Genomic DNA, 56072 nt, shown 5'->3' with positions numbered 1-56072 from the left:
CCTTACCCGCGCCGCCCGCACCCTGGCCGAGCGTAGTGGCCCCGAAGACCTGGTGTTCATCTACCTCACCAGTCATGGCAGCCAGGACCATCAGCTGGTACTCGACCAGCCGCGCCTGCAGCTGGCCGATCTGTCTGCCGACGAGCTGGCGAGCGCGCTGGCGCCGCTGAAAAACCGCGACAAGGTGGTTGTCATATCCGCCTGCTATTCAGGGGGCTACATCACCCCGCTCAAGGACGAGCGTACGCTGATCATGACCGCCGCCCGGGCCGACCGCGTGTCCTTCGGTTGCTCGGAAGAAGCCGATTTCACCTACTTCGGCGATGCTCTGTTCGCCGAAGCGCTGAACCAGACCGACGACCTGAAACAGGCGTTTGAACTGGCGCGAGCCAGCGTTGCCGAAAGAGAACAAAGGGAAGGTTTCGAGGCCTCTGAACCGCAGCTGTGGGCGCCGCCGGGCGTGCTCGAGCACTGGCAGCACCTGCGCCGGCAACAGGCCGAAGAAGCATTGCGTAACGCCGCACAGGCCAATGTAGGGGGACAGGCGGAAACGTCACCCAGCCACTAAGCTTGTGTGTAACAAGGGAGAGACATCATGTATTTGACGCCTCAACATGTCCTGCTTGCTGGTGCCACGGGTCTGACAGGTGAACACCTGCTCGACCGTCTGCTCAACGAGCCCACCATTACCCGCGTACTGGCGCCTACCCGCCGGCCTCTCGCCGAGCACCCGCACCTGGAAAACCCGGTGGGCGACCCGGCGGTGTTTCTTCCGCAGCTGGCCGGGCGCGTTGATATCGCTTTTTGCTGCCTGGGCACCACGTTGAAGCAGGCCGGCTCCGAATCGGCCTTTCGTGCGGTGGACCTGGACATGGTACTGGCCTTCAGCAAGCGTGCCCGGGAGATGGGCGCGCGGCACCTGCTGGTAGTCAGTGCGCTGGGGGCCGACCCGAAATCTTCGATTTTCTACAACCGGGTCAAAGGCGAGATGGAAGAGGCGCTCAAGGCCCAGGACTGGCCGCAGTTGACCATCGTGCGGCCGTCATTGCTGCTGGGCGAGCGGATCGAGCCGCGGCTGGGCGAACAGTTGGCTTCGCCGTTTGCCAAGCTGATACCCGGGAAGTATCGGGGGATCGAGGCTTGTACTTTGGCCCGGGCGCTTTGGCGGCTGGCACTGGAGGAAGAGGACGGGGTGCGGATTGTGGAGTCGGATGAGTTGCGCAGGTTGGGCAAGAAATAGGCTTCACTTGTGACGGCCTCTTCGCGGGCACGCCCGCTCCCACCGGTACTGTGCCAGGCCTGAGGGCAATGCAGTACCTGTGGGAGCGGGCGTGCCCGCGAAAGGGCCATCACAGGCCACCGGTGGCCTGGAAGCCTACACCGGCCGCTGTCAGCAAGGACAAGGGCAGCAACAGGGTATCGAGCAGCATGCTCCCCGGCAGGTCCAGTCCCGGGTACGCCGGGGCATCAGCTCCATAATGATCGCGCGGGCAACAGCCGCCATTGATCACGTACAAATCCAACCGGGTACCGGCATACACCACCGGCGCCCCGGGCTTGTTGGCATCCAGCGTGCGCACCGTGGCGCAGCCACCGAGCAGCACCAGCATCAAAACCCCCGCCAGCGCTCGCTTCAATCATCCACTCCGTAGTGGTGTTCGCCCCAACGCGGCAACATGTCCTGGGGAATGTTCAGCAGGTTGAGAATGCGCGCCACGACAAAGTCGACCAGGTCGTCGATGGTCTGCGGCTGGTGATAGAAGCCTGGCGATGCCGGCAGGATGATTGCGCCCATGTGCGACAGCTTGAGCATGTTCTCCAGGTGGATGGCTGAAAACGGCGCTTCGCGCGGCACCAGGATCAGCTGGCGACGTTCCTTCAGAGCAACGTCGGCGGCACGCTCGATCAGGTTGTTGCAGGCGCCGGTGGCAATCGCCGACAGGGTGCCGGTGGAACAGGGCACCACCACCATCGCCGCCGGCGCGCCGGAGCCCGAGGCTACCGGCGACATCCAGTCTTCCTTGCCATATACCCGGATCTGCCCGTCGGCAGCACCTGTGTATTCGGTAAGGAACGTCTGCATTGCCTGGGGTTTGGCTGGCAGCACCACGTCGGTCTCGGTGGCCATCACCAGTTGCGCGGCCTTGGAGATCAGAAAGTGCACCTCGCGATCCTCGCGCACAAGGCAATCGAGCAGGCGCAGTCCATACTGGACGCCCGAAGCCCCGGTCATCGCCAGTGTGATGCGTTCCGGCCCGTTCACTGCAATGCCTCGGCCAGCTTGCCGTGCAGGCCGCCGAAGCCGCCGTTGCTCATGATCACTACATGGGTGCCTGGGCGGGCCTGGCCCTTGACCCGCTCGATGATCGCTTCAAGGCTGTCGGCCACCACGCTGGGCACTTTGCACTGGGCGGCAGTGCCCGCCAGGTCCCAGCCAAGGTTGGCCGGGGCGTACCAGATCACCTGGTCGGCGTCGTTGACGCTTTCCGGCAGGCCATCACGGTGGGCACCGAGCTTCATCGAGTTCGAGCGCGGCTCGATCACGGCGATCACCGGTGCCTCGCCAACACGCTTGCGCAGGCCGTCGAGGGTGGTGGCGATGGCGGTGGGGTGGTGGGCGAAGTCATCGTAGATGGTCACGCCCTGCACTTCGGCCACCTTCTCCATGCGCCGCTTGACGCTCTTGAAGGCGCTCAGGCCTTCGATGCCCATGGCTGGCACTACGCCTACATGGCGCGCCGCTGCAAGGGTGGCCAGGGCGTTGGCGACGTTGTGCTGGCCAGTCAGCGCCCAGTCAACCACGCCCTGCGCTTCGCCCTCGAACAGCACTTCGAAGCGCGAGCCGTCGGGGCTGAGCAGACGGGCTTGCCACTGGCCACCTTCGCCAGTGGTCTGCACCGGGGTCCAGCAGCCCATGCCGATCACACGCTCCAGCGCCTGCTCGGTGGTGGGGTGGATGACCAGGCCTTCGCCAGGGATGGTGCGCACCAAGTGATGGAATTGCCGCTCGATCGAGGCCAGGTCGGGGAAGATGTCCGCATGGTCGAATTCGAGGTTGTTGAGGATCGCCGTGCGTGGGTGGTAGTGGACGAACTTGGAGCGCTTGTCGAAGAAGGCGCTGTCGTACTCGTCGGCTTCCACCACGAAGAACGGCGTGTCGCCCAGGCGTGCCGACACCGAGAAGTTCTGCGGCACACCGCCGATCAGGAAGCCCGGGCTCATGCCGGCGTGCTCCAGCACCCAGGCCAGCATACTGCTGGTAGTGGTCTTGCCATGAGTACCGGCAACGGCCAGCACCCAGCGGCCCTGCAGCACGTGGTCGGCCAGCCACTGCGGGCCGGAAACATAGGGCAGGCCCTTGTTCAGCACGTACTCAACCGCCGGGTTGCCACGCGACATGGCGTTGCCGATGACCACCAGGTCTGGCGCCGGGTCCAGCTGGGCCGGGTCATAGCCTTGGGTCAGTTCGATGCCCTGGGCTTCGAGCTGGGTGCTCATCGGGGGATAGACGTTGGCGTCAGAGCCGGTGACGCGGTGGCCAAGCTCCTTGGCCAGCACCGCCAGCGAGCCCATGAAAGTACCGCAAATACCGAGAATGTGAATATGCATGGTCGACCTCGCAAAACATCGAGGCAGGGTAGCCCAGGGCGAGAAAAATCGCACACGATGTTTCGCTCAGTCGGCCCTGGTGATGCCGTGTTTGCGCAGTTTTCGATATAAGGTATTACGGCTGATGCCCAAGTGCTCGGCGACACGGGTGAGGTGCCAGTGTTTTGCCTCCAGTATCTCCATTAGTGCTTGCCGTTCCGCGCCTTGCAAAACCTCGGTACCCACGGGCTCCCCATCAATTCCTGGACCAACACCGGACCTGTGGGAGCGGGCGTGCCCGCGAACGAGGGCAACGCCCTCGCCCTGCGTTGCTTGATCGGACGTCTTCGCGGGCGCGCCCGCTCCCACAGGATTGGCGCTGCTGCAGACAATTGTGGGGAGATCCGAAAATGCTATGCGGGCATCTTCGCAAAGTGCCACCAGGGTACGCAGCACGTTGCGCATCTGCCGCACGTTGCCCGGCCAGGCAAAGTCGAGCAGTGCCTGGCGCGCCCTCGGCTCGATGTCGATCAGTTGCCCCTGCGCCTCCTGACGCAACAGAAAGTCCAGCAACTGCGCCTTGTCACTGCGCTCGCGCACCGCAGGCAACGCCACTTCCAGGCCATTCAGGCGGTAATACAGGTCCTCGCGGAAGCTACCCTGCTCCACCCGCTCCAGCAGGTCACGGTGTGTAGCGCTGACGATGCGCACGTCGACCGCCTGCGGTTCGCCACCGATCGGCACCACCTGGCGCTCCTCCAGCACACGCAGCAGGCGGGTTTGCAAGGCCAGTGGCATATCGCCGATCTCGTCCAGTAGCAAGGTGCCGCCGTCGGCCTGCAACAGCTTGCCGCGCATGCCTTCCTTGCGCGCACCGGTAAAGCTGCCGCCGCGGTAACCGAACAGCTCGCTCTCGATCAGGCTCTCCGGGATCGACGCGCAGTTGATGGCGACAAACGGTTTGCCGCGCCGCTCGCTGGCCTGGTGCACGGCCTGGGCGAAGGCCTCCTTGCCGCAGCCGGTCTCGCCGCGCAACAGCAGCGGCACATCGCGCTCGAACACCCGCACGCTGCGGCGGAAGTCGTTCTGCAAGGCCGGGTCGAGCAGGCATACAAGCGGCTCCACTTCCCGCGCAGGGCGCGGTTGGGCGGTGGGCACCGACCACACCGGTGCGCGCGCCTGGCCACGCAGGCTGGCGAACACCTGGCGCCCGTCCAGGGTATGCAGCGGCCAGGCCGTGCTGCCGCCGGGCGTGGCGCGGCTGAACAGTTCGTCGTGGCTGCATGCGAAAAAGCGTTCCAGCGGTTTGCCCAGCACGCCACCCCGCACCGTGCCCAACAGGTTCAGCGCGCTCTGGTTGGCGGCGCAGATGCGCCCGTCACCGTCGAACGCCAGCAGGCCTTCGCTGAACAGGCCGACCGACTCCGCCTGCAGGTGAAAACGCAGCAGCCATTGCTGTTCGAAATGGCGCAGGAAGTAGCAGCTTTCGATCATCTTCGCCGACAGGTTGACCAGGGCCATGGTGTGGAACTGGCTCTGCCGGGAAACATCGGGCCGTGCCGAAGACACATCCAGCACCGCCAGCAGCTCGCCATGCGGGTCGAACACCGGGCTGGCCGAGCAGGTCAGGCCGGTGTGGCGACCACGGAAGTGCTCGTTCTGGTGAATGGTCAGCGCCTGGCGCTCAACCAGGCAGGTGCCGATGCCGTTGGTGCCCTCGCGCGCCTCGCTCCAGTCGGCGCCCAGCCACAGCCCGGCGCGCTCGAAGCTGCGTCGCTCGGTCGGCGCGCTGACGCAATTGAGGATCACCCCACGGGCATCGGTCAGCAGTACCGCATGCCCGGCCCCGGAAAGCTGCTGATGCAGGCTGTTCATTTCAGGGTCGGCAATCTGCAGCACCTGGCGCAGGCGCTCGCGGCTTTCCAGCAGGCGCCCGTGTTCGAGCACCACCGGGGCCTCGATAACCGACGGGTCGAGGTGGTAGTCCTCCAGGCAGCGCAGCCAGGAGCGGGCGATGGACGGGTCACTGCCGCCCTCCCCGGCCCCACCATGGGCGACGGTATGGACTTGCTGGGCATGGCGACTGAAATGGTTGCTCTGCATTGTTGTAGTTCTCCGCAGATAGAGAGTCCCGCCAGCATCCTCCACCCGCGAAGGCTTTGCAATGCACCCTCGGGTTACGTGTCGCAAATGGCACAAAGTGTCACCCCTGCGCGTACCGGTGCTGGCACAGCGACCGTGGGCATGGCACCGGACGCCGAGCCAAGTCATTGATTTTCCTGGTGCTCGAAACGCTGGCCCGACCTTTGCTCTACGCTTTCCAACTCCCTAACAAACACAATAGCCAGGAGACACACCATGCGTTACGCACATCCCGGTACCGAAGGCGCGAAGGTTTCCTTCAAGAGCCGCTACGGCAACTACATCGGTGGTGAGTTCGTTCCTCCGGTAAAGGGGCAGTACTTTGAAAATACCTCCCCGGTGAATGGCAAGCTGATCGCTGAATTCCCCCGCTCTACTGCCGAAGACATCGAGAAAGCCCTGGATGCCGCCCACGCTGCGGCCGACGCCTGGGGCCGCACGTCAGTGCAGGACCGCTCCAACGTTCTGCTGAAGATCGCCGACCGTATCGAGCAGAACCTCGAACTGCTGGCCATTACCGAAACCTGGGACAACGGCAAGCCGATCCGCGAAACCCTCAATGCCGACATCCCGCTGGCGGTTGACCACTTCCGCTACTTCGCGGGCTGCATCCGTGCCCAGGAAGGCGGCGCCGCCGAGATCAACGAAGGCACCGTGGCCTATCACATCCATGAGCCGCTGGGCGTGGTCGGGCAGATCATCCCGTGGAACTTCCCGATCCTGATGGCCGCCTGGAAGCTGGCCCCAGCCCTGGCCGCCGGCAACTGCGTGGTGCTCAAGCCGGCCGAACAGACCCCGCTGGGCATCACCGTGCTGCTGGAAGTGATCGGTGACCTGCTGCCAAAAGGCGTGCTCAACGTGGTGCAGGGCTATGGCCGCGAAGCCGGTGAAGCACTGGCCACCAGCAAGCGCATCGCCAAGATCGCCTTCACCGGATCGACCCCGGTCGGCTCGCACATCATGAAGTGCGCCGCCGAAAACATCATTCCGTCCACCGTCGAACTGGGCGGCAAGTCGCCTAACGTGTATTTCGAAGACATCATGCAAGCCGAGCCAAGCTTCATCGAGAAGGCGGCCGAAGGCATGGTGCTGGCGTTCTTCAACCAGGGCGAGGTATGCACCTGCCCATCCCGGGCACTGGTACAGGAGTCGATCTACCCGCAGTTCATGGAAGTGGTGATGAAGAAGGTGCTGCAGATCAAGCGCGGCGACCCGCTGGACACCGACACCATGGTCGGCGCCCAGGCCTCGCAACAGCAGTTCGAGAAGATCCTGTCGTACCTCGACATCGCCCAGAAGGAAGGTGCCGAACTGCTGACCGGCGGCAAGGTGGAAAAACTGGAAGGCTCGCTGGCCACCGGTTACTACATCCAGCCGACCCTGCTCAAGGGCAACAACAAGATGCGCGTGTTCCAGGAAGAAATCTTCGGCCCGGTGGTCAGCGTCACTACCTTCAAAGACGAAGCCGAAGCCCTGGCGATTGCCAACGACACCGAGTTCGGCCTGGGCGCCGGCGTGTGGACCCGCGACATCAACCGGGCCTACCGCATGGGCCGCGGGATCAAGGCTGGCCGCGTGTGGACCAACTGCTACCACCTTTACCCGGCGCATGCGGCGTTCGGTGGCTACAAGAAGTCCGGTGTCGGGCGTGAGACGCACAAGATGATGCTCGATCACTATCAGCAGACCAAGAACCTGCTGGTGAGCTACGACATCAATCCGTTGGGCTTCTTCTAAACCGCGTCGCGGCCTTCGCGGGCTCGCCCGCTCCCACAGGTATTGCACTGGTCTTGAACCTTGTGCGGTCCCTGTGGGAGCGGGCAAGCCCGCGAAGAGGCCAGGCCTGCATATACCAAACCCAGAGCGGAAACCGTGCACCAACCGCTCTGGCTCGCTTCCTGCAGTAACCATCACCATCGGTCCGGAACCCGTCCGGCCACCAAGAAAAACAACAGGTGAATCTATGCCAAGCGATCATTCCGCCGGCTCGCCGGCAGGCTCTTCCGTCGACTTCGAAAAAGTCGGCTCGGACTATTTCCAGCAACGTGAACTGAAAAAAGGCGCCGCTGGCTGGGTCCTGCTGGTCGGTCTGGGGGTGGCCTACGTCATCTCCGGCGACTATGCCGGCTGGAACTTCGGCCTGGCCCAGGGCGGCTGGGGCGGCATGTTCCTCGCCACCCTGCTGATGGCCACCATGTACCTGTGCATGTGCTTCTCGCTGGCCGAGCTGTCGTCGATGATCCCCACCGCAGGCGGCGGCTACGGTTTCGCCCGCAGCGCCTTCGGCCCCTGGGGCGGCTTCCTCACCGGGACGGCGATCCTCATCGAATATGCCATCGCCCCCGCCGCCATCGCGGTGTTCATCGGCGCCTACTGCCAGTCACTGTTCGGCATCGGCGGCTGGATGATCTACCTGGCGTTCTACATCGTGTTCATCGGCATCCACATCTTTGGCGTGGGTGAGGCGTTGAAGCTGATGTTCATCATCACTGCCATCGCCGCCATCGCCCTGGCTGTGTTCCTGGTGAGCATGGTGCCCCATTTTGATGCAGCCAACCTGTTCGACATCGCCAAAACGGACGCCGTGGGCGCCAGCAGCTTCCTGCCGTTCGGCTACGTCGGCGTGTGGGCAGCCATCCCCTACGCCATCTGGTTCTTCCTCGCCGTAGAGGGCGTGCCACTGGCCGCCGAAGAAACCAAGAACCCCAAGCGTGACCTGCCACGCGGCCTGATCGGCGCCATGCTGGTGCTGCTGGCCTTCGCCCTGCTGATCCTGGTGGTCGGCCCTGGCGGCGCCGGCTCCGAAGCACTGAAAGCCTCGGGCAACCCGCTGGTAGAAGCCCTGTCCAAGGCTTACGGCGGTAGTACCTGGATGGGCGGCTTCGTCAACCTGGTTGGCCTGGCCGGGCTGATCGCCAGCTTCTTTTCGATCATCTACGCCTATTCCCGGCAGATCTTCGCCCTGTCCCGCGCCGGCTACCTGCCGCGCAAACTGTCGGAAACCAACAAGAGCAAGGCCCCGGTACTGGCCCTGGTCATCCCCGGGATCATCGGCTTTGCCCTGTCGTTGACCGGCCAGGGTGACCTGCTGATCCTGGTGGCGGTGTTCGGCGCTACCCTGTCGTACGTGCTGATGATGGCCGCGCATATCACCCTGCGCATCCGCCGGCCGAAGATGGAGCGCCCATACCGCACCCCCGGTGGCATTTTCACCTCGGGCCTGGCCCTGGTGCTGGCCTGCATCGCTGTGGTCGCCGGTTTCCTCGTCGACCCACGGGTGGTGATTGGCGCCGCAGTGATCTATGCGGTATTAATTGCCTACTTTGCTTTCTACAGCCGCCACCATCTGGTCGCGGGAACACCGGAAGAGGAATTCGCCGCGATCCAGAAGGCTGAAGAAGCCTTGCACTGATCGCCGCCACCCGCCGCGGGGCAACCCGCGGCTCTGGAGAGTCTGTATGGCAAGTTTCGTACACACGGTCGGCCACCTGGTCTACCGCTTCGACAGCCTCAAGGAAGTGATGGCCAAGGCCAGCCCCGCCCGCTCGGGGGACTATCTGGCGGGCGTGGCTGCCAGCAACGACGGCGAACGGGTCGCCGCCCAGATGGCCCTGGCCAATATCCCGCTGACGCATTTTCTCAATGAAGCGCTGATCCCTTACGAAGAAGATGAAGTCACGCGCCTGATCATCGACACTCACGACGCCCAGGCCTTCGCCCCGGTCAGCCACCTGACCGTGGGTGGCCTGCGCGACTGGCTGCTGAGCGAAGAGGCCGACGAGGCCAGCCTGCGCAGCCTGGCACCCGGGCTGACGCCGGAAATGGCCGCAGCGGTGTCGAAGATCATGCGCGTGCAGGACCTGGTGCTGGTGGCGCAGAAGATCCGCGTGGTCACCCGCTTCCGTGGCACCATGGGCCTGCGCGGGCGGCTTTCGACCCGGCTGCAGCCCAACCACCCGACCGACGAGCCGGCCGGCATCGCCGCCAGCATCCTCGACGGCCTGCTGTACGGCAACGGCGACGCCATGATCGGCATCAACCCGGCCACCGACAGCATCGCCTCGATCTGCGCCTTGCTGGAAATGCTCGACGCCATCATCCAGCGCTATGACATTCCCACCCAGGCCTGCGTGCTGACCCACGTGACCACGTCGATCGAGGCGATCAACCGTGGCGTGCCGCTGGACCTGGTGTTCCAGTCCATCGCCGGCACCGAAGCGGCCAACGCCGGTTTCGGCATCAACCTGAACGTGCTGCAGGAAGGCTACGAAGCAGGCCTTTCGCTGAAACGCGGCACCCTCGGGCAGAACCTGATGTACTTCGAAACCGGCCAGGGCAGCGCGCTGTCGGCCAACGCCCACCACGGCGTCGACCAGCAGACCTGTGAAACCCGCGCCTATGCCGTGGCCCGCCACTTCAAGCCGTTCCTGGTCAACACGGTGGTCGGTTTCATCGGCCCGGAGTACCTGTACAACGGCAAGCAGATCATCCGCGCCGGCCTCGAAGACCACTTCTGCGGCAAGCTGCTGGGCGTGCCGATGGGTTGCGACATCTGCTACACCAACCACGCCGAAGCCGACCAGGACGACATGGACACCCTGCTGACCCTGCTGGGCGTGGCCGGGATCAACTTCATCATGGGCATCCCCGGCTCCGACGACATCATGCTCAACTACCAGACCACCTCGTTCCACGACGCGCTATACGCACGCCAGACCCTGGGCCTTAAGCCCCGGGCCGGAATTCGAGGCATGGCTGGCCCGCACCGGCATCTTCACCCAGGCCGATGGCCGGGTGCGCTTCGGTGACAACCTGCCGCCGGCCTTCCGCCAGGCGTTGGCACAGCTTGCATAGGGATGACCATGGACCACCGCACGCCTACCCCCGACAACCCCTGGCTGGCCCTGCGCAACCTGACCCCGGCGCGCATCGCTCTGGGCCGCACCGGCACCAGCCTGCCGACCGGGGCGCAACTGGACTTCCAGTTCGCCCATGCCCAGGCCCGCGACGCCGTGCACCTGGCCTTCGACCATGCCGGCCTGGCTACCCAGTTGAGTGATCGCGGGCGCGAAAGCCTGGTGCTGCACAGCGCCGCCAGCGACCGCAACCAGTACCTGCAACGCCCGGACCTGGGGCGACGGCTGAACGAAGATTCGGTTGCCGCGCTACGCCAGCACGCCCAGGCCAACCCTGGCGGAGTCGACCTGGCCATCGTCGTCGCCGACGGCCTGTCGGCACTGGCCGTACACCGTCACACCCTGCCGTTCCTGGCGCGCTTCGAGGAACAGGCTGCCGCCGACGGCTGGACCAGTGCCCCGGTGGTGCTGGTGCAGCAGGGGCGCGTGGCAGTGGCCGACGAGGTCGGTGAACTGCTTGGCGCACGGATGACAGTGATGCTGATCGGCGAACGCCCTGGGCTCAGTTCGCCCGACAGCCTTGGCCTGTATTTCACCTATGCACCGAAGGTCGGCCTGACCGATGCCTACCGCAACTGCATTTCCAACATCCGCCTGGAGGGGCTGAGCTATGGCATGGCGGCACACCGCCTGTTGTACCTGATGCGCGAAGCCTGCCGGCGCCAGCTTTCCGGGGTGAATCTGAAGGACGAAGCCGAGGTCCATAGCTTGGAGAGTGAACACAGCACCGGCCAGAAAGGTAACTTCCTGCTCGGCAAAGGGTAAAAAACATGTCACGGAAGGCGGATTGCGCTGGCACCGCGCATTGGGCAGCATGCCCTTGAAGGCTGCTGGCAATCCGCTGTTTCCCCTAATGGACCCTGAGGGCCGCACATGCGCATCATCAAGGCAACCCTGGAACACCTCGACCTGCTCACGCCGATGTTCGTCAAATACCGTGAGTTCTATGGGCAGCTTCCCTACCCGGACAGCTCGCGCAGCTTTCTGGAAAAGCGCCTGAAGCGGGATGAGTCGGTGATCTACCTGGCGCTACCCGATGATGACGACGGCAAACTGCTGGGCTTCTGCCAGCTGTACCCGAGCTATTCGTCGCTGTCGCTGAAGCGGGTATGGATTCTCAACGACATCTACGTGGCCGAGGACTCGCGGCGCATGCTGGTGGCCGACCACCTGATGCGCGAGGCAAAGAAAATGGCCAAGGAAACCAATGCCGTGCGCATGCGGGTGTCGACCAGCGCGGACAACGAGGTCGCGCACAAGACTTACGAGTCCATCGGGTTTCGTGAGGATAACGAGTTCAAGAGTTATATCCTGCCGATCAATCAGGATTGACCGTGCTGGCCCTTTCGCGGGCACGCCCGCTCCCACAGGTACAGCACTGCCTAAGGAAGCGGTGATACCCCTGTGGGAGCGGGCATGCCCGCGAAGGGGCCAGCACAGGAATACCCCCTGCCGTAACCCCCCGCTACAAACTCCCCGGGCATGATCCTGACTTAGCCGTATAATGGCCCACCTGTCATGTGTGAAATTTTACCCATCCCCAGGTAACCGAGCCTACGCCCAAGAACACAGGTGCTGTACATGGATTTCAACCCGCTGGACCTTATCCTGCATCTCGATGCCTACCTCGATCTGCTGGTCACCAATTACGGTCCCTGGATCTACGCCATCCTCTTCACCGTGATCTTCTGTGAAACCGGGCTGGTGGTCATGCCTTTCCTGCCCGGCGATTCGCTGCTGTTCATCGCCGGTGCCGTGGCCGCCGGTGGCGGCATGGACCCGGTACTGCTGGCTGGCCTGCTGATGGCTGCCGCGATCCTCGGCGACAGCACCAACTACGTGATCGGCCGCACGGCCGGCGAGCGGTTGTTCAACAACCCCGACTCGAAGATCTTCCGTCGCGACTACCTGCAGCGTACCCACGATTTCTATGAACGCCACGGCGGCAAGACCGTGACCATGGCGCGCTTCCTGCCCATCCTGCGCACCTTTGCGCCGTTCGTCGCCGGCATAGCCCACATGCACTACCCGCGCTTTCTCGGTTTCAGCGTCGCCGGTTCGCTGCTGTGGGTTGGCGGCATGGTGACCTTGGGCTACTTCTTCGGCAACGTACCATTCATCAAGCAGCACCTGTCGCTGATGGTGGTGGGTATCATCATCCTGTCGCTGGTGCCGATGATCCTCGGCCTGCTGCGTGGCCGCCTGGGCCGCACGGCCAAGGCGCACTGAACCTGCCGATGTGGTCGTTCAGCGCCTGGCGGCGCAAGCGCACCCTGGCGCGCTACCCCATCACCCCCCAGCAATGGCAGGCAGTGCGCGAGCGCCTGCCGATGCTGGACGGCATCACGGACGAAGAAGATCGCTGGCTGCGTGAAGCCTGCATCCTGTTTCTGCTCGACAAGCACCTCACCTGCCTGCCCGGCGTCGAACCGGACGACGAGCAGCGCCTGTTGCTGGCCGCCCAGGCGCAATTGCCGCTGCTGCACCTGGGCGAGCTGAACTGGTACCAGGGCTTCCACGAAATCATCCTCTATCCCGACGACTTCAAGAGCCCCCAGCGCCACCGCGATGCCAGTGGCGTGGAGCACGTATGGGACGGCGAGCACAGCGGCGAAGCCTGGCAGCAGGGCCCGATCATCCTCGCCTGGAACGGCGTGCTGGCCAGTGGCGGCTGGGAGGCCTACAACCTGGTCATCCATGAACTGGCGCACAAGCTCGACATGCTCAATGGCGATGCCAACGGCCTGCCACCGCTACACAGCAGCATGCCGGTGGATGAATGGGCAACCGCCATGCAACAGGCCTATGACGACCTCAACCGCCAGCTGGACGCCAACCCCGACGCCGAAACCGCCATCGACCCGTACGCCGCGGAAAACCCTGCGGAGTTCTTTGCCGTCACCAGCGAGTACTTCTTTAGTGCTCCCGACCTGCTGCAACAGGCTTATCCACAAGTCTACCGCCAGTTGTCGCTGTTCTACCGCCAGGACCCGCTGGCGCGCCTGTGCCGGCTGCAGGCCGAACACCCGGAATACCGCGAAAGCCACGCCTGACGGGGCCGCACATCAGGCCAGGCGTGGCATGCCCATGCAGAATGTGCCTATAATCGCCGCCACTTTTTTGGTCAAACACGGGGGCACTGCCCAATGAGCTACAGCAAGATTCCGGCGGGCAAAGACCTGCCGAACGACATCTACGTCGCCATCGAGATCCCGGCCAACCACGCGCCGATCAAATACGAGATCGACAAGGACAGCGATACCCTGTTCGTCGACCGTTTCATGGCTACCCCGATGTTCTACCCAGCCAACTACGGCTTCATCCCGAACACCCTGGCCGATGACGGTGATCCGCTGGACGTGCTGGTCGTTACCCCTTACCCGGTAGCCCCAGGTTCGGTTATCCGCGCCCGTCCGGTCGGCGTGCTGAACATGACCGACGACGGCGGCGGCGACGCCAAGGTCATCGCTGTTCCTCACGACAAGCTGTCGCAGCTGTACGTCGACGTGAAGGAATACACCGACCTGCCAGCCCTGCTGATCCAGCAGATCGAGCACTTCTTTGCCAACTACAAAGATCTCGAGAAGGGCAAATGGGTCAAGATCGAAGGCTGGGAAGGCGCCGACGCCGCCCGTGCCGCGATCACCAAATCGGTTGCTGCCTATAAGGGCTGATACCGGTTGCATGAAGAACCCCGCCCTGGCGGGGTTTTTTTATGCCTGATGGATAGCTGGTCGCCCTGGCACTGGATGACCTGCCTGCGCGATCCCTGTGGGAGCGCGCACTTGCTGGGGAGAGTAAAAAATCCTACGCAGTCCTACTCCAGCTCCCTACAAAAACGCCCTTTTCACACAAGCCCCATCAACATCCGGTTCATATCCTTGCGGGCACCCCCGCCGCTACACTCGCCGCCATGAACACATCCGGCGACCGCCTCAAAGCCCTGCTCCATGAGTGTGGCCTGACCCCTTCCGACTTCGCCGCCCAGCGCAGCGTCACTCCCCAGCACGTCAACAACTGGTTCAAGCGCGGCGTGCCCCTGGCCCGGCTGGACGAACTGGCCGACCTGTTCTGTGTGCATCGTCGCTGGTTGCGCACGGGCGAAGGCCCCAAACACCACAACCCGACCCTGCGCAACTGCCCGCCTGGTCCGGCGCCCGCCAACCCGCCCACGCCGTTGTCGGCGCAAGGCGGCCGGGCACTGAAAGTGCCCTTTTACGAACTGCACGACGGCCTGCTGTCACCCGTAGCCAGCAAGCACCTGTGCCTGCCCGCCAAAGCCCTGAAAGTGTTGGGTGTGCATGCAGACGACGCCATCTGCATGGCCATGCCCGCCAGCAACATGACCCCATTGATTCCATTGCAGGCCACCTTGGCCATCGACCTGGGCATGACCCGGGTGGTCGAGGGCGAAACCTATGCCCTGCTGCATAATGGCGCGCTGCGGGTGAACAACCTCAGCCTTGGCCACCAGGGCACGCTTTACCTGCACAGTCATGATCGGCGCACCTATGCGGTAGAACGCTACACCGCCGCCCAGCGCCAGGCTCAAGGGCTGGAAATTCTTGGCTGGGTGTTCCACTGGTCGCATTTCCGCCAGCAACGGCCCAGCTGAAACAACCTGTGCCATTTTTTGCTGGGCATCCTGCGCGGGCCCTTGTATGCTACGCCGCACATTCAGCCCCGACCGGCGCAAGCCGCGCTCCAGAGGGCTCGGCGATATCCCACACGGGCATCTGCCATCTCTTTCAGGCCCTTGATGGCCACACAGTTAAGGCGATTGCGACTTACCATAAATTAGTCGGAAGCGTCCCCGAGAAGCCGGCCACAAGCCGGCTTTTTAATGCCCGAAGAAAAGCCATTCTCTTCCTCTGAAATTTTCTGCAGCCATTCCTGATGGCTGGGAAATCGCAGTTGCAAAAGCGAAAATAATCTCATTCGTCATTTATCTGACGCTACACTGACGCTCATCCGAAAATAGTCGGATAAATGACGTTTCGCGTGGAGCTTTCACCCTCCTGTTCTAGGCTCAAGCCATATGGGAGGAGGTGTAGTCCATGCGCAAATTATTGATTGGCTCGTCGATCCTGGCTTGTCTGGTGGTGCTGGGCGGCTGGTTGAGTCGACCGCAGCCGTTGCCGGTCAGGCTGTTGGAGGTTGAGCGGGGGCCGGTGGAGACGGTGGTGGCCAATACGCGCGCGGGTACGCTGAAGTCCTGTCGACGCTCGCACCTGTCCTTCAATGTCGGCGGCCAGGTTGCCGAGTTGCAGGTCAGCGAGGGCCAGCGGGTCCAGCCGGGTCAGGTACTCATGCGCCATGCGCCAGGACGAGCAACAGGCCAGGCTGCAGGAGGCCGAGGCGCGGCTGGAGGCGCAACGCAACACCCGCGAACAGCGCTGCCAGCAAGCGCTCCTGGACCGACGCGACCTTGATCGCCTGGGCCAGCTGGCCGACCGCAAGTTGATTGCCGCCGATCGCCTCGACCAGGCCGCGACCAAGGCCAACCTGGCGAAGCTGATGTGCAGTGCAAGTGCCGTGCTGATACGCGAGGCTGACGCCAGCCTGCAGTTGCAGCGTTCGCTGCTGGAACAGACGACCCTACGTGCCCCCTTCGCCGGCGTTGTCGCAGAAATCAACGGCGAACTCGGCGAATTCGTCACCCCTTCGCCACCGGGTATCCCCACGCCACCAGCGGTCGACCTGATCGACGACAGCTGCCTGTATGTCGAAGCACCGATCGATGAAGTGGACGCGGCCCGGGTTCACCCCGGCACCGCCGTGCGGATCAGCCTGGATGCCTTCCGTGGCCAGCATTTCACCGGCCGCGTCAGCCGTATTGCACCCTATGTGCGTGAACTGGAGAAGCAGGCGCGCACCGTCGATGTAGAAGTGCGTTTCGACCAGCCCCCGGCAGACCTTGCCCTGCTCACCGGCTATAGCGCCGATGTCGAGATCCTGCTGGAGCAGCACGCAAGTGCTTTGCGCATCCCCACCGAAACCCTGCTGGAGGGGCAGCGTGTGCTGCGCTATGACCCGAGCGCCCGGGTGTTGCGCGAGGTGCAGGTGCAAACCGGGTTGAGCAACTGGCGCTGGACCGAGGTGCTCGCTGGGCTCGACGAGGATGCGCGAATCGTCGCCAGCTTCGAGCAGGAAGGGCTCAAGGATACCGTGGCGGTGATCCCGCTGGATGCCGCGGAGACCGGGAAATGATCCGCCTGCGCGGCGGCAGCCGCAGCTTCCAGCTGGGCGAACAGCAGGTGATGGGGCTGGACGGCCTGGACCTGGACATCGCCGCAGGTGACTACATGGCGGTGATGGGCCCGTCCGGATCGGGCAAGTCCACCTTGCTGAACATCCTCGGCCTGCTCGATGCGCCGAGCGCCGGCGAATACTGGTTGCAGGGCGAGGCCACGGCGGCGCTGAGCGAGGCACGCCGCGCCCAGTTGCGTAGCCGACTGATAGGTTTCGTGTTCCAGTCCTACCACCTGATCGCACGGCTGACGGTGCTGGAAAACATCGAGCTGCCGATGGTCCTCGCCGGCATCGGTGCGGTACAACGGCGCAAGCGCAGCAGCCAGTTGGTGGCACGCCTGGGGCTGGGCGAGCGTATTGCCCACCGACCGGCCGAGCTGTCCGGTGGCCAGCGCCAGCGCGTCGCGATCGCCCGGGCGATGGTCATGCAACCGGCGCTGTTGTTGGCCGACGAGCCTACCGGCAATCTCGATAGCCAGGCCGGCGCCGAAGTATTCAACTTGCTGGAAGAGCTCAACAGCGAGGGCCTGACCCTGATCGTGGTGACCCACGACGCCAGCCTGGGGCGCCCGTGCACAGCGCCAGCTACACATGCGTGACGGGCGCATCCACAGTCTTGCGCCGCAGCGGGCGCTGGCCTGATGCGCGCTGCCGATGCCCTGGGCTTCTGGCTCGGCGCCCTGCGTGGGCACCGCTCGCGCAGCCTCATGCTACTGCTGGCCATCGCCATCGGTGTGGTTGCGGTCAACCTGCTCACCGGCCTTGGCGCCGGGGCGCGGGCGTTTGTCCTGAACGAGTTCTCACTGCTGGGCCGCGACATCCTGATCGTTTTCCCGGGCCGCAAGGAAACCACCGGGCGAATGCCGCCGCTCACCGGCCTGACCCCGCACGAGTTGACCTTGCAGGATGTCCAGGCTATCACCCGTCTGCCGGGCATCCGCCGGGTCGCGCCGCAGCAGGCCGGGCAGATGGAGGTGATCGTCGGCAACCGCAATCGCGAGGTGCTGACCTTGGGCACCACCCGTGACTTCTTCGCCATTCGTCAACTGACGGTCGTCCAGGGCCAACCTCTGCCGGCGCTGGACCCTGGGCAGGCCGAGGCCGTCTGCGTGATCGGTGGCAAACTCCGACGCGAGCTGTTCGGGGCTCGCCCGGCCCTGGGTGAATGGTTGCGCGCTGGCGACCGACGCTTCCGGGTGGTCGGTGTCCTCGGTGAGCGGGGCGAATCCCTGGGGACGGATTTTTCCGAGATGGTGATCATCCCGGTGGCCAGTGCCCAGGCCTTGTTCAATAGCGAGGGGTTGTCGCGGGTATTTGTCGAGGTGCAGGGCCCGCGCTTTCTCGACCGAAGCAAGCGGCTGATACTCGCCGCGCTGAAGGAGCGCCACGAGGGGGAGGAAGACGTGACCCTGGTCAGCCAGGACAGCCTGCTCAGCGCCTTCGACCAGATACTCGCGGTGCTGACCCTGGCGGTGGCCGGGATTGCCGCGATCAGCCTGCTGGTGGCAGGCATCCTGATCATGAACGTGACCTGGATTGCAGTGAGCCAGCGCAGCGCCGAGATCGGCCTGCTCAAAGCCATAGGCGTGACGGCGGCGCAGTTGCGCCTGCTGTTCCTTGGCGAGGCGGCGTTGCTGGCCCTGGCGGGGGCGCTCGCAGGCCTGTTGCTGGCCGAAACCTTGCTCTGGCTGGGGCGCCTGGCGTTCGACCTGCCGCTCCATGCTCCCTGGTGGGCGCGGGCTGGCGCAGTGCTGCTGGCACTCGGCACGGCACTGCTGTTCGCCTGGCTGCCGGCCGCCCGGGCCTCGGCGCTGGAGCCGGTGGCGGCGCTACGCCCGCCGGGAGCGCACTGATGCGTTGGCAAGATGGCTTGCGGCTGACCAGTTCGGCGCTGGCCTGCCGCCCCTTGCGCAGCCTGCTGACCCTGCTCGGGGTAGCGATCGGCATAGCCGCGGTGGCGCTGCTCACGGCCATGGGCGAAGGTGTGCGCGGCTATGTGCTGGAGAACTTCTCGCAGTTCGGTACGCGGATCATCACCGTGCGCCCGGGCAAGACCCAGACAAGCGGCCTCGGTGGCCTGCTCGGCAGCGTACGCCCACTGACCATCGGTGACACCGATGCCCTGCGGCGCTTGCGGCATGTCGAGGCGGTGGTGCCGATCATTCAGGGCAGCGGGGATGTGCAGTTCGGCCAGCTGAGCCGGCGCAGCGACATTCTCGGTGGCGGCCACCAGCTGGCGCAGGCCTGGCGCATGCAACTGAGCCTGGGCGAGTTTCTGCCTGCGGCCCGCGACGGCCGCTCGCCGCCCTATGTGGTGCTCGGTCATCAACTGCGCGCCGAGCTGTTCGGTGCGCGCAATCCGCTCGGCGAGCTGATCCGCGTCGGCGGCGTGCGTTTCCGGGTGATCGGCGTGATGGAGAAGAAGGGCCAGTTGCTCGGTTTCAACCTCGACGATATCGCCTACATACCGGTGGATTGGGCGCAAAGCCTGTTCAACCGCACCGGGGTGGTCAAAGCCCATGTGGTGTTCGGCGCAGCCACCACTTCACAGGCATTGAGCCGACAGATTCGCGAGGTGCTCGACGAACGCCACGGCGCGGAGGACTTCAGCCTGACCACCCAGGACGACATGCTGCGCAGCTTCAACCGCGTTCTCGGCACTCTGAGCCTGGCCATTGGTGCCTTGGGGGGTATTTCGCTGTTGGTCGGTGCGGTTGGCATTCTCACCATCATGACCACCACGGTGGGCGAGCGCACGGCCGAAATCGGCCTGTTGCGGGCGATTGGCGCCAGTCGGCGGCAGGTACTCGGGCTGTTTCTTGCCGAAGCGACGTTGCTTTCGCTGGCCGGTGGCCTGCTTGGCTTGCTGTTGATGGCCCTCCTGCTGGGGCTACTGCACCTGACCATGCCGAGCCTGCCCTTGGCGCTGCATCCGCTGTTTCTGTTGCTGGCGCTGCTGCTGGCGGTGGTGCTCGGCGTTCTCGCCGGCCTGGCCCCGGCCGTGCGGGCGGCCCGCCTGCATCCGGTGGCCGCGCTGCGCATCGAGTAGCGGCCAGGCCAATGAGCCCCTTGATGGGGCTGCTTTGCAGCCCTTCGCGGGCACGCCCGCTCCCACAGGTCCCGCGCATCTACTGACTACAGCGCCATCCCTGTGGGAGCGGGCGTGCCCGCGAAGGGCCGCAAGGCGGCTCCAGATTCAGCATGCCATGCGCTTCGCCAGCCACACCCACCACAAGCTGACAGAAAAGTAATCTGAAGCTCAGCCAGCTGACAGCGCAGGTCCACTAGGGTTAAGGGAGGGCTGGGGCATTAAACCGCCTGAATAACAGCGACTTCTCGACTGACTGGACGCAACGGCATGCAAAGCAAAACCACCAGACGCTCCTTCGTCAAAGGCCTGGCCGCTACTGGACTGCTTGGCGGGCTGGGCATGTGGCGCGCGCCGGTCTGGGCCGTGACCAGCCCCGGCCAACCGAATGTGCTGAGCGGCACCGACTTCGACCTCTACATCGGTGAACTGCCAGTCAACATTACCGGCGCTGCGCGTACAGCGATGGCCATCAACGGCTCCATTCCCGGCCCCATTCTGCGCTGGCGCGAAGGCGATACCGTCACGCTGCGTGTGCGCAACCGCTTGCAGCAGGACACCTCCATCCACTGGCACGGCATCATCCTGCCGGCGAACATGGACGGCGTGCCGGGCCTGAGCTTCCATGGCATCGCCCCCGACGGCATGTACGAGTACAAATTCAAGGTCCAGCAGAACGGCACCTACTGGTACCACAGCCACTCCGGTTTCCAGGAGCAGGTCGGGGTATACGGCGCCCTGGTCATCGATGCCAAAGAGCCTGAGCCGTTCACCTACGACCGCGATTATGTGGTCATGCTCAGCGACTGGACGGATGAAAACCCTGCCCGGGTGCTGGCCAAGCTCAAGAAGCAGTCTGACTACTACAACTACCACAAGCGCACGGTGGGTGATTTCGTCAACGATGTGAGCGAAATGGGCTGGTCCGCCGCGGTAGCCGACCGCAAGATGTGGGCCGAAATGAAAATGAGCCCCACCGATCTCGCCGATGTAAGCGGCTACACCTACACCTACCTGATGAACGGCCAGGCCCCGGACGGTAACTGGACAGGGGTGTTCAAGCCGGGCGAGAAAATCCGCCTGCGCTTCATCAACGGCTCGGCCATGACCTATTTCGATGTACGGATCCCGGGCCTGAAGATGACGGTTGTCGCGGCGGATGGACAGCATGTCAAACCGGTTGCGGTCGACGAGTTCCGCATCGCCGTCGCCGAAACCTACGATGTCATCGTCGAGCCCGAAAGCGAGCAGGCTTACACCATTTTCGCTCAATCCATGGACCGTACCGGATATTCCAGGGGCACCCTGGCTGTTCGCGAAGGCTTGCAAGCCCCTGTTCCAGCTGTCGATCCACGGCCGATCATTTCCATGAGCGATATGGGCATGGACCATGGCGGCACGGGCGACATGGACCACGGCAGCATGGCTGGCATGGATCACGGCGACATGGCTGGCATGGACCACGGCAGCATGGCCGGCATGGACCACGGCGACATGGCTGGCACCAGCGCGCCCATGCAGAGCCACCCAGCCTCCGAGACGAACAACCCCCTGGTCGACATGCAGACGATGAGCCCGACGCCAAAACTGGGCGATCCGGGCATCGGCCTGCGTGACAACGGCCGCCGTGTGCTGACTTATGCGGACCTGCGCAGCACCTTCCCGGACCCGGACGGCCGTACACCTGGTCGAACGATCGAACTGCACCTCACCGGCCACATGGAAAAGTTCGCCTGGTCCTTTGACGGCATCAAGTTTTCCGATGCCGAGCCACTGCGCCTCAAATATGGCGAGCGCCTGCGCATCACCCTGGTCAACGACACCATGATGACTCACCCCATCCACCTGCATGGCATGTGGAGCGACCTAGAGGATGAGAACGGCAACTTCATGGTGCGCAAACACACAATCGACATGCCGCCTGGCTCAAAACGAAGCTATCGCGTCACGGCAGATGCCTTGGGGCGTTGGGCCTATCACTGTCACCTGCTGTTCCACATGGAAATGGGCATGTTCCGCGAAGTCCGTGTGGACGAATGAACTGGAGATCCGAGATGAGCAAACCAATGAAACGAAGCGCGTTTTTCTTCTCTGCTGCGATAGCCGGCCTGTTTGCATTTTATGCCCCGTCATCTTGGTCCGACGGCAACAATCAGCAGCCTGCCGATGCCAAGGAAGCCAAAAGCGCTCAAGGCATGGACCATGGTGCGATGAAGGGCATGGATCATGGCGCCATGAAAGGGATGGATCACGGCTCGATGAAAGGTATGGACCATGACGCCATGAAGGGTATGGACCATGGTTCGATGCAAGGCATGGACCATGACAAGATGATGGAATCCCATGGCAGCGGCAAAGCCAAGGCAGGGAAAGATGCTCAATAGCCTGGCACGACCATCGCTGCTGGCATTGACCGTTTCGCTCGGCGTGCTGGGTGCTGCGCCCAGCTTCGCTGCTGAAGAAATGGACCATTCGATGATGGACCATTCGGCCATGGACCACAGCCAGATGGATCATGGCAGCATGCAGGGCATGGACCATGGTGCTATGGATCATGGCGCTATGGATCATTCGAAAATGAACCACGGCTCGGCAGATACGCCGACCACCAGCCGTACCCCGATCCCGGTGCTGACCGATGCAGACCGCCAGGCGGCCTTCCCCCCGTTGGGCGGGCATCACGTGCATGACAGCGCGATCAACAGCTTCTTCCTGCTGGATCAGCTCGAGTACCAGGATGCAGATGAAGGCAGCACCCTGGCCTGGGATGCTTCTGGCTGGATCGGCGGCGATATCAACCGGTTATGGATCCGCTCCGAAGGTGAACGCACCAACGGTGTCACCGAGGATGCCGAATTGCAGCTGCTGTACGGCCGCTCGATCAGCCCTTGGTGGGATGTGGTTGCCGGGGTGCGCCAGGACTTCCAACCTGAGTCCCCCCAGACCTGGGCGGCGTTCGGTATCCAGGGCATGGCGCTTTACGACTTCGAAGCCGAAGCCACCGCGTTCATTGGCGAAAACGGCCAGACTGCCGCCCGCCTGGAAGGCGACTATGACATTCTGCTGACCAACCGTCTGATCCTGCAGCCGACCGCTGAAGCCAATTTCTATGGCAAGAACGACCCAGAGCGCGGTGTGGGCTCGGGCCTTGCGAATACCGAAGTCGGGCTGCGCTTGCGCTACGAAATTGTCCGCCAGTTCGCCCCCTACATCGGCATCACCTGGAACCGCTCTTACGGCAAAACCGCCGACTTCATCCGCGACGAGGGTGGTGATGTGGATGAAGCGCGTTTCGTGGCCGGTATCCGCATGTGGTTTTGAGAACCAGACATGAAAAGAACAATTACAACGCTTGTTGCAGCTGGCGCAGTGGCCAGCGTGGCCGTGCTGGGCGCTGCGTACTCCGGCCTGGTCAACGTCGGCGCCGATGATCCCCATTTCCCCGCCGTGCATGCCTTTCTGGCCATGGCACGGGACCGCTCTATCGCAGTACGGGCCAGAGACATCGAGGTGCCAGAACTGAAAGATGAAGCGCTGATTCGTACCGGCGCTGGTAACTACAACGCCATGTGTATCGGTTGCCACCTCGCCCCTGGCGTCGAGAAGACCGAGCTTAGCCAGGCGCTGTATCCATCTCCCCCCAATCTGACCAAAAGCGGGATCGGTGGCGACCCCGCTGCGGCGTTCTGGATCATCAAGCATGGCATCAAGGCCTCTGGCATGCCGGCCTGGGGCAAGAGCATGGGCGATGAATACATCTGGGGCATCGTCGCCTTCCTGGATCAGCTACCCCAGTTGAGCGCCAAGCAGTACCAAACGATGGTCGCGGCCAGTGGCGGCCACCAGCATGGGGGGGGCGAAAGTGAAATGCACAACCATGAAGGCCAGCACCGCGGCAACGTGCCTGGCCACCAGGGTGAGCAGGCCTCGGGCGCAGGCCAGCATGATGAGGGGCATTCAAAGGCGCATACTCATCGCGATGGCAAGCAGCACATGCATAAAGACTGAAGGCAGGGTACGTGTATGCCGACAGGTTTGCACTCAGGTAGTGGGCAGCCCAGATCATGAATCCCCTGAAAGTTCTCGACTGCTTGCTCTGGCCCTTTCGCGGGCACGCCCGCTCCCACAGAGACCTCACAGGCTTCACCTTCTAGCGGCAGTTCCCTGTGGGAGCGGGTTTACCCGTGAAGGGGCCGGCACAGGCAGCACACCCGTCAGCCCTTCACACACACCACCTGCCGCAAGGTGTGCACCACTTCCACCAGCTCCTGCTGCGCGCGCATCACCGCATCGATGTCCTTGTAGGCCATGGGGATCTCGTCGATCACCTCCTTGTCCTTGCGGCATTCCACATGCGCCGTGGCCCGCCGCTGGTCGTCCACGGTGAAGCGGCTCTTGGCCTTGGTCCGGCTCATCAGTCGGCCGGCGCCATGGCTGCAGGAACAGAACGATTCCTCGTTGCCCAGTCCTCGCACGATGAAACTCCTGGCTCCCATCGAGCCGGGAATGATGCCCAACTGGCCCTTCTGCGCCGACACCGCGCCCTTGCGCGTCACCAGCACCTCGCGGCCAAAATGCTGTTCGCGCTGCACATAGTTGTGGTGGCAGTTCACCGCTTCCAGGCTGGCCTCGAACGGTTTGCCCAGCGCCTTGCGCGCAGCACCGACCACCGCCAGCATCATCAGCTCGCGGTTCTGCCTGGCGTAGTCCTGCGCCCATTCCACCGCTTCGACGTAGTCGGCGAAATGGCGGCTGCCTTCCTCGAAATACGCCAGGTCCTTGTCCGGCAGATTGGCCAGGTGCTGGCGCATGTCGGCCTGGGCCAGCTCGATGAACAGGTTGCCAATGGCATTGCCCACGCCCCGGGAGCCGCTGTGCAACATGAACCAGACGCGGTCGGCCTCGTCCAGGCATACCTCGATGAAGTGGTTGCCACCGCCCAGCGTCCCCAGGTGATGGCGGTTATTGGTCTTCTCCAGCCGCGGGTACTTGTCGGTGATGGCCTTGAAACGCCCGGCCAGCTGGCCCCAGGCCTTGTCCGCCTTGGCTGGCACATCGGCCCAGGCGCCCTGGTCGCGTTTGCCGAAGGTCTTGCCATGCGGCACGGCATGTTCGATGGCATTGCGCAGTCCATGCAGGTTGTCCGGCAGGTCGCGGGCGTGCAGCGATGTGCGTGCGGCGATCATGCCGCAGCCGATGTCTACACCCACCGCGGCGGGGATGATCGCGCCAACGGTGGGAATGACGCTACCGATGGTCGAGCCCTTGCCCAGGTGCACGTCCGGCATTACCGCCAGGTGCTTGAAGATGAACGGCATCCTGGCCGTGTTGAGCAGCTGTTTGCGGGCGTCGTCTTCCACCGGTACGCCGTCGGTCCACAACTTGACCGGCTTGCCGCCGGCGACCTGGAGAATGTCCATGGGCTGTTCCTCGAATGCATAGCCGCATGATACCGCCAAAGGTCGTAGAGCCGTGGGTTGCCTGCGGGGTGGCAATGTGCTGTATGCTTGGCCGGTCTTCAGGGCGGGGTGAAAGTCCCCACCGGCGGTAAATCGAAAGATGAGCCCGCGAGCGCCCCGGCCATGCCGGGGGTCAGCAGATCTGGTGAGACTCCAGAGCCGACGGTCATAGTCCGGATGAAAGAAGGCGTCAGGCAGGGGCCATTCGGGCGCCCCTGCGCACGCATTTTGTTCGCCCCGAGACGTTCATCGATCATTCACGAGGAGCGTTTCATGTCCACCAGGCACCACCCGCAATTCCCCAATGTTTCCGCAGCCATCGCCGCCTTCCAGGCCGGGCGCCCTGTGCTGCTGCTCGACGACGACGACCGCGAGGACGAAGCGGACATCATCGCCGCCGCCGAGAACATCTCGCTGCAGACCATGGCCATGATGATCCGCGATTGCAGCGGCATCGTCTGCCTGTGCCTGGACGAGGCCACCGTCGACGAACTGCAACTGGCACCCATGGTGCAGAACAACCAGGCCCGCCATGGCACCGGCTTCACCGTCACCATCGAGGCGGCGGAAGGTATCACCACCGGGGTTTCCGCCCAGGACCGCATCACCACCATTGGCGCGGCACTGCGCTCCACCGTAGACCAGCGCCATATCGTCAGCCCGGGGCATGTGTTCCCGCTGCGCGCACGCAATGGCGGGGTGCTGACACGCCGTGGGCATACCGAAGGTTCGGTAGACCTGGCACGCCTGGCCGGCTTGCGCCCGGCAGCGGTGCTGTGCGAACTGATGAACCCCGATGGCACGATGGCCCGTGGCGAGCAGGTAGCGGTGTATGCGCGACAATACAATCTGCCGGTGCTGACCATCGAGGAACTGGCGCGGTACCGTGAGGCCATGCTGGAGCTGGAAGCAGAGCCAGCCTGATACGCCACTTCGGGGCCATTCGCGGGCACGCCCGCTCCCACAGGTACACCACAGCCTTCAAGACCTGTGGTGCACTGTGGGAGCGGGCGTGCCCGCGAAAGGGCCCTTGAAACACACCTCATTACCCCTGAAGTTTGCTCCCCCCGCCCCGCTCTGCTAGTGTCGCGCCGTTCTGAATGCCACCGAGACAGTCGCCATGGCCCGCAAAAAAGCCTCCCTCGATTTCGAGCAATCCCTCGCAGACCTGCAAGCACTGGTCGAGCGCCTGGAGAACGGCGAGTTGTCGCTGGAAGAGTCGCTGGCCGCCTTCGAGCAAGGCATCGCCCTGACCCGTGACTGCCAGGGCGCCCTGGCCCAGGCCGAGCAGAAGGTGCAGATCCTGCTGGAACGCGATGGCGAACTGGCTGCCCAGCCCTTCGACGCGGAGCCGGAAGCATGATCGGCACCTACCAGGCCAGTTGCCAGGCGCGGGTCGATGCCGCCCTGGAACCGTTGTTCGTCGCCCCGACCAAGGAACTCGAACGCCTTTACGCCGCCATGCGCTACAGCGTGATGAACGGTGGCAAACGCGTGCGCCCGTTGCTGGCCTATGCGGCCTGCGAAGCCTTGGGCGCCCCGGCCGAACAGGCCAACGGCGCGGCCTGTGCGGTGGAACTGATCCACGCCTACTCGCTGGTGCATGACGACCTGCCGGCCATGGATGACGACGACCTGCGCCGTGGCCAGCCGACCACCCACAAGGCCTTCGATGAGGCCTGCGCGATCCTCGCCGGCGACGGTTTGCAGAGCCTGGCCTTCAGCGCCCTGCTCGACCCGCGCCTGAGCCCGCAGGCCGACAGCATTCGCCTGGCCATGGTCCAGGCCCTGGCCAAGGCGGCCGGCCCGGCAGGCATGGTCGGGGGGCAAGCCATCGACCTCGGTTCGGTGGGCCTGAAGCTGGACCAGCAGGCGCTGGAATTCATGCACCGGCACAAGACCGGTGCACTGATCGAAGCCAGCGTGCGCCTCGGCGCCCTGGCCAGCGCCCGCGCAGAGCAGGTGCAACTGGATGCCCTGCAGACCTATGCACAGGCGATCGGCCTGGCCTTCCAGGTGCAGGACGATATTCTCGACGTGGAAAGCGATACCGCCACCTTGGGCAAACGCCAAGGGGCCGATATCGCCCGTGACAAACCGACCTACCCGGCGCTGCTGGGCCTGGAAGCGGCCAAGGCCTATGCGATCGAACTGCGCGACCAGGCGCTGGTCGCACTGGAAGGCTTCGGCGAAAAGGCCGAGCCGCTGCGGGCGCTGGCGCGTTACATCGTCGAACGCCGCAACTGATTTGATTGGGGCCGCTGTGCGGCCCTTCGCGGGCGCGCCCGCTCCCACAGGGCCCTCACCGCTCTCGAGCCCTGTACCTCTGGGAGCGGGCGCGCCCGCGAAGGGCTGCACAGCAGCCCCAATGCGACACCCGTCTGAATGGGCAGTATTTCCTACAATGGGGTAAACTGCCGCGTCTTCACACACCTATAACGACTCGCCTGATGCCCACGACGTTTCAAGAGATCCCCCGCGAACGCCCGGTCACGCCGTTGCTCGACCGCGCTGACACGCCTGCCGGCCTGCGCCGGCTGGCCGAAGCCGACCTGGAGACCCTGGCCGACGAACTGCGCCAGGAATTGCTCTACACCGTGGGTCAGACCGGTGGGCATTTTGGTGCCGGCCTGGGCGTCATCGAACTGACCATCGCCCTGCACTACGTCTTCGACACCCCCGACGACCGGCTGGTGTGGGACGTGGGCCACCAGGCCTACCCGCACAAGATCCTCACCGGGCGCCGTAAGCGCATGCTCAGCCTGCGCCAGAAGGACGGCATCGCCGCCTTCCCGCGCCGCAGCGAGAGCGAGTACGACACCTTCGGCGTCGGCCACTCCAGCACGTCGATCAGCGCCGCACTGGGCATGGCCATTGCCTCCCGCTTGCAGAACAGCGACCGCAAGTCGATCGCGGTGATCGGTGATGGCGCGCTGACCGCCGGCATGGCCTTCGAGGCGTTGAACCACGCCCAGGAAGTCAACGCCGACATGCTGGTGATCCTCAACGACAACGACATGTCGATTTCGCGCAATGTCGGCGGCCTGTCCAACTACCTGGCCAAGATCCTTTCCAGCCGTACCTACGCAAGCATGCGCGAAGGCAGCAAGAAAGTGCTGTCGCGCCTGCCGGGCGCCTGGGAAATCGCCCGCCGCACCGAGGAGTACGCCAAAGGCATGCTGGTGCCGGGCACGCTGTTCGAAGAACTGGGCTGGAACTACATCGGCCCGATCGACGGCCACGACCTGCCGACCATGATCGCCACCCTGCGCAACATGCGTGACCTCAAGGGCCCGCAGTTCCTGCACGTGGTGACCAAGAAGGGCAAGGGCTTCGCCCCGGCCGAGATCGACCCCATCGGCTACCACGCCATCACCAAGCTGGAGCCGGTCGACAAACCCGCTGCACCGAAGAAGGCCAGCGGCCCGAAATACTCCGCGGTGTTCGGCCAGTGGCTGTGCGACATGGCCGCCGCCGACAATCGCCTGGTGGGCATTACCCCGGCGATGAAGGAAGGCTCCGACCTGGTCGATTTCAGCGAGCGCTACCCGGAGCGTTATTTCGACGTGGCGATCGCCGAGCAGCATGCCGTGACCCTGGCGGCCGGCATGGCCTGCGAGGGCAGCAAGCCGGTGGTGGCAATCTACTCTACCTTCCTGCAGCGCGCCTACGACCAACTGATTCACGACGTGGCGGTACAGAACCTCGACGTACTGTTCGCCATCGACCGCGCCGGCCTGGTCGGCGAAGACGGCCCGACCCACGCGGGCAGCTACGACCTGTCGTACCTGCGCTGTATCCCGGGCATGCTGGTAATGACCCCAAGCGACGAGAACGAGCTGCGCAAGATGCTCAGCACCGGCCACCTGTACAACGGCCCGGCGGCTGTGCGCTACCCGCGTGGCACCGGCCCGAACGCGCCGATCAGTGGTGACCTGGAGCCGCTGGAAATCGGCAAGGGCGTGGTCCGTCGCCAAGGCGAGAAAGTCGCCTTGCTGGTGTTCGGCGTGCAACTGGCCGAGGCCATGCAGGTAGCCGAGCAGATCAACGCTACCGTGGTCGACATGCGCTTTGTCAAACCGCTGGACGAGGTGCTGGTGCTGGAGCTGGCCGCACGCCATGACCTGCTGGTGACCATCGAAGAAAACGCCATCATGGGCGGTGCCGGTGCGGCTGTTGGTGAGTTCCTGGCCAAGGAGGCGATCGTGAAACCGCTGTTGCACCTGGGGTTGCCGGACATCTATGTCGAGCATGCCAAGCCTGCGCAGATGCTGGCTGAGTGTGGGCTTGATGCAGTCGGTATCGAGGCTTCGGTGAAGGCCCGCATGGCCAGGCTCGGGCTTTGAGATTTTGGGGCCGCTTTGCGGCCCATCGCGACACAAGGCCGCTCCTACAGGAACCGCGCAGTTCTTTGTAGGAGCGGCCTTGCGTCGCGATCGAGGGCGCAGCCCTCGCAAAAGCTCATCGGATCGTTGGCACTTCAGCCTCGAGCAACGCACACAACCGCGCCGTTGCTTCGATCATCTGCCCACTGGGCCGCTCCAGGCCTTTGTCCGGCACCACCAGCAAACGCTCATCGGCAACCGCACGCAGTTGCGGCCAGGCCCTCCAGCTCGCCAGTTGCGCTTCATCACCCGCCAGGATGACCTGGGGGTTGCGCAGCAGCACAGATTCCACATTTACCTGCGGCGCCGGCTGGGCGAGATCGGCAAAGACATTACGCGCCCCGCAAACGGCCAGGGCATCGCTGACCACCTGCTGGCCACCGAGCGTGTACAGCGGACGGTCCCAGACCTGGTAGAACACCTGCAAGGGCTCGGCCCTTCGATACTGCTGGCGCAACTGCCGCAACCGGTCACGCAAGGCCTGGGCATACCGCCGGCCCTGTTCGGCACGGCCGACACGCTCAGCAATGGCTTCGATCTGCTCGATCAGTTGGTCTATATCATGGGGTTCGGCGCTGAAGGTAGCGATGCCCAGGCGCTTGAGCTGGTCACGTTGGGCCGACGGCACGCTGCCCGGCCACAGCAGCAACAGGTCGGGGCGCAGGCTGAGCAGGCGCTCCATGTCCAGCTGCCCCTGGCGCCCCACCGAGGGCAGCTCGCGCAGCGCCGCCGGCCGTTCGCCACCGTCAAGCACACCGACCAGCAGGTCATCGGCCTGCAGTTCGAGCATGATCTCGCTCATCGACGGGGCCAGGCTGACCACCCGCAGCGGTTCGCCAGCCAGTGCGGAGCAGGCGAACAGCGTCAACAGGCCGGGCAGCAGGCGCATCAGCCGAGCTGGCGGGGAATGCGATAGAGGTACAGCACCACCACGGTGGACAACGCCAGCAGGATCTGCGGCACCGCCTCCAGGCCGACCAGTACCGACAGGGCGGCAACCCAGGCGGGGAAGCAGGCATACAGCATGGCCAGGCGCCGCACCCGCGCCAGCTCGATCCAGGCGGCAGGTTCTTCGCCAGTGCCAAGCACCTTGGAAGTGGCGATGAGGGCGCGCTTGTAGGCACCGAAGCGCGGCAGGCTGAGGAACATGGTCGCCGCGCCGGCAATGAACAGCGGCATGGCCAGCACCGAGGCCAGCGCATCACCACCACCGAAGGCCCAGGCCATCACCGGCAGCGGCACCAGGCCCACTGCCAGGTACTGCCACCAGGCCAGCGCCAGGCGCCGCTTGACCTCGGCGCGGGTCACGCCTGAGGCACCTCGCCCTGGTGCTCGTTACCCAGCATATGGCCCAGCTTGCCGGCCTTCGTCGCCAGGTAGTAGCGGTTGTGCGGGTTGTGCCCGGTATGCAGCGGTACGCGCTCGGCGACGACGATGTTCATGTCGGTCAGGGCTTTGACCTTGCGCGGGTTGTTGGTCATCAGGCGCAGCGACTTCACGCCCAGGTGCTCCAGCATCGGCAGGCATATGGCGTAGTCGCGCTGGTCGGCGGCAAAGCCCAGGCGCTCGTTGGCCTCGACGGTATCGGCGCCACCATCCTGCAGCTCGTAGGCGCGAATCTTGTTCAGCAGGCCGATGCCGCGGCCTTCCTGGCGCAGGTACAGCAGCACGCCACGGCCTTCACGGGCGATTGCCTGCAGCGCGGCTTCCAGCTGTGAACCGCAGTCGCAGCGCTGGCTGAACAGGGCATCGCCGGTCAGGCACTCGGAGTGCAGGCGCCCCAGCACCGGCTGGCCGTCCGCGATGTCACCCAGGCTGAGCACCACGTGCTCACGGCCGGTGGCTTCGTCGAGGAAGCCATGCATGGTGAAGGTCGCGAAGGGCGTCGGGAGTTTAGAGGCGGCAACAAAGACGACGGGCACGTTGTGCTCCTGGAATAAGTTGAAAATTTCTCGTGGGCCGATTGTATCAGCAGGTTGGGGGATATGGGCTGGCTGAATACCGTGGGGTAAGATCGAAAAGTTCGATGCTTAGTAGAGCGCTGTACTCAATCCTGTGGGAGCGGGCATGCCCGCGAACACCGGCGTAGCCGGTGCCACACACCACGGTGGATTCTTCGCGGGCACGCCCGCTCCCACAGGGGCCGTGTCAGCTCAGGAAACCGGCTATTCAATGCGGTTTGCTGTCGGGCCTGAACGGATACGGCTGCTGCCAGTGCTCGAATATGGGCTTGAGTTCGCCACTGCGTACCAGTTCGGCCATGCGCTTGTCGAACAGGTCGCGCAGGGCCTTGGCCTGGTCGTTGCGGGCAAAGGCCAGGTACAGCGGCAGCTCGGCCACATGGCTGCGGCGGAAGCGCTCGGGCTGGGAGGTCTGGCCGAGCACGTAGTCGACCTCGGTCAGCGCATCGATGTAGAAGTCCACACGGTCATGCTCCAGCATTGGCAGGATACCTTCGCGGCGCTGGACCTCGCGAAAGTCATGCACATTCGGCAGGTAGCTGCCGAAGTCGTAGCCACGCACCCAGGCCAAGCGGTAGCGGCCTATGGTCTGCTGGGTAGGCACAGGCTTGCTGGCCAGCCCCAGGGCATAGATGTGGTCCATGTCGAAGTGCCAGCGCGGGTACAGGTTGTCGTCGTTCTCTTCCTTGTATGAACCTACCCAGGCGTCTGCCTCGCCACGCTTCACCAGCCCGACGGCACGGCTGTAGGGCGCGCTCTGGGTCACCACCTTGACCCCGGCCGGCTCGAACACCTTGCGCAGCACATCCCAGGCCACCCCGGTACCGTCGGCGTTGGTGTAGTCGAGCCACTCTTCGCTGACCAGGTGGACCTGCTTCGGCACACCTTCGGCAGCCGCCCAAGGGGCGAGGCTCAGCAGCATTACCAGCAGCATCGCCCTCATGGCCATTCATCCGCTCCCTGTATCAGGCAACCGCCCACACCAGAACCTGCATGCTTAACCAGGCAAACACGCCGGCCAGGATATCATCGAGCATGATCCCGACGCCTCCATGCACATGGCGGTCGACCCAGCGGATCGGCCACGGTTTGAGGATGTCGAAGAAGCGGAACATCAGGAACCCCGCCAGCAGCCATTGCCAGCCTTCCGGCACCAGCCAGAGGGTTATCCACATGCCGACGATCTCGTCCCAGACAATGCCTTCGTGGTCGTGCACGCGCAAATCATTGGCGACCTTGCCGCAGAGCCAGAAGCCGAACAGCATGCTCACGCCCAGCAACAGCCAGTAGCCCCAGTCGGGCAGCATCTGCCACAGCGGGATGAACGGGATGGCCACCAGCGAGCCCCAGGTACCCGGCGCCTTGGGCAAGGTACCGGAGCCGAAGCCGAAGGCGATGAAGTGCCACGGGTTGCGCCAGACCGAAGGCGGAACGAACTCCGCAGGCACCTGGTTGGGGTGATCGGTCACGGTGTCTCCCTAAAATGTTGATAGCCGCGTTGCCGCGGGGTTATGTCCCGGCCCTGCCGGTCGCGCAGGCTGACACCCTGCCCTTCGAGCACCCGCCCGATGACATGCAGCGCCGCCAGGCCTTGTGCCTGCAGGGGTGAAAGCTGGTCTGGCGGCAAGGTGAACGCCAGCACATAGTCGTCGCCACCGGTCAGCGCCGCGTGTATAGCCGCCTCGGTGCCGAGCAGGCCCTGCAGGGCAGATGACATCGGTACCTGCTCTAGGTTCACCTCGAGCGCCACGCGGGAGGCCTTGGCGATATGCCCACAATCGGCCAGCAGGCCGTCGGAAATGTCCAGTGCCGAGGTGGCACGCCCGCGCAGCAACTGGCCCAGGGCGAACTGCGGCGACGGCGACCAGTAATGATCGAGCAACGGCTGCGCCAGCGCGGCATCGGCCTGGCGCTGGCCCAGTACCAGCGGCAAGGCCCCCGCCGCGTTACCCAGCTCGCCCCCCACGCACAGCAGATCGCCCGGGCGAGCGCCGTCACGGCGCAACGCCTGCCCCGCCGGAACCCGGCCGAACACGGTCATGGTGATGCTCAGGGGGCCACGGGTAGTGTCGCCACCGATCAGGCTCAGCTGGCAGTGGCTGGCCATGCGGTTCAGGCCGCTGGCGTAGGCTTGCAGCCAGTCGGCGCTGACCTCGGGCAAGGTCAGGGCAAGGGTGAAACCGATGGGAGTGGCGCCCATGGCCGCCAGGTCGCTGGCCGCCACGGCCAGCGAACGCTGGCCGAGCAACCACGGGTCGCACACCGCCGGAAAATGCACCCCGGCGACCAGGGTGTCGGTGGACACCGCCAGTTGCTCGCCGGCGGGAAGGCTCAGCAGGGCGCAGTCGTCGCCGATGCCCAAGGCCACACCGTCACCGCCTTGCGCACAGGGCGCGGCGGCAAAGTAATGGCTGATCAGCTCGAACTCACCCATGGTCCGCAAGCGCCAGAATCAGCGCTTGTTCGCCTTGACTTCTGCTTCGCGCAGGTTCGGGGCCAGCTTGTCCAATACGCCATTGACAAACTTGTGGCCGTCGGTGGCACCAAAGACCTTGGCCAGCTCGACACCCTCGTTGATCACCACGCGGTACGGTACGTCGACGCGCTTGATGAACTCCCAGGTGGACAGACGCAGCACCGCCAGCTCGACCGGGTCGAGCTCTTCCAGTGCCAGGTCCAGGCATGGCTTCAGGGCGTTGTCGATTTCGCTCTTGATCGCCGGGACCCCATGCAGGATCTCGCGGAAATAAGCGCCGTCGACATCGGAGAAATCGTTATCGACCCGGAACTGCGCTTCGATCTCGTTCAGCGAATGCTGCGCCATGTGCCACTGGTACAGCGCCTGGGTCGCGAGCTTGCGGGCTTCGCGGCGCTTGGCGCTCTTCGAGGGCTTGCCGGCATCCGCAGGTTTTGGATCGCGCGGGTTGAAACGATCGCTTTCGTCGCTAATCACTTGGCCTCCAACTGCGCCAGCAGGCTGACCATTTCCAGAGCGGACAGGGCAGCTTCAGCACCTTTGTTGCCGGCCTTGGTGCCGGAACGCTCGATGGCTTGCTCGATGGAGTCGACGGTCAGTACGCCGAAGGCCACCGGAACACCGAACTCCATGGACACCTGGGCCAGGCCCTTGGTGCATTCGCCCGCCACGTATTCGAAGTGCGGGGTACCACCACGGATCACCGCGCCCAGGGCGATGATCGCGTCGTAGGCGCCTTGCTGGGCGACCTTCTGTGCCACCAGCGGGATTTCGAATGCACCCGGGGCACGGATGATGGTGATGTCGCTTTCGCTGACACCGTGGCGTACCAGGGCATCAACGGCACCGCTTACCAGGCTTTCGACGACGAAGCTGTTGAAGCGGCCAACCACCAAAGCATAGCGACCTTTGGGGGCGATGAAGGTACCTTCGATGGTCTTCAGGGTCATTCCGATATTCTCATCTTCAAGAGCGAGGCCGCATACGGGCGGCCTCGACAGGGGTATGGACTCGAGCTGGAGGGCGTCATTGCCGCCTCAAGTCACTCGGAGGGCACGTATTCTACAACTTCCAGATCGAATCCGGATATCGCGTTGAACTTCATCGGCGAACTCATCAGGCGCATCTTGCGCACACCGAGGTCACGCAGGATCTGCGAACCGGCACCCACGGTGCTGTAGGTGGTCGGTACCTTGGCGGGGGCATCGCCGGCGCTTTCGCGGATGTGCGCCAGCAGCACGTCGCCGTCCAGCGGGTGACCCAGCAGCAATACCACGCCGCTGCCGGCCTCGGCCACGGCGGCCATGGCCGCGCGCAGGCTCCAGCGGCCCGGTTGCTTGACCAGCAGCAGGTCGCGCAGCGGGTCCATGTTGTGCACCCGCACCAGGGTCGGCTCTTCGGCGCAGATCTTGCCCAGGGTCAGGGCCATGTGCACGTCGCCTTCCACCGCGTCGCGGTAGGTGACCAGGTTGAACTCGCCCAGCTCGCTCTCCACCGGTTGCTCGGAGACGCGCTGCACGGTGCGCTCGTGGATCATGCGGTAGTGGATCAGGTCGGCGATGGTGCCAATCTTCAGGCCGTGCTCGGCAGCGAACACTTCCAGTTCGGCGCGGCGCGACATGGTGCCGTCATCGTTCATCACTTCGCAGATCACGCCACTCGGCTCGAACCCGGCCATGCGCGCCAGGTCGCAGGCGGCTTCGGTGTGGCCGGCACGGGCCAGGGTGCCGCCAGGCTGGGCCATCAGGGGGAAGATGTGGCCAGGGCTGACGATGTCTTCGGCCTTGGCATCCTTGGCGGCGGCCGCCTGTACGGTGCGGGCGCGGTCAGCGGCGGAGATGCCGGTGGTGACACCTTCGGCGGCTTCGATCGACACGGTGAACTTGGTACCGAAGCCCGAGCCGTTGCGCGGCGCCATCAGCGGCAGCTTCAGCGTTTCGCAACGCTCGCGGGTCATCGGCATGCAGATCAGGCCACGAGCGTGCTTGGCCATGAAGTTGATGTGCTCGGGCAGGCAGCACTCCGCTGCCATGATGATGTCGCCTTCGTTTTCACGGTCTTCGTCATCCATGAGGATGACCATTTTGCCCTGGCGGATGTCTTCGACCAGTTCTTCGATGCTGTTGAGCGCCACGCGGCACCCCCTTCTCAATCAGGATTTCAAGAAGCCGTTGGCGGCCAGGAAGCTTTCGGTAATGCCACTGCCCTTGCTCGGTTCGGCAGCCTTGTCACCCAGCAGCAAGCGCTCCAGGTAACGGGCCAGCAGGTCGACCTCAAGGTTTACCCGACGCCCTGCGCGGTAGTCGGCCATGATGGTTTCGGACAGGGTGTGCGGGACAATGGTCAGCTCGAACTCGGCGCCATTGACCTCGTTGACCGTCAGGCTGGTGCCGTCGACGGTGATCGAACCCTTGTGGGCGATGTACTTGGCCAGTTCCTTCGGTGCACGCACGCGGAACTGGATGGCGCGGGCGTTATCGCTGCGCGAGATGATTTCGCCGACGCCGTCGACGTGGCCGCTGACCAGGTGCCCGCCCAGCCGGGTAGTGGGGGTGAGGGCTTTTTCCAGGTTGACCTTGCTGCCGCTCTTGAGGTCGATGAAGGCGGTGCGCTTGAGGGTTTCGACGCTGACGTCGGCCCAGAAGCCGTCACCCGGCAGTTCGACGGCGGTCAGGCACACGCCGTTGACGGCGATGCTGTCGCCGAGCTTGACGTCACCCAGGTCGAGTTTGCCGGTTTCGACGTAGACGCGCACGTCGCCACCCTTGGGGGTCAGGCTGCGGATGGTGCCGATGGATTCGATGATGCCGGTGAACATGGGGTCTTCCTCAAAAACGGTTTGCGCGGGGCAAGCCTGGCATTATACGCCGGGCGCCGGCAGGGGGATGGCCGTGACCCGCCAGTCATCGCCCACTGCGCGCATTTCGGTAATTTTCAGCCGCGGCGCTTCACTCATCCGGTCCAGTGGCCAGTCCAGCAGCGGGCGGGCCTGGGAACCGAGGAAGGTGCCGGCGACGAACAACTGGTATTCGTCGACCAGGCCTTGCCGGGCGAAGGCGCCGACCAGGCCGGCACCGGCTTCCAGCAGGATTTCGTTGACGCCACGGGCAGCCAGGGCTTGCAGCAGCGCCGGCAGGTCCACCTGGCCATTGTCACCCGGCAGGCTGAGCAGTTCGTGGCCACCAGCGGCATAGCGCGGGTCATCTGCGACAGCGGTCACCACCAGCGCCGGGCCGGCCTGGAAGAACGGGGCATCCAGCGGCAGGCGCAGGCGGCCATCGACCAGCACGCGCAGCGGTGTGCGGCTGAGTGCAAGAGCGGTGGTTTCGGCATCCAGGCCCAGTTCGGCGCCGCGTACGGTCATCCGTGCGTTATCGGCCAACACGCTGGCGGCGCTGGTCAACACCACGCTGGAACGGGCGCGCAGGCGCTGCACCGCCGAGCGGGCGGCGGGGCCGGTGATCCACTGGCTTTCGCCACTGGCCATGGCAGTGCGGCCATCCAGGCTCATGGCCAGTTTGGCGCGAACGAACGGCAGGCCGTGCTCCATGCGCTTGAGGAAACCGGGGTTGAGTGCACGGGCCTCGGCCTCGAGCACGCCGCTGGCCACTTCGATACCGGCCTCGGCCAGGCGCCGCAGGCCCTGCCCCGCCACTTGCGGGTTGGGGTCCTGCATGGCGGCCACCACTCGTGCCACGCCGGCATTGACCAGCGCTTCGGCGCACGGCGGTGTGCGGCCATGGTGGCTGCACGGCTCGAGAGTGACATAGGCACAGGCGCCACGGGCACGCTCACCTGCCTGGCGCAGCGCATGCACTTCGGCATGCGGTTCGCCGGCGCGCACATGCCAGCCTTCGCCGACCACCTCGCCATCGCGCACGATCACGCAGCCTACGCGCGGGTTCGGGTGGGTGCTGTACAGGCCCTTGCGCGCCAGCTCCAGCGCGCGGGCCATGTAGTGGGCGTCGAGGATCGCAGCTTGGCTGGGCATGGTCACTCTTTAGCCGGCTCGCGAGCCAGGCGGTCGATTTCTTCGCGGAACTCGTCGAGGTCCTGGAAGCGCCGGTAAACCGAGGCAAAACGGATATAGGCCACTTCGTCGAGCTTGCGCAGCTCGGCCATGACCATTTCGCCCACCACCAAAGATTTGACTTCGCGTTCACCGGTGGCGCGTAGGCGGCTCTTGATATGCGCCAGCGCCGCTTCCAGGCGCTCGACGCTGACCGGGCGTTTTTCCAGCGCCCGCTGCATGCCGGCGCGCAGTTTATCTTCGTCGAAGGGCTGGCGCGTGCCGTCCTGCTTGATCAGCCGGGGCAGCACCAGCTCGGCGGTTTCGAAGGTGGTGAAGCGCTCGCCGCAGGCGACGCATTCGCGGCGGCGGCGCACCTGCTCGCCCTCGGCGACGAGGCGAGAGTCGATGACCTTGGTGTCGTTGGCACCGCAAAAGGGACAGTGCATGGTGGCAGGCAACAAAAAAAGGGAGGGCCATGGTAGCGCATCCCACTGGCAAGACAAGCCAAAGGGGTTAACATCCATGGCAAATCTGCCCGTGAAGGACTACCCCATGCATTACCGAGCGCTCGTCGTGCTGTGCTGCGCCGCCCTGCTCGCCGCCTGCGGCAGCGACAGGCCGAAGCCCGACGCCCCTGCGGCCCCCACGCCAGCCCGTACGGCCAAGCCGGCCGCAGTACTGGGCCCGCTGCCGGCCTACCAGCGCGAGCTGAGCGGCACCTTGCTGGAAATCCCTGCCGGTGCCGACGTGGAGCTGGCCTTGCTGGTCATCGACGAACGCGACCGCCCCCAGCGCCTGCTGGCCAGCAGCAACCTGACCGGCACCGGCCAGGCCTTGCCCTACCAATTGCGCTTCAACCCCGAGGCGTTCCCCGCCGGCGCCCGGGTCGAACTGCGCGGCCGCGCCAGCCGTTCCGGCCAACTGATCATGCACCTGCCGCCGGTGCGCATTACCCAGGCCCAGACCCAGGCCATCGGCCCACTGCGTTTCGAGAAGGCGCCGTAAGTGGCGCCAGTCTCCTTGCAACAGGCCCTTAGCGGCCTGATCGGCGAAGCGCGTCTTGTCGTCAGCGAGCTGCCCGGCTGCGACCTCAGGCTGTGGCTGATCGACGACCAGAACATGGACCGCGCCTTCAGCAGCGAAGAGACCCGGCGCATTCTTGAAGAACCGCCCTACTGGAGCTTTTGCTGGGCCAGCGGCCTGGCCATGGCCCGTTACCTGGCCGAGCACCCGCAATGGGTAGCCGGCAAGCGCGTGCTGGATTTTGGCGCCGGCTCCGGTATCGCCGGTATTGCCGCTGCCCGCGCCGGTGCGCTGGAAGTGGTAGCCTGCGACCTCGACCCGCTGGCACTCGATGCCTGCCGCGCAAATGCCGCGCTGAACGGAGTGGAACTGGGTTACAGCAGCGATTTCTTTGCCGAGGACGACCGCTTCGACCTGATCCTGGTGGCCGATGTGCTGTACGACCGCGCCAACCTGCCGCTGCTGGATGCCTTCCTCGACCGCGGGCGCCAGGCGCTGGTGGCCGACTCGCGGGTACGCGACTTCAGCCACCCGCTGTACCGGCAACTGGGCGTGCTCGAAGCGCTGACCCTGCCGGACCTGGCCGAGCCGCACGAATTCCGCCGGGTCAGCCTGTACCACGCCAGCCGCGACACCTTATAGTGGTGTCATTCACGAGTTTGCGAGAGTCGCGATGACCCAAGACACGCCTTACATTTTCGACGCTACCGATGCCACCTTCCAGCAACTGGTAATCGAGAACTCCTTCCACAAACCGGTGCTGGTGGACTTCTGGGCCGAGTGGTGTGCGCCGTGCAAGGCACTGATGCCGCTGCTGGCCAAGATCGCCGAGGGCTACCAGGGCGAGCTGCTGCTGGCCAAGATCAACTGCGACGTGGAGCAACAGGTGGTTGCCCAGTTCGGCATCCGCAGCCTGCCGACCGTGGTGCTGTTCAAGGACGGCCAGCCCGTGGACGGCTTTGCCGGTGCGCAGCCGGAATCGGCGATCCGTGCCATGCTCGAACCGCACGTGCAATTGCCCGCCGCCCCCAGCGCATCGCCGCTGGAGCAGGCCAAGGGGCTGTTTGCAGAAAGCCGTTTTGCCGAGGCCGAAGCGCTGTTGCAGGCCCTGCTGGGTGAGGACAACAGCAATGCCGAAGCGCTGATCCTGTATGCCCGCTGCCTGGCCGAACGCGGTGAACTGGGTGAAGCCCAGGTTGTGCTGGACGCGGTCAAGACTGACGAACATAAAGCTGCACTGGCCGGCGCCAAGGCCCAGCTGACCTTCCTGCGCCAGGCCGCCAGCCTGCCGGAAGTGGCCGACCTTAAAAGCCGCCTGGCGCAGAACCCGCAGGATGACGAGGCGGCCTATCAGCTGAGTATCCAACAGCTGGCACGCCAGCAGTACGAAGCGGCGCTGGAAGGGTTGCTGAAGCTGTTCCAGCGTAACCGCGGCTATGAGAACGGGTTGCCGCAGAAGGCGATGCTGCAGGTGTTCGAGTTGCTGGGTGGGGATCACCCGCTGGTTGGGGTCTATCGTCGCAAGCTGTCGGCGGCGATGTTTTGACTTGAGGCTCATTGCGAGGGCTTTGCCCTCGTTCGCGGGTAAACCCGCTCCCACAGAATTGCGCAGGCCCCAAGTGCTGTGAAATCCTGTGGGAGCGGGTTTACCCACGAATAGGCCAGCACAGGCAATACAGATTTATCCCACCCAGTGATAAACCGGCGCGTCCACGCCACTTTCCACCTTAACTTCATTGCTATGCCGCAAGCGCACCAGCAGCCGCTTGCCCGCCGCCGTACTCCCGGCCAGCCCTTCCAGCCGATCCAGCAATTCCGGCCCGCTCATCTGCCCTGCCAGGCGCAACACCTCGCGCGCCGCAGTCCATTGCCCGTCATCCTGGCGCGGCGCTGCCACCGCTGCCGTCGCAACAGCTTGCGCGACCACCGGTACGTCGCTCTGCCGCCCCAGCTGCGCCCACTCTTCAGGCTCCAGCTCGATGGTCAGATCCACAGGCCAGTCACCAATCTGCCCACGAATTCTCATGCTGCATTCCCTGAACCCAAGTCAATGCTGCCATCCTACCGCAACATGAAACCTGCGCCACGCAGGCTGGCGACGCGCAGAAAAGTTGTTATAACATAACCCAATCTTCCCGTCCGCTCCGGAGCCGTCCATGCGTCGCCTGTTGCTCGCCCTGCCCTTCGCCTTGCTGCCCCTGGCCCATGCCCACGCTGATGAGCATGAGCATGATCATGACCACGCCCATGGCACTCTCGGCGCTCACGAGCATGGCGTGGCCAAGCTCAACGCCGTACTCGATGGCAACACCCTGGAGCTGGAGCTGGACAGCCCGGCAATGAACCTGGTCGGCTTCGAACACGCCGCCAACAGCGACGCCGACAAGGCCAAGGTTGCGGCGGTGCGCCAGCAGCTCGAACAACCGCTGAAGCTGTTTGGTCTGCCCGCTGCCGCCGGTTGCAAGGAAGACCAGCAGGAACTGGAAAGCCCGCTGTTCGGTGATGCTCCGAAAGCCGACGACGATGGCGACGAACACGAACACGAACACAACCACCAGCACAGCGACATCGGCGCTCGCTACCAGCTGACCTGCACCAACCCCGACAAACTGGCACAGGTGGACCTTGCGCCACTGTTCAAAGCCTTCCCGGCCACCCAGAAAATCAATGTGCAACTGATCGGCCCCAATGGCCAGAAAGGCGTGGAGACCACGCCGGCCAAGGCCGCGGTCGCGTTCTGAATGCGCCAGCCGTTGATCGAACTGCATGACCTGGTGTTCGCCTGGCCAGGCCAGCCCGCGCTGCTGGACATTCCGGCATTCCGTCTGGAAGCTGGCGAGGCCCTGTTTCTCAAAGGCCCCAGCGGCAGTGGCAAAACCACACTGCTGGGCCTGCTGGGCGGGGTGAACGTACCGGGCCAAGGCCGTATCCAGTTGCTCGGTCAGGACCTCGGCCGCCTGGGCCAAGGCGCCCGTGACCGCTTCCGGGTCGACCACACCGGTTATATCTTCCAGCAGTTCAACCTGTTGCCGTTCCTCTCGGTACGCGAAAATGTCGAGCTGCCTTGCCGTTTCTCGCGTAGCCGCAAGGCGCGCGCCGAGCAGCGCCATGGCAGTGTCGACCAAGCGGCCAGCACACTGTTGGCCCACCTTGGCCTGGACGACCCCGCGCTGCTCGCCCGTCGCGCCGACAGCCTGTCGATCGGCCAGCAGCAACGGGTTGCCGCCGCCCGCGCACTGATCGGCCAGCCCGAACTGGTGATCGCCGACGAACCGACCTCGGCGCTGGATGCCGACACCCGCGAAGCGTTCATCCGTCTGCTGTTCGATGAATGCCGTGCCGCCGGTGCCAGCCTGCTGTTCGTCAGCCACGACCAGAGCCTGGCGCCGCTGTTCGACCGACACCTGTCGCTGGCCGAACTCAACCGTGCCGCCAAGCCCCGGGAGGCCTGATGTACCTGCTCCGCCTTGCCCTGGCCAGCCTGGCCAACCGCCGCTTCACTGCATTTCTCACGGCTTTTGCCATCGCCTTGTCGGTGTGCCTGCTGCTGGCCGTGGAGCGGGTCCGTACCGAGGCCCGGGCCAGCTTCGCCAGCACCATCAGCGGTACCGACCTGATCGTCGGTGCCCGCTCCGGCTCGGTGAACCTGTTGCTGTACTCGGTGTTCCGCATCGGCAACGCCACCAACAACATCCGCTGGGACAGCTATGAGCACTACGCCAAAGACCCGCGGGTGAAATGGGCCATCCCCATCTCACTGGGCGACTCGCACCGCGGTTATCGGGTGATGGGCACTACTGGCGACTACTTCAGCCATTACCAGTACGGCCGCCGCCAGCACCTGGAACTGAGCCAGGGCCGCGCGTTTGCCGATGATCCGTTCGAGGTGGTGCTCGGCGCCGAAGTGGCCGAGGCACTGCACTACAAGCTGGGCGACAAGCTGGTGCTGGCACATGGGGTCGCCGCGATCAGCCTGGTCAAGCACGACGACAAGCCGTTCACCGTGGTCGGCGTACTCAAGCGCACCGGCACGCCGGTCGACCGCACGCTGCATATCAGCCTGGGCGGCATGGAAGCCATCCACATCGACTGGCACAACGGCGTGCCAGCCCGCGGCACCGGGCGTGTCAGCGCCGAGCAGGCACGCACCATGAACCTGCAGCCTGCCGCCATCACAGCATTCATGCTCGGCCTGAACAGCAAGATCGCGACCTTCAGCCTGCAGCGGGAGATCAATGAATACCGCAGCGAGCCGTTGCTGGCGATCCTGCCCGGGGTAGCCCTGCAAGAACTGTGGAGCCTTATGGGCACTGCCGAGCAGGCACTGTTCGTGGTGTCGCTGTTCGTGGTGCTGACCGGCCTGATCGGCATGCTCACGGCGATTCTCACCAGCCTGAACGAGCGTCGGCGGGAAATGGCGATATTGCGTTCGGTTGGCGCCAGGCCGTGGCACATCGCGGGGCTGCTGGTGCTGGAAGCGCTGACGCTGGCAGCGGTCGGGATCGCTGCCGGGCTTGGTTTGCTGTATGCGGGTATCGCCCTGGCACAGGGGTATGTGCAGGCCAACTATGGTTTGTATTTGCCGCTGGCCATGCCCAGTGCTCATGAGTGGACATTGCTGGCTATCATCCTGGGGGCCGCGCTGCTGATGGGCAGCGTGCCGGCGTGGCGGGCCTATCGGCAGTCGCTGGCCGATGGCCTGTCCATTCACCTCTGAGTGTGTGCAATGATCAGAAACCTCACTGCCTTCTTCGCGGGCACGCCCGCTCCCACAGGTCCTTCACCAGGTTCGAAGCCTGCGGTAAACCCTGTGGGAGCGGGCATGCCCGCGAAGAGGCCAGCACTGCATACGCTGCTGATCCTGCTGCTGACAGTAGCGATGCCGCTGTGGGCTGGCGAACCCCGCGAACTGGACTGGCCCGCCCTCATCCCCGAAGGCGCCCCGCTCATCCCGCCACAACTCGCCCCGCTGCACGACATGTCACAGCTCAGCAACGCCCTGTCCGCCGAGTCCGCCCCACCGGCGCGCCAGCAGGCGCCCGACGCTCCGGTGGTAAAAAGCCTCGACGGCCAGCAGGTCAAGCTGCCTGGCTACATCGTGCCGCTGGAGGTCAGCGAAGAAGGCCGCACCACCGAATTCCTGCTGGTCCCCTACTACGGCGCGTGCATCCACGTGCCACCCCCACCGTCGAACCAGATCGTGCACATTTTCAGTGAAATGGGCGTGCGCATCGAAGACCTCTATCAGCCCTACTGGATCGAGGGAAAGATGCAGGTTAGAGCCTCCAGCAGCGAGCTGGCCGATGCCGGATACCAGATGGAGGCCGAGAAAATATACGCGTACGAGTTGAAGTGAGACCTGTTTCGAATTCGTGAAGACGCTTCTTTGAGCTGGGTCAAACATTCTGTTTAACCGCATCCGTACCATTGGACTACTCGATTACTCACGTCCTCTGGGAGCTTCCATGAACAAGACCTTGCTCGGCGCCTCAATCGTGGCCCTTGCGCTCGCCGCACCTGCCGCCCACGCTTATCAGGCAGGCGATATGATCCTGCGCGCCGGCGCCATCACCACTGCTCCCAACGAAAGCAGCGGCGACCTCAAGTTCGATGGCAACAAGGTTTCGGGTACCAAGGCTACCCTGGACAGCGACACCCAGCTGGGCCTGACCTTCGCCTACATGCTCACCGACCACGTTGGCCTGGAGCTGCTGGCCGCCACCCCGTTCAAGCACACCGTCGGCGTCAAAGGCCTGGGCGGCGGCCTGGACGGGAAGCTAGCCGACATCAAGCAACTGCCGCCGACCCTGTCGCTGCAGTACTACCCGATGGAACCGACTTCCAGGTTCCAGCCGTATGCCGGCGTCGGCATCAACTACACCCTGTTCTTCGATGAAGACCTCAGCAGTGCACGCAAGCAGCAGGGCTTCAGCAACCTGAAGCTGCAGGACTCGGTCGGCATCGCCGGTCAGCTGGGCATGGACTACATGCTCACCGACAACCTGCTGGTCAACGCCGCGGTCTGGTACGTCGACATCGACACCAAAGCCAGCGTCGACGGCCCGTCCGCACTGGGCTACAGCAAGACCAAGGTCAACGTCGAAGTCGACCCGTGGGTGTACATGGTCGGCCTTGGCTACAAGTTCTGACCTGAACACTGCAGGGCGGCTTCGGCCGCCCTCGCACGTTGCAACCCTAGCCAATACCCCAGCGCGATCGCGCTGATGCCCATCCCAAGCCCACACACCGCTGCCCAACCCCAATGGGCATATACCCAGCTCGCCAGTACCGCCCCAAGCCCACTGCCAAGCGAATAACAGCACATGTAGGCGCCGATCAACCGGCTGGCCATTGCGCCACGCCCGGCCAGCAACAGGCTCTGGTTGGTGACATGCACCGCCTGCACGGCAAAGTCCAGCATCAGCACACCCAGCCCGAAGGCCAGCAGTGAATGCTTGACGAAGGCCGTAGGCAGCCAAGACAGCACCAGCAGAACAAGCGCCAACCCGGTGGTACGCTCTCCCCGCCCCTGGTCGGCCAGGCGACCGGCGCGCGCGGCCGCCAATGTGCCGGCAACACCCGCCAGGCCGAACAGACCGATCTGGGTATGGCTCAGCGCCAATGGCGCGGCGCTCAGGGGCATGACCATGGCACTCCACAGCACGCTGAACGCGGCGAAGATCAATATGCCGAACAGCCCACGCTGACGCAGCAGCCGATCGTGCTGGTACAGCCTGAACTGGGCAACGATGAGCGCCCGGTAGCCAGACCGCAGCATCACCGGCTTCCCCATGGGCAGGCTGCGCCATAGCACCAGCGCCAGTAGCATCAGCAGCCCTGCGGCAAACAGGTACACGCTGCGCCAGCCAGCCAGGTCGGCAAGCCCGCCCGAGGCCAGCCGCGCCAGCAGAATGCCCAGCACCACGCCGCTGGTGACGCTGCCCACGGCCTGCCCTTGCTGGCCAGGGGTGGCAAGGCTCGCGGCATGCGCCACCATCACCTGCACCATGACCGCCATAAGCCCGGTGATGGCCAGGGCCAGCAGCAGTAGCGCCCAGCTCGGCGCCATGCCTACACCCACCAGCGCCAGGGCCGAGAGCAGTAACTGCCCAAGCAACAGGTGCTTGCGGTCGATCAGGTCCCCCAGCGGCACGATCAGCAACAACCCCAGGGCATAGCCCGCCTGGGTCGCGCCAACTACCCAACCGATCTGCTGCTGCGCCACGCCAAGGTCCGCGGCCATCGACTCGAGCAGAGGTTGGGCGAAATACACGGTCGCCACGGCCATGGCGCTGGTGGTGGCCAGCAGCAGGGTGATCCAGCGTGTCAGTGCAGGCTTCATCGGGCTGGCCTCGTCTATCTGGTTTCGAATTGAAACCACATGCTGGCTATTTAGCAAATGTGGTTTTAATCTGCAACCAGATGATCACGAAAGGCGCCGTCCATGCTCGATGAAAACAATGCGCAATGCCCCGTGGCACGGGCCCTTGAGGTGCTGGGAGACCGTTGGGCGCTGATGATCCTGCGCGATGCCTTCGATGGCCTGCGGCGTTTCAGTGAATTCCAGAAGAACCTGGGGCTGGCGAAGAATATCCTCGCCTCCCGGCTCAAGTGGCTGGTGGAGAGCGGGCTGCTGACGCTGCAGCCGGCGTCGGATGGCAGCGCCTACAAGGAGTATGTGCTGACCGAGAAAGGGCAATCGGTGTTTCCGGTAGTGGTTGGCTTGAGGCAGTGGGGGGAGCGGTTTCTGTTCGAGGCGGGAGAGGTGCGTTCGGAACTGGTGGATGGCGATACGGGGCAGGCGCTGGAAACACTGCAGGTGCGGGCCCGGGACGGGCGGGTGCTGGAGGCAGGGGATTGCCTGCGCAGAGTTGTGCGGCATGGGTGATTCTGGGGCTGCTGCGCAGCCCATCCGACCGGTCCTGCGCCCCGGCAAGGCCGCTCCTACAGGGTGAGGTGCGCCCCATTTGTTGGAGCTGGTTTGGCGGCGATAGGGGCGCAAAGCGCCCCCAGGAATTTCAGCTCTTGCCCAATAGCCGCGCCAGCCCCTCGACAATCGGCGTCGCCTGCGGAAACTCGAACCGCGCCAGCAAACGCTGGTTATCCGCCCGCGAATGGCGAATGTCACCCGAGCGTGCCGCCACATAGCTGACCGCTGGCAAGCTACCCACCACTTTCTCCAACGCCGCCAGCAGCTGGTTGAGCGACGTGGCCTGGTTAAGGCCGATATTCACTGCCCCCTCCTCGACCTGTGGCTGCTCCAGCGCCTGCACCATCACCTGCACCAGGTCGCCCACGTAGAGGAAGTCGCGGGTCTGTTCGCCATCACCGAACACCGTGATCGGCAAGCCCTGCACTGCGCGCTCGGAGAAGATGCTGATCACCCCGGAATACGGCGAGGATGGGTCCTGACGCGGCCCGAAGATATTGAAGAAGCGGAACACCACCGGCTCCAGGCCATGCTGGCGACGGTAGAAGTCCAGGTACTGCTCACTGGCCAGCTTGTCCACGGCATAGGGGGTCAGCGGCGACTTGGGGGTGTCTTCGGCAATCGACTCGCCTTCGCCATTGTTGCCATATACCGCCGCACTGGAGGCGAACAACACCCGGCGCAGGCCATGCACGCGCATGGCTTCGCACACGTTGAGGGTGCCAATGAAATTGCTCTGGTGGGTCCGCACCGGGTCCTCGACCGAGGCCTGCACCGAGGCCACCGCCGCCAGGTGCACAACGGCACGGCAGCCAGCCGCAACCTGCGTGACCAGCCCGGCATCGGCGACATCGCCTTCAACCAGTTCCAGCCGCGGGTGGCCGACCTGCAGGTTGCCCCGCTGCCCAGTGGAGAAGTCGTCGAGAATGCGTACGGCGTAGCCTTTGTCCAACAACGCATCGCACAGGTGGGAGCCAATGAAGCCGGCACCGCCGGTGATCAGGATGGGGGCGTCAGCCATGGCGGTAGAACCGGTCCAGTAGGGGCGGCAAGCCGGCGCGCCAGGCGCGCGGTTTGATGCCGAAGGTGTGAAGGATTTTCTTGCAGGCCAGTACCGCGTGCTGCGGCTCTTCGCTGGCATCCGGGCGCGCGGCATGGGCCTGCGGCGTCGGCGCCTGCACGGCCAACTGGCGATACTGGCCGGCTTCGGCAAGGATCGCCTGGCCCAGCGCCAGCGGCGTGGTGGCCTCGTTGCCGGCGTAATGGTAGGTGCCCCACAGCGGCGCACTGCAATCCAGTTGCTTGAGCACCGACAGGATCACCCGGGCGGCGTCGTCGACGGGCGTCGGGTTGCCGCGCCGGTCATCAGCCAGCAGCAGCTCCTGGGGTTGCTCGGCGCGGGTCAGGAAACGCCCCAACGCCCCATCGATGCTTTCGTCGAGCAGCCAGCCAAAGCGCAACAGCACGTGTTGCGGGCAAGCCGCGCGCACGCTCTGCTCGATGCGCCAAAGGGCCTGGCCCCGCAAGCCCAGCGGCACTGGCTCGTCCTTTTCGCTGTAGGCCGTGGCCCGCGCACCATCGAATACGCGGTAGCTGGAAGGCTGCACCAGGGTGATCTGGTGGTGCTGGCACAGCTCCGCCAACCGCTCCACCGCCCGCTCCTGTTGAGCCAGGCGTTGCTCGCTGACCGACTCGGCCTGAAACCAGTCGAAGTAATAGGCCAGGTTGACCAGGGCATCGGGGCGATGGTCGTCGAGCAACTGGGTGAGGCTGGCCGGCGTCCAGCCGTTCTCGGGGGGGCGCGGCGCCAGGAATGCGATGTCCTCCTCGGCCCCAAGACGAATCAGCGCTTGCCCGAGGGCATTGCCACCACCCAACAGCATTAGGCGCATACGCATAGAGTCAGCAGATCCGGAGAGGTTGATTGAAGGAAAGGGGTCATTTTGCGGTTTCTGGGCGGGGAAGTCCAACACCGGCCCCGTTCGATCCCACTGTGGCAGTGATTCCAGAGTTTCACAGTTCAACACCGCCACCGATAGAAATCGCCGGTGAAATACCAGGAGCGAGCTGACTTCCGCTGCTGCTGATAACCGCTTATTCTGCCTTCAGGCCAAAGCCGGTTCTTCCAGAGAGCACCATGCACTTTCAAACGGGTTCCCCTCAGCGCCTGAAATGGCAGTTCGACGAACTTGCCCCTGGCAAAGAACTGTTCATCGACGAAGTATTTGAAAACTACCAGCAACAAGCCCGATTGCTGGTACCCGATATCGAACGCGCAGCGCCGGCATTCGTCCTGGGGGGCGCTCGCTCCGACTTTACCCGGCTCAATCCCCTGCTCTATCGCCTGCAAGCCGCCGGCATTGGTTCACTCACTGCCAATCTGTCAGGTCATAGCCTCGCCAGTGAGCCAGGCGCAATATCGCCGTCACTGGCCACCAATCTTGACGAAGCACAGCGTTTCCACGCGCATATCGCACCGCGATGCCGAACGCTCATCGGCCACAGCCTCGGCGCGGCAATCACGCTCAAGCTCGCGGCACGCTTGCCACAAGTGGACAACATCGTACTGATCTGCCCGGCAGTCTATCCAGACCATGCCCACAAGGCGCCGTTTGGCCCGGCATTCACTGCTGCCATCAGCAAGCCTTTCGGCTTTCTCGAAAGCGATAGCTACGCCTTCCTCAGCCAGTTCCCTGGAAGAGTAATGATGGTGATTGGCGAATACGACGGGCTCAACTCACAGCGATTCGGCAAAGGCCCTGGAACAAGCGCCGGCAACCTGTGGCTTGCCGGCACTGAACGCTACAGCCCGATCCCTGAAGAAGTTACCCAGGCCCTGATGCAATCCGTTTCAGCGTCGCGTTTGCACTGCCTGTTTCTAACAGACTGCGACCATGGCATCGCTGCCCACTTACGCAATACACCGGCAATTGCCGATCAGGTTGCGAGCGCTGTGGAAGCCTTCATTCTCGATGACGCCTGAACGTGTCGACCACTACTTGATTTCAAACAACCCGTTAGTAAGCGGTCTCGCACTCAAACGCTCACGTATGTCGTCATCTATACGTGGATCATCCGGCTGGTACAGTTTTACCTGGCGATAGGCGTTGATGCGATTGATCTCCTCTCCCAGGTAATCCCACACCACCCGGGTGCACGCAGGGTAGCGCTGGTCGCCGCTGGAAACGCCGGCCTTCAGGCCGTTCAGGCGGGTAATGCGGCTTTTGAAGCTGGGGATGAGGATGGTCTGGCTCATCTCGTTGAAGGTCAGCGACTCGTAGTCGACCAGGAACATGCGGTCCTGTAACTGGAACGCCGCCCCCAGGTAGCGGCAACGCACCTCGGCATGGGGATTGGTAGCGGTGGAGCGCTCCTGGCGTTCCTGACGCTCGAACAGGAACTGCCCGCGCTCTTCCCACAGGTGCACCAGCGACACCAGGATCGTGCCCGGCACCGACATGCAGTTGGAATACTCCAGGTAGTAGCCGCAATAGCGCGACAGATTGCCGGCATGTTCGTGCAAGGGGCGGAACAAATCGCTGATCGGGTCCCCGGGTTGCTCGGCCAAGGTAGGCACGCGCGCGCCGATCAGGCGGCTGAACTGCTCGGGCGGCAAATTGAGTTCGTAATCCTCGACACCGAAGAAGTCGCTGATGCGCTTGAGGTTGAATGCCGTCGGACGGCTCTGCCCGCTCAGGTACTTGTTGAACTGTGCGCGATTGATCGCAAGCTTGCGGCAAACTTCCGAGATAGAGCGGTAGTGGCTGCAGGCCAGTTTTAGATTGGTAGCGAAATGATCGCTCATGACACGAGGCTCAGGTGACGCGAATGGCGCAATTGTAGCATCAAGTTGCACCAAAACAGAGCAACCCGCGAAATTGTAACCGGTCTTGTCATAGCCAACCATGCGCCCCAACGAATAGCGGTGCGCCCGCCGTCCGCTGGTCTTTCCACACGAACAATAAGAATCGAGGTCATTTTCCAATGCTCGAAGTACTCAACGATTTCCTCTCGGGGAAACTTCTCATTGTGCTGATCGTAGGGCTGGGTAGCTATTTCACCATCCGCTCCCGGTTCGTCCAGTTCCGCCACTTTGGCCACATGTTCGGTGTGTTCAAGGAGTCGCTGCGTGGCCAGGCTGGCCAGCTGAGCTCCTTCCAGGCCCTGATGCTGAGCCTGGCCGGCCGCGTGGGCGCCGGTAACATTGCCGGTGTCGGCATCGCCGTGACCCTCGGCGGCCCAGGCGCAGTGTTCTGGATGTGGGTTACCGCACTGGTGGGCATGTCCAGCAGCTTCTTCGAATGTACCCTGGCCCAGGTCTACAAGCGCGCCGACGGCGACGGCCTGTACCGTGGCGGCCCGGCCTACTACATCCAGCATGGCCTGAAGCTGAAAAGCATGGCCATCGTGTTCTCGATCCTGCTGTTGGTCACCTACGGCTTCGCCTTCATCGGCCTGCAGTCGTACACCGTGACCCACTCGCTGCAGAACGCCTTCGCCTTCGACCCCAAACACACCGGCATCGTCCTCGCCGTGCTGCTGGCCATCACCTTCATCGGCGGCATCAAGCGCATTGCCGCAGTGTCGGACCTGCTGGTACCGGTCAAGACCCTGGCCTACATCGGCGTGACCCTGTACGTGATCGGCACCCAGATCGAACACGTGCCAGCCATGCTGGAAACCATCTTCAAGAGCGCCTTCGGCCTCGACCCGGCGTTCGGCGGCCTGCCTCGGCAGCGCCATCGTCATGGGCGTGAAGCGTGGTGTGTTCGCCAACGAAGCGGGCCTGGGCAGTGCGCCGAACGTCGCCGCCGTGGCCGCCGTGAAACACCCGGGTGCCCAGGGCGTGGTCCAGGCCTTCAGCGTGTTCCTCGACACCTTCGTGATCTGCACCTGCACCGCGCTGCTGATCCTGCTGTCGGGCTTCTACACCCCGGGCTTCGAAGGTGACGGCATCGTCCTGACCCAGAACTCGCTGGCTGCCGTGGTTGGTGACTGGGGCCGTGTGTTCGTCAGCGTGGCATTGTCGCTGTTCGTGTTCACCTGCATCCTCTACAACTACTACCTGGGCGAGAACAGCCTGCAGTTCCTCACCCGCAATCGCGTGGTACTGATGGTGTTCCGTGGCCTGGTGCTGGCACTGGTGGTATGGGGTTCGCTGCAGGACCTGTCGACCGTGTTCGCCTTCGCCGACATCACCATGACCTGCCTGGCCTTCGTCAACCTGATTGCCCTGGCCCTGCTGTTCAAGGTCGGCCTGCGGGTAATGCGCGACTACGACGACCAGCGCAAAGCCGGCGTCGACCAGCCGGTGTTCGATTCGGCCAAGTTCGCTGACCTGGACCTGGACCGCAATGCCTGGCCTGCCAATCCGCAGGCGGAAACAGCCACTGACAAAGCAGTCGGCGAAGTCCAGACACAGCGCTGATATTCTCCCTTCCAGCCGCCCCGTCCGTGGGCGGCTTACCTTTCTCCGCTCACCGCTACGGATGCTTCCCATGCGAGCAGTAAACAATCTCCTCGTTCTCTATACCGGGGGCACCATCGGCATGCTCGAAACCCCCGAAGGCCTGGCGCCGGCAGGTGGCTTCGAAGCGCGCATGCGCGAACACTTCGCCCACATGGCCGATGCGCCTCAGCTGCAATGGACCCTGCAGGAACTGGACCCGCTGCTGGACAGCGCCAACATGCAACAGCACAACTGGCTGGCGATGCGCGATGCCATCGTCGCAGCGGTAGAGGTGGCTGGCCATGATGGCGTGCTGGTGCTGCATGGCACCGACAGCCTGGCCTATAGCGCCGCGGCATTGTCATTCCTGCTGCTGGGCCTGCCGGTGCCGGTGTTGCTGACCGGCTCGATGCTGCCGGCGGGTGCCGCAGACAGCGATGCATGGGGCAACCTGTGCGGCGCGCTGCGCCAGTTCGAACAAGGGCTGGAAGCTGGCGTGCAGCTGTACTTCCACGGCCAGTTGCTGCATGGCTGCCGGGCTTCGAAGCTGCGCAGCGAGGCGTTCGATGCCTTCGCCGCGCTGCCGCGCCATCGTGACAGTGAGCGCGCTACGGCGATCCCTGCCGAGCTTGGCTACAAGCACCCGCGCCAGCCGGTCAACCTGGCGGTAGTGCCGGTGTTCCCGGGCTTGCAGGCCGCGCACTTGCAGGCACTGCTGGGCAGCGGCGTGCAAGGGCTGCTGCTGGAGTGCTATGGCAGCGGTACCGGGCCATCGGATGACCAGGCATTGCTGGATGTGCTGAGTGCGGCGCGCCAGCGGGGCGTGATGCTGGCGGCTATCAGCCAGTGCCCTGAGGGGTCGGTGGTGTTCGATACCTATGCGGCGGGTAACCGCTTGCGCGGGGCCGGGCTGGTCAGTGGCGGGGGCATGACCCGCGAGGCGGCACTGGCCAAGATGGTTGCGCTGCTGGGAGCGGGGCTGGATGTCGACACGGCAGAGCGGTGGTTTGCCCTGGACCTGTGTGGGGAGCGGGCCTGAGTGCCGCCTGATCTGGCCCTATCGCCGGCAAGCCAGCTCCCACAGGGATAACACCAGGCCCGAAGCCTATGGAGTACCTGTGGGAGCTGGCTTGCCGGCGATAGGGCCAGATCAGGCAAAAGAAAATGGCGGAAGGCAGCGGGAGTCGAACCTGCCCGGGAACGGCTGCCGTCCCCAACCGGGTTTGAAGCCCGGCCGCGCCACCGGGCGCGATTGCCTTCCTTGAACTCAGTGCCTGGCCTGCTGCTGGGCCAGGGCGCTGTCGGCGCGAATGTGACGCTGATCGGCCACCCTCCGGGTCAGGCCGATGCGGTCGAAATACTCCAGTATCTGCACACTGCGCTTGCGACCAATGCCCAACATATCGCGAAACGCAGCAACCTGCACTATCGGCGTTTCACTGGCCTGCCCCAGCAGCAGCTCTGCCATGCGCTGTAGCGTCGCCTCGGGGTAAAACAGGTCGCGCACCACCTGGTGCACCAGGCCCAGCCGGGCCAGCTTGCGCAGCAACAGGCGCACATCGGCTTCGGCACAATTCTCCTCACTCGCCAGCGTCCTGACCCAGGGCGGATCGTAGTGCCCCGCCAGCAACTTTGGTTGCAGACTCGCCCATAACGCGCTGTCGGCGTCGCTCAACTGCACCTTGTGATCGGGCAGGTGCAGCCAAGGCCCGCTGCTGGCAATGGCGCCGTCATCGAGCAACTCATCCAGCAGGCTGACAAAAGCAGGCCGCTCCAGCGGCAAAGGCAGCAAAGCGGCGCAGGCGGTCGCGGTCCGGGCCGAGCTGGTCGGGCTCCTGTTCATGGAACCGCGCCAGCTGCTCCAGCACCTGGTGCTTGAGCGCTTGCCACCGCGCACTGGCAAACAGCACTTGGCCTTGCCGCGTGGCCACCACCAGCACATCTTCCGGCATCTGCCAGGTTTCGCGCAGGCGATTGAACTGTCGCTCCAGGCGCTGCGGGTCGATACCCCCTAGTGCACTGGCGAGCAGCGCCGGCAGGGCCTGCTCCAGGTCCTCGGCATCGCGCAGCACCTGCAACTGGCGCAGGCGCTCATCGCTGCGACGCTGACGGCTTGGTGCGAACGGATCAAGTACCTTGCCGCCCCCCAGGGTGCGCTGGGCACGCTGGTCGCGCAGCACCAGGCGGTCGCCGTGTACCGCCTGCAGCGGCGCGTTGAGCAGCAACTGGGCGAACATACGTTGGCCCGCCACCAAGGTTTCACCTTCGAGCAAGGCCACTCGGGCCGTTACGTCCTGGGTACCGAGGTGCACATGCACCGCGCTGAAATGTTCGAAGGTGCGGGTCTCGCCCGGCAACAGCTTCAGCTCGATATCCACCCGCACGCTGGGCGCATGCAGCCACTCGGGGACCAACCAGTCACCCCGATGCACCTGCTCCACCGCCAGGCGTTCGGCTGCGATGTTCAGCGCCACCCGCTGGCCCGCCTCGGCCACCAGGGCGGCCTGGTTCTGCGCGTGCAGGCCACGTACCCGCACCGGTTTGCCGGCCTTGCCCAGCAACAAAGTGTCGCCGGCACTGACCCGCCCGGCCAGCGCCGTACCCGTGACCACCACCCCCGCACCGGTGACAGCGAAAGCACGGTCAACGGCCAGGCGGAATCCGCCGCGCACACTGCGCTGGCGCACGCGCTGCCCGGCCGCCAGCAAAGCCTGGCGCAGGGCATCGATACCTTCGCCGGTCACACTCGACAACGGCAACTGCCGTGCCCCCGCATAAGGGCCCGGCGCCAGCAATTCGCTGACCTGTGCCTGAACTTCGGCCAGGCGGGCCGACTCTACCCGGTCGCATTTGCTGATCGCCACCAATGCCTGGGGAATGCCCAGCAGCTCGATGATTGCCAGGTGCTCGCGGGTTTGTGGCATCACCCCGTCGTCGGCCGCCACTACCAGCAACACCAGGTCGATGCCCTGGGCGCCGGCCAGCATGTTGTGGATAAAGCGCTCATGGCCCGGTACATCGATGAAACCGGTCAGTGCTGCGCCCTCGGTCAAGGCCGCATAGCGGTAGCCAAGGTCGATGGTCATGCCACGCGCACGCTCCTCCTGGCGCTGGTCCCCGGCCTGGCCGGTCAGGGCCTGAAGCAGTGCGGTCTTGCCGTGGTCGATGTGGCCGGCGGTACCAACGATCACTGTACCGGCCCCAATTGCAGGGCGGGCAACTGTGCCAGCCACTGGGCTTCGTCATCCAGCTGGCGCAGGTCCAGCCACAGGGCGTCGTCGGCAATGCGCCCGAGCACCGGCACCGGCAGGTCACGCAAGGCCCGCTCCAGCACGTGCAGGCTGCGCCCGCGCAGCTTTTTCGAAACCTGCGGGCGCAGGCACAACGCTGC

The 56072-nt window shown here is 64.3% G+C and carries 54 protein-coding genes, 1 tRNA gene, 5 pseudogenes and 1 riboswitch (2 of these 61 only partly in view); of the genes and pseudogenes, 35 read left to right on the top strand and 25 right to left on the bottom strand.

Annotated features, from left to right (window positions below; all coding sequences use genetic code 11):
- Both QIY50_13545 and QIY50_13540 read left to right on the top strand, forming a co-directional pair.
- Positions 1-568, top strand: the 3' end of a protein-coding gene (locus QIY50_13545; protein ID WGV18518.1) for a C13 family peptidase. It extends 1166 nt beyond the left edge of the window; only the last 568 of its 1734 coding nucleotides appear in the window; its start codon lies off the left edge, out of view; it ends in the stop codon at positions 566-568.
- 27 nt (positions 569-595) lie between these two features.
- Positions 596-1240 (top strand): oxidoreductase, encoded by a 645-nt coding sequence (locus tag QIY50_13540; protein ID WGV18517.1) that lies wholly within the window; start codon positions 596-598, stop codon positions 1238-1240.
- A 109-nt stretch (positions 1241-1349) separates the two neighbouring features.
- Here the strand turns inward: QIY50_13540 and QIY50_13535 are convergent, their stop codons facing one another.
- The 4 genes from QIY50_13535 to QIY50_13520 form a co-directional block, all read right to left on the bottom strand.
- Complete coding sequence (locus QIY50_13535; GenBank protein ID WGV18516.1) at positions 1350-1637, bottom strand: YceK/YidQ family lipoprotein; 288 nt, start codon at positions 1635-1637, stop codon at positions 1350-1352.
- Positions 1634-2263, bottom strand: a complete 630-nt coding sequence (gene ubiX / locus QIY50_13530; protein WGV18515.1) for a flavin prenyltransferase UbiX — start codon at positions 2261-2263, stop codon at positions 1634-1636. Before ubiX ends, QIY50_13535 begins: the two co-directional genes overlap by 4 nt.
- The gene (gene mpl, locus QIY50_13525) at positions 2260-3609 is read right to left on the bottom strand and encodes a UDP-N-acetylmuramate:L-alanyl-gamma-D-glutamyl-meso-diaminopimelate ligase (GenBank protein WGV18514.1); all 1350 of its coding nucleotides are present in this window, start codon (positions 3607-3609) and stop codon (positions 2260-2262) included. The genes ubiX and mpl overlap by 4 nt, the downstream gene beginning before the upstream one ends.
- A gap of 66 nt (positions 3610-3675) precedes the next feature.
- Positions 3676-5691, bottom strand: coding sequence for a sigma-54-dependent Fis family transcriptional regulator (locus QIY50_13520; protein WGV18513.1), 2016 nt, complete (start codon positions 5689-5691; stop codon positions 3676-3678).
- 255 nt (positions 5692-5946) lie between these two features.
- On the opposite strand from QIY50_13520, the gene QIY50_13515 reads away from it, so the two are divergent.
- The 17 genes and pseudogenes from QIY50_13515 to QIY50_13435 all read left to right on the top strand — a co-directional run bounded on the left by QIY50_13515 (position 5947) and on the right by QIY50_13435 (position 23994).
- Positions 5947-7467, top strand: a complete 1521-nt coding sequence (locus QIY50_13515; protein WGV18512.1) for an aldehyde dehydrogenase family protein — start codon at positions 5947-5949, stop codon at positions 7465-7467.
- 226 nt (positions 7468-7693) lie between these two features.
- Positions 7694-9142: an ethanolamine permease gene (eat, locus tag QIY50_13510; GenBank protein WGV18511.1), complete on the top strand. Its 1449-nt coding sequence runs from the start codon at positions 7694-7696 to the stop codon at positions 9140-9142.
- 46 nt (positions 9143-9188) lie between these two features.
- Positions 9189-10584 (top strand): annotated as a pseudogene (locus tag QIY50_13505) (ethanolamine ammonia-lyase subunit EutB).
- Between the two features lie 8 nt (positions 10585-10592).
- Positions 10593-11411 carry an ethanolamine ammonia-lyase subunit EutC gene (gene eutC / locus QIY50_13500; protein WGV18510.1) on the top strand — a complete coding sequence of 273 codons (819 nt, stop codon included), beginning with the start codon at positions 10593-10595 and terminating at the stop codon, positions 11409-11411.
- A 108-nt stretch (positions 11412-11519) separates the two neighbouring features.
- Positions 11520-11978 (top strand): GNAT family N-acetyltransferase, encoded by a 459-nt coding sequence (locus QIY50_13495; protein WGV18509.1) that lies wholly within the window; start codon positions 11520-11522, stop codon positions 11976-11978.
- Positions 11979-12227: 249 nt separating this feature from the next.
- A complete protein-coding gene (locus tag QIY50_13490; protein ID WGV18508.1) occupies positions 12228-12875 on the top strand; it encodes a DedA family protein in 648 nt (215 codons plus the stop codon).
- A gap of 8 nt (positions 12876-12883) precedes the next feature.
- A complete protein-coding gene (locus QIY50_13485) occupies positions 12884-13699 on the top strand; it encodes a zinc-dependent peptidase (GenBank protein WGV18507.1) in 816 nt (271 codons plus the stop codon).
- Positions 13700-13792: 93 nt separating this feature from the next.
- Entirely contained in the window at positions 13793-14320 is a 528-nt protein-coding gene (gene ppa / locus QIY50_13480) for an inorganic diphosphatase (protein WGV18506.1), read from the top strand.
- 239 nt (positions 14321-14559) lie between these two features.
- A complete protein-coding gene (locus tag QIY50_13475) occupies positions 14560-15261 on the top strand; it encodes a transcriptional regulator (GenBank protein WGV18505.1) in 702 nt (233 codons plus the stop codon).
- 442 nt (positions 15262-15703) lie between these two features.
- Positions 15704-16856: pseudogene (locus QIY50_13470) on the top strand (efflux RND transporter periplasmic adaptor subunit).
- Positions 16853-17540, top strand: a pseudogene (locus tag QIY50_13465) (ABC transporter ATP-binding protein). Before QIY50_13470 ends, QIY50_13465 begins: the two co-directional pseudogenes overlap by 4 nt.
- Positions 17540-18751 (top strand): ABC transporter permease, encoded by a 1212-nt coding sequence (locus QIY50_13460; GenBank protein ID WGV18504.1) that lies wholly within the window; start codon positions 17540-17542, stop codon positions 18749-18751. The pseudogene QIY50_13465 and the gene QIY50_13460 overlap by 1 nt, the downstream one beginning before the upstream one ends.
- On the top strand, positions 18751-19947 hold the full coding sequence (locus tag QIY50_13455; GenBank protein ID WGV18503.1) for an ABC transporter permease: 1197 nt from the start codon (positions 18751-18753) through the stop codon (positions 19945-19947). Before QIY50_13460 ends, QIY50_13455 begins: the two co-directional genes overlap by 1 nt.
- Positions 19948-20256: 309 nt before the next feature.
- On the top strand, positions 20257-22026 hold the full coding sequence (locus QIY50_13450; protein ID WGV18502.1) for a copper resistance system multicopper oxidase: 1770 nt from the start codon (positions 20257-20259) through the stop codon (positions 22024-22026).
- 14 nt (positions 22027-22040) lie between these two features.
- The gene (locus QIY50_13445) at positions 22041-22370 is read left to right on the top strand and encodes a hypothetical protein (GenBank protein WGV18501.1); all 330 of its coding nucleotides are present in this window, start codon (positions 22041-22043) and stop codon (positions 22368-22370) included.
- Positions 22360-23307, top strand: a complete 948-nt coding sequence (locus QIY50_13440; protein WGV18500.1) for a copper resistance protein B — start codon at positions 22360-22362, stop codon at positions 23305-23307. The genes QIY50_13445 and QIY50_13440 overlap by 11 nt, the downstream gene beginning before the upstream one ends.
- Positions 23308-23316: 9 nt before the next feature.
- Positions 23317-23994 carry a c-type cytochrome gene (locus QIY50_13435; protein WGV18499.1) on the top strand — a complete coding sequence of 226 codons (678 nt, stop codon included), beginning with the start codon at positions 23317-23319 and terminating at the stop codon, positions 23992-23994.
- A 206-nt stretch (positions 23995-24200) separates the two neighbouring features.
- Here the strand turns inward: QIY50_13435 and QIY50_13430 are convergent, their stop codons facing one another.
- Positions 24201-25406, bottom strand: a complete 1206-nt coding sequence (locus QIY50_13430; protein ID WGV18498.1) for an RtcB family protein — start codon at positions 25404-25406, stop codon at positions 24201-24203.
- Between the two features lie 90 nt (positions 25407-25496).
- A riboswitch (FMN riboswitch) is annotated at positions 25497-25638 on the top strand.
- Between the two features lie 80 nt (positions 25639-25718).
- Here QIY50_13430 and ribB point away from each other — a divergent pair.
- The 4 genes from ribB (at position 25719) to dxs (ending at position 29791) form a co-directional block, all read left to right on the top strand.
- Positions 25719-26369: a 3,4-dihydroxy-2-butanone-4-phosphate synthase gene (ribB, locus tag QIY50_13425; GenBank protein WGV18497.1), complete on the top strand. Its 651-nt coding sequence runs from the start codon at positions 25719-25721 to the stop codon at positions 26367-26369.
- Between the two features lie 196 nt (positions 26370-26565).
- Positions 26566-26808, top strand: coding sequence for an exodeoxyribonuclease VII small subunit (locus QIY50_13420; protein ID WGV18496.1), 243 nt, complete (start codon positions 26566-26568; stop codon positions 26806-26808).
- Complete coding sequence (gene ispA / locus QIY50_13415) at positions 26805-27692, top strand: (2E,6E)-farnesyl diphosphate synthase (GenBank protein ID WGV18495.1); 888 nt, start codon at positions 26805-26807, stop codon at positions 27690-27692. Before QIY50_13420 ends, ispA begins: the two co-directional genes overlap by 4 nt.
- 203 nt (positions 27693-27895) lie before the next feature.
- A complete protein-coding gene (gene dxs / locus QIY50_13410; GenBank protein WGV18494.1) occupies positions 27896-29791 on the top strand; it encodes a 1-deoxy-D-xylulose-5-phosphate synthase in 1896 nt (631 codons plus the stop codon).
- Between the two features lie 115 nt (positions 29792-29906).
- On the opposite strand, the gene QIY50_13405 is transcribed toward dxs, so the two are convergent.
- The 12 genes from QIY50_13405 to nrdR all read right to left on the bottom strand — a co-directional run bounded on the left by QIY50_13405 (position 29907) and on the right by nrdR (position 38725).
- Entirely contained in the window at positions 29907-30719 is an 813-nt protein-coding gene (locus QIY50_13405; protein WGV18493.1) for a cobalamin-binding protein, read from the bottom strand.
- The gene (locus QIY50_13400; GenBank protein ID WGV18492.1) at positions 30719-31138 is read right to left on the bottom strand and encodes an MFS transporter; all 420 of its coding nucleotides are present in this window, start codon (positions 31136-31138) and stop codon (positions 30719-30721) included. Before QIY50_13400 ends, QIY50_13405 begins: the two co-directional genes overlap by 1 nt.
- Positions 31135-31752 carry a GTP cyclohydrolase II gene (gene ribA / locus QIY50_13395; protein WGV18491.1) on the bottom strand — a complete coding sequence of 206 codons (618 nt, stop codon included), beginning with the start codon at positions 31750-31752 and terminating at the stop codon, positions 31135-31137. The genes QIY50_13400 and ribA overlap by 4 nt, the downstream gene beginning before the upstream one ends.
- 247 nt (positions 31753-31999) lie before the next feature.
- Positions 32000-32740 carry a transporter substrate-binding domain-containing protein gene (locus tag QIY50_13390; protein WGV18490.1) on the bottom strand — a complete coding sequence of 247 codons (741 nt, stop codon included), beginning with the start codon at positions 32738-32740 and terminating at the stop codon, positions 32000-32002.
- A gap of 16 nt (positions 32741-32756) precedes the next feature.
- The gene (locus tag QIY50_13385; protein WGV18489.1) at positions 32757-33260 is read right to left on the bottom strand and encodes a phosphatidylglycerophosphatase A; all 504 of its coding nucleotides are present in this window, start codon (positions 33258-33260) and stop codon (positions 32757-32759) included.
- Positions 33257-34225, bottom strand: coding sequence for a thiamine-phosphate kinase (gene thiL, locus QIY50_13380; protein ID WGV18488.1), 969 nt, complete (start codon positions 34223-34225; stop codon positions 33257-33259). The genes QIY50_13385 and thiL overlap by 4 nt, the downstream gene beginning before the upstream one ends.
- Before the next feature lie 18 nt (positions 34226-34243).
- Positions 34244-34744: a transcription antitermination factor NusB gene (nusB, locus tag QIY50_13375; GenBank protein WGV18487.1), complete on the bottom strand. Its 501-nt coding sequence runs from the start codon at positions 34742-34744 to the stop codon at positions 34244-34246.
- Positions 34741-35217, bottom strand: coding sequence for a 6,7-dimethyl-8-ribityllumazine synthase (gene ribE, locus QIY50_13370; protein WGV18486.1), 477 nt, complete (start codon positions 35215-35217; stop codon positions 34741-34743). Before ribE ends, nusB begins: the two co-directional genes overlap by 4 nt.
- Positions 35218-35309: 92 nt before the next feature.
- Positions 35310-36401, bottom strand: a complete 1092-nt coding sequence (ribBA, locus tag QIY50_13365; protein ID WGV18485.1) for a bifunctional 3,4-dihydroxy-2-butanone-4-phosphate synthase/GTP cyclohydrolase II — start codon at positions 36399-36401, stop codon at positions 35310-35312.
- Between the two features lie 18 nt (positions 36402-36419).
- A complete protein-coding gene (locus tag QIY50_13360) occupies positions 36420-37085 on the bottom strand; it encodes a riboflavin synthase (protein ID WGV18484.1) in 666 nt (221 codons plus the stop codon).
- A 42-nt stretch (positions 37086-37127) separates the two neighbouring features.
- Positions 37128-38258 carry a bifunctional diaminohydroxyphosphoribosylaminopyrimidine deaminase/5-amino-6-(5-phosphoribosylamino)uracil reductase RibD gene (gene ribD / locus QIY50_13355; protein ID WGV18483.1) on the bottom strand — a complete coding sequence of 377 codons (1131 nt, stop codon included), beginning with the start codon at positions 38256-38258 and terminating at the stop codon, positions 37128-37130.
- Between the two features lie 2 nt (positions 38259-38260).
- The gene (gene nrdR / locus QIY50_13350; GenBank protein WGV18482.1) at positions 38261-38725 is read right to left on the bottom strand and encodes a transcriptional regulator NrdR; all 465 of its coding nucleotides are present in this window, start codon (positions 38723-38725) and stop codon (positions 38261-38263) included.
- A gap of 106 nt (positions 38726-38831) precedes the next feature.
- Here nrdR and QIY50_13345 point away from each other — a divergent pair, with 106 nt between their 5' ends.
- The 3 genes from QIY50_13345 to trxA are packed head-to-tail and all read left to right on the top strand — an operon-like array spanning position 38832 to position 40848.
- Complete coding sequence (locus tag QIY50_13345) at positions 38832-39284, top strand: YbaY family lipoprotein (protein ID WGV23052.1); 453 nt, start codon at positions 38832-38834, stop codon at positions 39282-39284.
- The gene (locus tag QIY50_13340) at positions 39285-39944 is read left to right on the top strand and encodes a 50S ribosomal protein L11 methyltransferase (protein ID WGV18481.1); all 660 of its coding nucleotides are present in this window, start codon (positions 39285-39287) and stop codon (positions 39942-39944) included. It abuts the gene before it with no gap.
- Positions 39945-39975: 31 nt separating this feature from the next.
- Entirely contained in the window at positions 39976-40848 is an 873-nt protein-coding gene (gene trxA / locus QIY50_13335) for a thioredoxin (GenBank protein ID WGV18480.1), read from the top strand.
- A 135-nt stretch (positions 40849-40983) separates the two neighbouring features.
- Here the strand turns inward: trxA and QIY50_13330 are convergent, their stop codons facing one another.
- Positions 40984-41328, bottom strand: coding sequence for a hypothetical protein (locus tag QIY50_13330; GenBank protein WGV18479.1), 345 nt, complete (start codon positions 41326-41328; stop codon positions 40984-40986).
- Between the two features lie 130 nt (positions 41329-41458).
- Here QIY50_13330 and QIY50_13325 point away from each other — a divergent pair, with 130 nt between their 5' ends.
- The 5 genes from QIY50_13325 to QIY50_13305 all read left to right on the top strand — a co-directional run bounded on the left by QIY50_13325 (position 41459) and on the right by QIY50_13305 (position 45451).
- Positions 41459-42043, top strand: coding sequence for a DUF2796 domain-containing protein (locus QIY50_13325; GenBank protein ID WGV18478.1), 585 nt, complete (start codon positions 41459-41461; stop codon positions 42041-42043).
- Entirely contained in the window at positions 42044-42754 is a 711-nt protein-coding gene (locus QIY50_13320) for an ABC transporter ATP-binding protein (GenBank protein ID WGV18477.1), read from the top strand.
- Positions 42754-44019: an ABC transporter permease gene (locus QIY50_13315; protein WGV18476.1), complete on the top strand. Its 1266-nt coding sequence runs from the start codon at positions 42754-42756 to the stop codon at positions 44017-44019. The genes QIY50_13320 and QIY50_13315 overlap by 1 nt, the downstream gene beginning before the upstream one ends.
- 126 nt (positions 44020-44145) lie before the next feature.
- Positions 44146-44658 (top strand): DUF3299 domain-containing protein, encoded by a 513-nt coding sequence (locus tag QIY50_13310; GenBank protein ID WGV23051.1) that lies wholly within the window; start codon positions 44146-44148, stop codon positions 44656-44658.
- Between the two features lie 109 nt (positions 44659-44767).
- Complete coding sequence (locus tag QIY50_13305) at positions 44768-45451, top strand: OmpW family outer membrane protein (GenBank protein ID WGV18475.1); 684 nt, start codon at positions 44768-44770, stop codon at positions 45449-45451.
- Here QIY50_13305 and QIY50_13300 read toward each other — a convergent pair.
- Complete coding sequence (locus QIY50_13300) at positions 45439-46644, bottom strand: MFS transporter (protein ID WGV18474.1); 1206 nt, start codon at positions 46642-46644, stop codon at positions 45439-45441. The two genes, QIY50_13305 and QIY50_13300, sit on opposite strands and share 13 nt — an antisense overlap.
- Positions 46645-46746: 102 nt before the next feature.
- Between QIY50_13300 and QIY50_13295 the strand changes: the two genes are divergently transcribed.
- Positions 46747-47190, top strand: coding sequence for a helix-turn-helix domain-containing protein (locus QIY50_13295; GenBank protein ID WGV18473.1), 444 nt, complete (start codon positions 46747-46749; stop codon positions 47188-47190).
- A 130-nt stretch (positions 47191-47320) separates the two neighbouring features.
- On the opposite strand, the gene QIY50_13290 is transcribed toward QIY50_13295, so the two are convergent.
- Together QIY50_13290 and QIY50_13285 are read right to left on the bottom strand one after the other, a co-directional pair.
- Complete coding sequence (locus tag QIY50_13290; protein WGV18472.1) at positions 47321-48253, bottom strand: NAD-dependent epimerase/dehydratase family protein; 933 nt, start codon at positions 48251-48253, stop codon at positions 47321-47323.
- Complete coding sequence (locus tag QIY50_13285) at positions 48246-49130, bottom strand: sugar nucleotide-binding protein (GenBank protein WGV18471.1); 885 nt, start codon at positions 49128-49130, stop codon at positions 48246-48248. The genes QIY50_13290 and QIY50_13285 overlap by 8 nt, the downstream gene beginning before the upstream one ends.
- 239 nt (positions 49131-49369) lie before the next feature.
- Here QIY50_13285 and QIY50_13280 point away from each other — a divergent pair, with 239 nt between their 5' ends.
- Complete coding sequence (locus QIY50_13280) at positions 49370-50215, top strand: alpha/beta hydrolase (protein ID WGV18470.1); 846 nt, start codon at positions 49370-49372, stop codon at positions 50213-50215.
- A gap of 12 nt (positions 50216-50227) precedes the next feature.
- Here QIY50_13280 and QIY50_13275 read toward each other — a convergent pair whose 3' ends face one another.
- Positions 50228-51037: a helix-turn-helix transcriptional regulator gene (locus tag QIY50_13275; protein ID WGV18469.1), complete on the bottom strand. Its 810-nt coding sequence runs from the start codon at positions 51035-51037 to the stop codon at positions 50228-50230.
- A 179-nt stretch (positions 51038-51216) separates the two neighbouring features.
- On the opposite strand from QIY50_13275, the pseudogene QIY50_13270 reads away from it, so the two are divergent.
- Positions 51217-52660, top strand: a pseudogene (locus QIY50_13270) (alanine/glycine:cation symporter family protein).
- Between the two features lie 61 nt (positions 52661-52721).
- The gene (locus tag QIY50_13265) at positions 52722-53720 is read left to right on the top strand and encodes an asparaginase (GenBank protein ID WGV18468.1); all 999 of its coding nucleotides are present in this window, start codon (positions 52722-52724) and stop codon (positions 53718-53720) included.
- A 126-nt stretch (positions 53721-53846) separates the two neighbouring features.
- On the opposite strand, the gene QIY50_13260 is transcribed toward QIY50_13265, so the two are convergent.
- The 3 genes and pseudogenes from QIY50_13260 to selA form a co-directional block, all read right to left on the bottom strand.
- Positions 53847-53942: transfer RNA gene (locus QIY50_13260), tRNA-Sec, on the bottom strand.
- 6 nt (positions 53943-53948) lie between these two features.
- Positions 53949-55872, bottom strand: a pseudogene (gene selB, locus QIY50_13255) (selenocysteine-specific translation elongation factor).
- On the bottom strand, positions 55869-56072 hold the 3' end of the coding sequence (gene selA, locus QIY50_13250) for an L-seryl-tRNA(Sec) selenium transferase (protein ID WGV18467.1). 1224 nt of this gene lie beyond the right edge of the window; the window shows 204 of its 1428 coding nt (coding positions 1225-1428); the start codon falls outside the window, past its right edge; the stop codon is at positions 55869-55871. The pseudogene selB and the gene selA overlap by 4 nt, the downstream one beginning before the upstream one ends.

Source organism: Pseudomonas putida, from assembly GCA_029953615.1.
Taxonomy (GTDB): Bacteria; Pseudomonadota; Gammaproteobacteria; order Pseudomonadales; family Pseudomonadaceae; genus Aquipseudomonas.
This window is presented reverse-complemented; position numbering and strand designations above follow the sequence as displayed.

Bases quoted from the DNA above. Each gene is read 5' to 3' on its own strand.
- QIY50_13540 (WGV18517.1), top strand. From the start codon at position 596: ATGTATTTGACGCCTCAACATGTCCTGCTTGCTGGTGCCACGGGTCTG.
- mpl (WGV18514.1), bottom strand. From the start codon at position 3,609: ATGCATATTCACATTCTCGGTATTTGCGGTACTTTCATGGGCTCGCTG.
- QIY50_13520 (WGV18513.1), bottom strand. From the start codon at position 5,691: ATGCAGAGCAACCATTTCAGTCGCCATGCCCAGCAAGTCCATACCGTC.
- QIY50_13515 (WGV18512.1), top strand. From the start codon at position 5,947: ATGCGTTACGCACATCCCGGTACCGAAGGCGCGAAGGTTTCCTTCAAG.
- eat (WGV18511.1), top strand. From the start codon at position 7,694: ATGCCAAGCGATCATTCCGCCGGCTCGCCGGCAGGCTCTTCCGTCGAC.
- eutC (WGV18510.1), top strand. From the start codon at position 10,593: ATGGACCACCGCACGCCTACCCCCGACAACCCCTGGCTGGCCCTGCGC.
- QIY50_13495 (WGV18509.1), top strand. From the start codon at position 11,520: ATGCGCATCATCAAGGCAACCCTGGAACACCTCGACCTGCTCACGCCG.
- QIY50_13490 (WGV18508.1), top strand. From the start codon at position 12,228: ATGGATTTCAACCCGCTGGACCTTATCCTGCATCTCGATGCCTACCTC.
- QIY50_13485 (WGV18507.1), top strand. From the start codon at position 12,884: ATGTGGTCGTTCAGCGCCTGGCGGCGCAAGCGCACCCTGGCGCGCTAC.
- ppa (WGV18506.1), top strand. From the start codon at position 13,793: ATGAGCTACAGCAAGATTCCGGCGGGCAAAGACCTGCCGAACGACATC.
- QIY50_13475 (WGV18505.1), top strand. From the start codon at position 14,560: ATGAACACATCCGGCGACCGCCTCAAAGCCCTGCTCCATGAGTGTGGC.
- QIY50_13460 (WGV18504.1), top strand. From the start codon at position 17,540: ATGCGCGCTGCCGATGCCCTGGGCTTCTGGCTCGGCGCCCTGCGTGGG.
- QIY50_13455 (WGV18503.1), top strand. From the start codon at position 18,751: ATGCGTTGGCAAGATGGCTTGCGGCTGACCAGTTCGGCGCTGGCCTGC.
- QIY50_13450 (WGV18502.1), top strand. From the start codon at position 20,257: ATGCAAAGCAAAACCACCAGACGCTCCTTCGTCAAAGGCCTGGCCGCT.
- QIY50_13445 (WGV18501.1), top strand. From the start codon at position 22,041: ATGAGCAAACCAATGAAACGAAGCGCGTTTTTCTTCTCTGCTGCGATA.
- QIY50_13440 (WGV18500.1), top strand. From the start codon at position 22,360: ATGCTCAATAGCCTGGCACGACCATCGCTGCTGGCATTGACCGTTTCG.
- QIY50_13435 (WGV18499.1), top strand. From the start codon at position 23,317: ATGAAAAGAACAATTACAACGCTTGTTGCAGCTGGCGCAGTGGCCAGC.
- QIY50_13430 (WGV18498.1), bottom strand. From the start codon at position 25,406: ATGGACATTCTCCAGGTCGCCGGCGGCAAGCCGGTCAAGTTGTGGACC.
- ribB (WGV18497.1), top strand. From the start codon at position 25,719: ATGTCCACCAGGCACCACCCGCAATTCCCCAATGTTTCCGCAGCCATC.
- QIY50_13420 (WGV18496.1), top strand. From the start codon at position 26,566: ATGGCCCGCAAAAAAGCCTCCCTCGATTTCGAGCAATCCCTCGCAGAC.
- ispA (WGV18495.1), top strand. From the start codon at position 26,805: ATGATCGGCACCTACCAGGCCAGTTGCCAGGCGCGGGTCGATGCCGCC.
- dxs (WGV18494.1), top strand. From the start codon at position 27,896: ATGCCCACGACGTTTCAAGAGATCCCCCGCGAACGCCCGGTCACGCCG.
- QIY50_13405 (WGV18493.1), bottom strand. From the start codon at position 30,719: ATGCGCCTGCTGCCCGGCCTGTTGACGCTGTTCGCCTGCTCCGCACTG.
- QIY50_13390 (WGV18490.1), bottom strand. From the start codon at position 32,740: ATGGCCATGAGGGCGATGCTGCTGGTAATGCTGCTGAGCCTCGCCCCT.
- thiL (WGV18488.1), bottom strand. From the start codon at position 34,225: ATGGGTGAGTTCGAGCTGATCAGCCATTACTTTGCCGCCGCGCCCTGT.
- ribE (WGV18486.1), bottom strand. From the start codon at position 35,217: ATGACCCTGAAGACCATCGAAGGTACCTTCATCGCCCCCAAAGGTCGC.
- QIY50_13360 (WGV18484.1), bottom strand. From the start codon at position 37,085: ATGTTCACCGGCATCATCGAATCCATCGGCACCATCCGCAGCCTGACC.
- ribD (WGV18483.1), bottom strand. From the start codon at position 38,258: ATGCCCAGCCAAGCTGCGATCCTCGACGCCCACTACATGGCCCGCGCG.
- nrdR (WGV18482.1), bottom strand. From the start codon at position 38,725: ATGCACTGTCCCTTTTGCGGTGCCAACGACACCAAGGTCATCGACTCT.
- QIY50_13345 (WGV23052.1), top strand. From the start codon at position 38,832: ATGCATTACCGAGCGCTCGTCGTGCTGTGCTGCGCCGCCCTGCTCGCC.
- trxA (WGV18480.1), top strand. From the start codon at position 39,976: ATGACCCAAGACACGCCTTACATTTTCGACGCTACCGATGCCACCTTC.
- QIY50_13330 (WGV18479.1), bottom strand. From the start codon at position 41,328: ATGAGAATTCGTGGGCAGATTGGTGACTGGCCTGTGGATCTGACCATC.
- QIY50_13325 (WGV18478.1), top strand. From the start codon at position 41,459: ATGCGTCGCCTGTTGCTCGCCCTGCCCTTCGCCTTGCTGCCCCTGGCC.
- QIY50_13320 (WGV18477.1), top strand. From the start codon at position 42,044: ATGCGCCAGCCGTTGATCGAACTGCATGACCTGGTGTTCGCCTGGCCA.
- QIY50_13315 (WGV18476.1), top strand. From the start codon at position 42,754: ATGTACCTGCTCCGCCTTGCCCTGGCCAGCCTGGCCAACCGCCGCTTC.
- QIY50_13305 (WGV18475.1), top strand. From the start codon at position 44,768: ATGAACAAGACCTTGCTCGGCGCCTCAATCGTGGCCCTTGCGCTCGCC.
- QIY50_13300 (WGV18474.1), bottom strand. From the start codon at position 46,644: ATGAAGCCTGCACTGACACGCTGGATCACCCTGCTGCTGGCCACCACC.
- QIY50_13295 (WGV18473.1), top strand. From the start codon at position 46,747: ATGCTCGATGAAAACAATGCGCAATGCCCCGTGGCACGGGCCCTTGAG.
- QIY50_13290 (WGV18472.1), bottom strand. From the start codon at position 48,253: ATGGCTGACGCCCCCATCCTGATCACCGGCGGTGCCGGCTTCATTGGC.
- QIY50_13285 (WGV18471.1), bottom strand. From the start codon at position 49,130: ATGCGTATGCGCCTAATGCTGTTGGGTGGTGGCAATGCCCTCGGGCAA.
- QIY50_13280 (WGV18470.1), top strand. From the start codon at position 49,370: ATGCACTTTCAAACGGGTTCCCCTCAGCGCCTGAAATGGCAGTTCGAC.
- QIY50_13275 (WGV18469.1), bottom strand. From the start codon at position 51,037: ATGAGCGATCATTTCGCTACCAATCTAAAACTGGCCTGCAGCCACTAC.
- QIY50_13265 (WGV18468.1), top strand. From the start codon at position 52,722: ATGCTTCCCATGCGAGCAGTAAACAATCTCCTCGTTCTCTATACCGGG.